This window comes from Deltaproteobacteria bacterium, assembly GCA_016875395.1.
In the GTDB taxonomy this organism is placed as follows: domain Bacteria; phylum Myxococcota_A; class UBA9160; order UBA9160; family UBA6930; genus VGRF01.
Genome location: VGRF01000012.1, coordinates 57,222 through 114,892, shown reverse-complemented (window position 1 = coordinate 114,892; position 57,671 = coordinate 57,222). Strand labels below are relative to the sequence as shown.

Below are 57,671 nucleotides of genomic sequence, written 5' to 3'. Positions count from 1 at the left end.
CGATCTGCGCCGCGGTCTCCTCCGCGCTCGCGCGGTTCTTGTCCGCCACCGCGACGTGTGCGCCTTCACGCCCGAAGAGAAGGCACATCGCGCGCCCGTTGCCGACCGGATCGGTCGCCGCGTCGAATACGCGCTGCCCGCCGCCCACGACGAGGATCTTGCGCCCCGCGAGCCGGCCGCGACCGGGCGCTTCCCCTAATGACTCCGCGCTCGGCGCCCGCACGAATCGCTCGCTCATCGCGCTCCTCCTCAAGCCAAAGGCAAAGGCGCCTGCGGCACGCTCGCCCAGAATGCCGGGTCGTGACCCACCATCACGCGCGCGCCCGCGGCCTCCATCGCCGCGAAACGCTTGAGCGCCGCGAGCGCGGCTTCGCGATCGAACACGACGCCGGGCAGCGCGAGCTTCTCGAGCGACTCGCGCAGGTAACAAGCGTCGCCGCACAGCACGAACTCGCCGCCGCGCTGCGTGCGCACGCGTAGCGACTGGTGGCCCGGCGTGTGGCCGTGCGTGGGGAAGCACACCACCGAGCCGTCCCCGAACACGTCGTGCTCACCGTCGAGCAGCTTCACGCGCTGGCCCGTCTCGAACTCGCTTCGGCGGTACCCGGGATCATCGTCAGGCAGCGCGCGCGCGTGCTCCCACTCGCGGCGCTGGACGAGTACCTGCGCGTGCTCGAGCTGCGCGTTGCCGCCGCAGTGGTCGTAGTGCAGGTGCGAGTTCACGACGTGCGTGATCGCACGCGGCTCACACTCGGCGGCGAGCAAGCGCGCGCTCACCTCCTCGCCCGCGCTGAAGTGAAACGCGGTGCCGCGCATCCCGCGCTCGCCCATGTGCGCCGCGGCATCGGTTTGCAGCGCGAGATGAAGCCCGCTGTCGAACAGCACACGCCCGCGCGGGTGAGTGATCAGGTACGCGGGCACCGGCACGCGCAGCTTGCCCTTCGCGCCTTCGATCAGGAAGCCGTGCGGGATGGTGAGCTGGCCGCAGGTGAAAGCGAAGAGGCGAACGCTCACTCTCGGCTCCTCGTTCAGAAGCAGAGATCCTCGCACGCAACGCCATCGCCATCGCGATCGAGCCGCGTGCGCCCGCACTGCTCGAGATAGAAGCGCGCCTCGGCGCAGCTCGTCATCTCTTTGCAGTAGCGCTTGATTCCGCACGACGGGCCGTCCCCTGGCTTGGAAGGCTCGGCCCCGAGCAAGGCCAGGGCTTCCCGCGAGCTGAGACTGCGGGCTCCGCGGCGCCACTCCCAGGGTGGAACGAAAGTGTGCGCGGGCTGCGCCCACAGCCCGCGCCGCGCCTCACGCGCATCGGCCTCGAGCGCGAGCAGGCGCGGATCGCGTGAGTACTTGCGGTACGCCCAGGCATGGCCGCCCCGCACGAGCTCGCAGGCCACGCAGGCTTCACCCACGAACACCCGCGACACCTCGCGCCCATACCGGTCGAGCTCCACGAACTCGACGCGCAGCCTCTTTCCCTCGACGAGGCCTGCGAGCGCCTGCGTCGCGCGCTTGCCCCACGCTTGGCCCCGTTCGGGCGCATCGATCTCGGCGAGGCGCAGATCGCGCTGGCGCTCGCCGTCGCTCACGATCAGCGAGTCGCCGTCTCGGATGTGCACCGAGTGCGCCTGATAACTCGACGGCTCGCTCGGGCGCTTTGCATCTGCGAGCCCGGCAGCTGCGATCCACGCAACCCCGAGCGCCGCCGCCACCCGAGCCGCGCGCCTACTCCTCGCCACTCGCGCGCTTTCCGCGCGCGCGCGCGCTGCGCGCTGGCGCTCGGCGCTCACCGAGGCGTTGCGTGTGGGCGAGCAGCTCCATCGCCCACTTCGTGCCGACGGCGCCGTCCTCGTGCTTGAAGAACGCGAACGCCTGCACCGGCGCCGCCGCACGCAGCTTCGTCGCCCAGCTCGCGAGCGCGGCGCGGTCGTAGTCGGTACGGCGCAGGCGCAGATAAACCCAAGGCGCGGTGGCGATGACTTCGGTGGCCCCGTCCCCGTCGTCCTCCGTGACGACCCACGCCATGCCGCGCTCGCGCAGGCGCGTGAAGACGGCGTCGTCCTTCCACGAGGCGTGGCGCGCTTCGAGCGCGGCGAGCGTGCCCACCGGCAGCAGATCGAGGAAGCGGTCGAGCCTCTCGAGGTCGAGCTTCAGGTAGGGCGGCAGCTGGAACAGGATCGGGCCGAGCTTCTCGCCGAGCGCGCGCGCGGTCTCGACCAGGTACTTCGTCTCGTCGCCCACGTCTGCGAGCCGCTTCAGGTGGGTGATCTTGCGCGACGCCTTCACCGCGAAGCGGAACGCGTCGGGCACCTGCTTCGCCCAGGCTGCCAGCAGGCTCGCCCGCGGCATGCGGTAGAAGGTCTGGTTGATCTCGACCGCGGGCAGCCGCACGCCGTAATAAGCGAGCCGGTCAGCGGCCGGCATGTCCTCGGGATAGAACGCGCCGTGCCACTCCTGGTAGCTGAAGCCGCTGGTGCCGGCGTAGAGGCGCATTGCAGAGCCCTCGCGAGAGCGGCGCACTCTACACCCGAGTGTGTCGCCCTCGTGTCAGGTTTTTTCGGCAGAGCGCCCGAGGTGTTGAATCAGGCCGGCCAGCAGCGCCTCCGGGTCGATGCCCGCACCGAGCACGCCCGCAAGGGGATCGCCGTGCTTGGCGAGCCGAGGCTCCGCGCTCGCGATGTTCCACCTCGCGGGATCGAGGCGCGCATTCACCGGCGCCCAGCTGAGCGGCATCGAGACGGGCGCCTTCGGGCGCGGGCGCACGGAGAGCGGCGCAGCGATGAGCTTCCCGCGCCCGTTCTGGAGAAAGTCCACGTACACCTTGTCGCCGCGCGCCGCGACCGGGCGCGTGACGGTCGCGATGTCCGGCCGCTCCGCGACGACCACGCGCGCGACCGCCTCCGCCACGTTCTTGGCCTCGTCGTGCGTGAGCCGCTGCGCGAGCGGCAGCAGCACGTGCATGCCCGCTTGTCCCGAGGTCTTCACGAAGTGCGCGACGCCGATCTCACGGAAGAGCGCGTGGAGCAGCCGCGCGATCTCGATCACGTGAGCGAACGGCGCTTCCTTCGGATCGAGGTCGAGGATCAGCCAGTCGGGGCGCTCGATGTTCGTGAGCCGCGCGCTCCACACATGCAGCGGAATGGCGCCGGAGTTGATCACGTAGAGCAGCGTTCTCAGGTCGTTGCAGACGAAGTAGTCCGTGCCGTCGATCGTCTCGCGCCGCGCCCAGTCGGGCGTGAACTCGGGCGCGTTCTTCTGATAGAAGCTCTTGCCCTCGATGCCGTCGGGATAGCGCGTGAGGACCACCGGCCGGTCCCTCAGATAGGGCGCAAGCCAGGGCCAGACGCGCTCGTAGTACGCGAGCAGGTCGCCCTTCGTGTAGCCCTCGACTGGCCAGAACACCTTGTCGAGGCGCGTCGGCTTGAACTCCGCCTCGCGCAGTTGTTGGGGCGCCGCCACGGCTGCGGGCTCGCTCGCCGCGAGCGCGGGAGCGCTGCACGCGGCGGGCGCGATGTCGTCGCGCAGCGCGAGGAACACGGGATGCCGCAGCATGCCCGCGCTCGTGGCTTCGCTGAAGCGAACCTCCGCGACCAGCTCGGGCGCGACGAACCACGTGCCGCGCGGCAGCAGCTCAGGCAAGCCCACGCACGCGGGCTTCGCGCGGCGCCTCTTCTCCAGCTCGGGCAACAACACCTCGAGCTGGCGCGCCGTGAGTCCCGAACCCGCGTTGCCCACGTAGGCGAGCTTTCCATCGCGCCAGCCCGCGAGCATCAGCGAGCCGAGCTGCTTGCGTGAGCCCTGCCCCGGCGAGACGCCCACGACCACGAAGCAGTCCGCGCGCGGCACCTTCAGCTTGATCCAGCGCTTCGAGCGTTCGCCGGCTTCGTACGTGGAGCTCGCCTGCTTCGCGATCACGCCCTCCATCCCGTGCGCGCGCACCGCGTCGAAGAGCGCGACGCCATCGCCCGCAACGTGATCGGCGAGCCGCAGCGGTCCGCGCGGAGGAATCAGCGCGGCGAGAATCTGCTTGCGCTTTTCGAGCGGGAGCTTGCGCAGGTCGAAGCCGTCCGTCGCGAGGCAGTCGAACGCGTAGTACACGACGGGCACTTCGCGCCGTAACAACTCGGCGTCCGCAGCGGTCGCCTGCGTGAAGCGGCGCTGGATTCGCTCGAAGCTCGCGCGGCCGCGCTCGTCGAGGGCGACGATCTCGCCGTCGAGCACCACTTCGCGCACCGGCAGATGCGCCAGCGCCGCCGTGAGCTCGGGGTAGAGGTGCGTGCGCTCGCCGCCGGTGCGCGCGAAGAGTCGCGCGCGAGAGACGCCCGCCTCGGCGATCGCTCGCACGCCGTCGTACTTCAGCTCGAACAGCCAGCCCTCGCGCGAGAACGCACGCTCGCCCGTGCTCGCGAGCATCGGCCGTAGTCTCGCGGCGTCGACGCTCGCGCGCTTCGCACCCGCAGCCTCCGCGAGCGCGCTCACCTCGGCATCGCGCGTGATGCCGGCCGCAAGCTCGCGCACCGCGAGGCCCGAGAACACCGACTCGGGCGCGCGCTCCACGATGTCCGGCGCCTCGAAGCCGCGCTCCTTCGTGAACAACAGCCACTCGCGGCCGGGCTTCGCCTTGCCCCCCGTGCGCACGAGCGCGAAGCGCCCGCGCAGCTTGTGCCCCTCGAGCGCGAGGTCGAGCTTGCCCTTCGCGAGACCATCGGCGGGCGCGACGCCATCGACGCTCCGATACGTGCCGGAGTCCCACACGATCATCGCGCCCGCGCCGTAGTTGCAGGCCGGAATCACGCCCTCGAAGTCGGCGTACTCGAGGGGGTGATCCTCGGTCTGCACCGCGAGGCGCTTTTGCTGCGGATCGAGGCTCGGGCCCCGCGGCACCGCGAAGCTCACGAGCACCCCCTCGATCTCGAGCCGCAGGTCCCAGTGCAGGCTTCTCGCCGCGTGCTGCTGCACCACGAAGCGGCGCGGCGCGCCGGGCGCGAGCGCTCGCGGCGACGCCTCCGCGCCGAACGGCTCGGGCGTGCGACTCGGATCGCGTTTCGCCCTGTAGTGCTTGAGGTCTCTCAGGCTCGCACTCGCGCGGTGTCGAATCTTCGACACCGAAAAGTGTCACGGCATCAAGGAAGTCGTCTCGAACGTCGATTCTTCGCATGGTAGGGTGCGGACCTTCCGCGCCAAACGAATCCTCCCCCGTTTGTCAGGCAGGTCCTCCTCGATGCCCGCTCGCGCGAACTCCTCGGCCACGATCTCGTTCGGCCTCGTCTCGATTCCGGTGAAGGTCTACACCGCGAACCGCAGCAAGAGCGTCTCGTTCAACATGCTGCACGCGAAGGACAAGTCGCGGCTCAAGCAGCAGTACGTGTGCGCGACGTGTGGCGAGCCGGTCGAGAGCGCCGACCGCGTCAAGGGCTACGAGTACGCGAAGGACCAGTACGTCGTGATGAGCGACGAGGAGCTGAAGGCGCTCGAGCGCAAGAGCGACCGCACGATCGAGATCGAAGAGTTCATTCCGATGGAGCGCGTCGACGCGCTCTACTACGAGAAGGCGCAGCTGCTCGGCCCGGACAAGGGCGGCGCCAAGGCCTATCGCCTGCTCAACGAGGCGATGCTCACGATGGGAAAGGTCGCGATCGGCCGACACCACGTGCGCGGCCGCGAGCAGCTCGTGCTCGTCCGGCCGCTCGGCCGCGGGCTCGTGCTGCAGGGCCTCTACTACGCCGACGAAGTCGCGAAATTCGACGAGATCGAGTTCGGCGACGAGGTGGAGCTGAAGAAGGGCGAGCTCGATCTCGCGCAGCAGCTGATCGAACAGCTCGCGAGCGAGCGCTTCCAGCCTGAGAAGTACGAGGACGAGTATCGGCGCGAGTTGCTCTCGGCCATCGACCGGAAGGTCGCGGGCGAAGAGGTCGTGTCCGCTCCGCGCGCCGAGCAGCGCGAGCAGATCATCGACCTCGTCGCGGCGTTGAAGAAGAGCCTCGAAGAGAAGCGCGGCGGTGCGGGGCAAGCGAAGGTGACGCCCGATGCCGCCGCCGAGCGCGTGCGCAAGCCGGCGCGCGCAAAGGGCAAGAGCGCGGACGCGAAGCGCGCGCGGGGCTGAGTGCGCTTGAGCGCGCCTCATCGCGCGCGACACTGCCCGCATGCCTCCCGCGTCGCTCACAACCGCCGAGGTCGCGCGCGTGCTCGGCGTGTCCGAGGCGCGCGTGCGCGCGTTCGTGCGCGCGGGCTGGTGCGCACCCGGGCGCCGCGGGCGCGCGCTCGCGTTCCGCTTCCAGGATCTCGTGGTGCTGCGCGCTGCGAAGAGCCTGCACGACGCGCGGGTTCCCGCCGCGCGCGTGAAGCGTGCGCTCCGCGCGCTCGCCCGCGAGCTCGGCGAGTCGAGCGAGTTATCAGGCCTGCGCATCGCGGCGGATGGGAAGCGCGTCGTCGTGCAGCGCGGCGGGGCGCGCTTCGAGCCCGAGAGCGGGCAGCTGCTGCTCGAGTTCAGCGCGAGCGAGCTCGCGAGCGACGCCGCGCGCGTGATCGGGAGCCGCATCGCGACCGAGCGCGCGGACGCACGCGAACCGCTGCGCGCCGGTCGCGCGCGTGCCGCCGCGCGCGAAGAAGCCGCCCGCGAGCCCGCACCCGACGCGCGATCGCTCGCTCGCATTGCCTTCGACGAGGCGCTCGCGCACGAGGAGTCGTGCGACCCCGCCGCCGCGATTCGCTGCTACCGGCGCGCGCTCGCGCGCGACGCGAGCTTCGCCGATGCCGCGGTCAATCTCGCGCGCCTCCTGCACGAAGCCGGGCGCGCGAAGGAGGCCGCCGCTCTCTACGAGCGCGCGCTCGCGCTCGATCCGCGCGATGCCGAGGTTCACTACAACCTCGCGCTCGCGCTCGAAGACACGCGCGGCGCCGCGGCTGCGATGCACCACTACGAGCACGCCATCGCGCTCGACCCGAGCTTCGCCGACGCGCACTGGAATCTCGCGGGCCTGCTCGAAGCCGCGGGGAAGAAGCAGGAGGCGCTGAGGCACTACCGCGCGTACGAGAAGCTGACGCGCTGAGAGCATCACCCGGGCTGGCTGTCACGCCGCTAGCGACTCCGCGCGCGCGATCCGCTGCACGAGAACACGCCACTCGCGGTCGTCCAAGAACGAGTCGAGCAGCGCCACGACGCCGATGCCGGAGCACGCGTCGACGCACTCGCGTGGCGGGGCACGGAAGAGATCCGGCAGCGCGCTCGCGTTCACCGGCTCGTGCGCGAGATAGAGCCGATAACCGCCGACGTGCAGCCAGCGCGCGAGCAGCGCTTCCGCGGCCGGCTCCGGCGGCACGAGCCACGTGTGCGGCCAGAATTCGACCCACGCGCCGGGCAGCTGCGCCTCGCGCGGATCGTCGAGATCGCCCGCGACGAACGTGGGCCAGCCGAGCGCACGCAGCGCGGTCAGTGCGCGCACCTGTCGCGCCGCGAGAGAGCGGCTGCGGGCGGAGAGGAAGAACCAGCCGGGCCGAATCTCATAGATGTGGACCGCAGCGCCCGGCCGGGCGTCGCTGATCGAGGCGAGCAGCGCGTGGAGTTGCTCGAGGGTCACGCCCCGCATTCTGAGCGCATTCGGTCGCGCCGCTAGCCGCCGGAGGTGCGAGCGTCAGACCCGTCCTGGCAATTGGGGCGGCAGCGGTGCGCGGCTAGTTCGGGCGCCCCTCGCTCTGCATTTCGAGCTTCGCGAGCGCCAGCAGCCACGGGTCCCAGCGGCTCACCGCCGCGTCCATCTCCGCGGGTACAGCGGGCACCGGCTCGGGCTCACGCTCGAGCAGCCGCAGCTTCCTCTCTCGCTCGTCGCTCACGTCCATCACCCCCTCGCCGCGTGGCGATCTCAGCAGGCTCGGCCCGCAGTTCGCGCTGTCAACGCTGCGATGACGATGCACGCGCGGCGTCACGAGCGTGTGTGGCTGGGCACGTTTCGCCCGCCGCCCGCTTCTCGTTCGCGTCCGCTGGCAGCAAGCTCCGCAGCGCTCGCACCTCCGGCGGCAAGCGCGCGCTCCGCCGGTAGAATGCGCGCCCATCGAGGGTCCGATGCTGCAACTCCGCGGGGCGCGCGCGGCGACCGACGCGCGCATCGCATCATTGCTCGAAGTGTTCCGTCAGCGCGGCCTCGCCGTGTCCGCTCTGAGCGCGCGCTTCGTGCACTACGTCGACCTGGATGGAGATCTCGGCGCGGACGAGCGGCGCGTGCTCGACGCGCTGCTCGCGTACGGGCCGCGCGAGGACGCGGCGCCCGACGCCGATGGCGCGACGCTGTTCGTGGTTCCCCGCCTCGGAACGATCTCGCCCTGGTCGTCGAAGGCGACCGACATCGCACACAGCTCGGGCCTCGCGCGTGTGCGCCGCATCGAGCGCGGCATCGCCTGGACGCTCGCGGGGGTGAGCGCGGCAGAGGCATCGCGCTGCGCAGACGCGCTGCACGACCGCATGACCGAGAGCGTGCTCACGCGCGCTGAGGACGCGGCGCAGCTGTTCGTGCGCGCAGAGCCGGCGCCGTTCGCGCGCGTCGACGTGCTCGGCGGCGGACGCGCCGCCCTCGAAGCCGCGGACAAGTCGCTCGGCCTCGCGCTGGCCCCCGACGAGATCGACTACCTGCTCGCCGCTTACCGCGACCTCGCCCGCAATCCGAGCGACATCGAGCTGATGATGTTCGCGCAGGCGAACTCCGAGCACTGCCGGCACAAGATCTTCAACGCCGACTGGTGGCTCGACGGCGAGAAGCAAGAGCGCTCGCTGTTCCAGATGATCCGCAACACGCACGAGAAGTCGCCGGACGGCGTGCTCTCCGCGTATCGCGACAACGCAGCCGTGATCACCGGCAGCGAGGCGACGCGCTTCGTCGTGCACCCCGAGACACGCGCCTGGACTCCGCTCGTCGAGCCCGCGCACATCGCGATCAAGGTGGAGACGCACAACCATCCCACCGCGATCTCGCCCTACCCCGGCGCGGCCACGGGCGCGGGCGGCGAGATTCGCGACGAAGGCGCCACGGGCCGCGGCGCGAAGCCGAAGGCTGGTCTCGCGGGCTTCAGCGTGTCGAACCTGCGCATCCCCGGCGCCGTGCAGCCGTGGGAGAAGGACTTCGGCAAGCCCGCGCGCATCGTGTCCGCGCTCGACATCATGCTCGAGGGCCCGCTCGGCGCCGCAGGATTCGCCAACGAGTTCGGGCGGCCCGCGTTGTTAGGGTATTTCCGCACGTTCGAGGAGCGCGTTCCCGGCGCGAATGGCGACGAGCTGCGCGGCTACCACAAGCCGATCATGATCGCGGGCGGCCTCGGCGCGGTGCGGCCGGGCCACGTCGAGAAGGCAGAGATTCCCGCCGGCGCCAAGCTGGTCGTGCTCGGCGGCCCGGCGCTGCGCATCGGCCTCGGTGGCGGCGCGGCGAGCTCGGTCGCTTCTGGCGCCAGCGACGCGGAGCTCGATTTCGCGTCGGTGCAGCGCGACAACGCGGAGATGGAGCGGCGCTGCCAAGAAGTGATCGACGCCTGCGTCGCGCAGGGCCCTCACAATCCAATTCTGTCGATCCACGACGTCGGCGCCGGCGGCCTCTCGAACGCGCTGCCCGAGCTCGTGCACGGGGCCGGCCTCGGCGCGCGCATCGCGCTGCGCGCGATCCCGAACGACGACCCCGGCATGTCGCCGCTCGAGATCTGGTGCAACGAGGCGCAGGAGCGCTACGTGCTCGCGATCGGAGCGGAGCGCATCGCCGAGTTCGAGGCGCTGTGCGCGCGCGAGCGCTGCCTCTACGCCGTCGTGGGCGAGGCCACTGCGGAGCCGCGCCTCGTCGTGCACGACGCGCACTTCGGGAACGACCCGGTCGACGTGCCGCTCGCGCTGATTCTGGGCAAGCCGCCGCGCATGGTGCGCGACGCGAAGCGCGCCGCCGTGCGGCGCCGCGCGCTCGACCTAACAGGTGTGACGCTCGCCGAGGCGATTCGGCGCGTGCTGCACCTGCCCGCCGTCGCGGACAAGTCGTTCCTCATCACGATCGGCGACCGCACGGTCGGCGGTCTCGTCTCGCGCGATCCGTTCGTCGGCCCGTGGCAGGTGCCCGTGGCCGATGCCGCGGTCACGATCGCCGGCTTCGAGACGAACGCGGGCGAAGCGATGGCGATGGGCGAGCGCACACCGCTCGCGCTGATCGACGCCGCCGCCTCTGCGCGCATGGCCGTCGCCGAGTCGCTCACGAATCTGCTCAGCGCGGACGTGCCGTCGCTCTCGCACGCGAAGCTGTCCGCGAACTGGATGGCGGCCGCGGGGCATCCCGGCGAAGACGCAGCGCTCTTCGACGCGGTGCGCGCGGTCGGGATGGAGCTGTGCCCCACGCTCGGCATTGCGGTGCCCGTGGGCAAGGACTCGCTCTCGATGCGCACGGTGTGGCGCGAGGGCGATGAGCCGCGCGCGGTGACGGCGCCGCTCTCGCTGATCGTCACCGCGTTCGCGCCGGTGCGCGACGTGCGCGCGTGCTGGACGCCGCAGCTGCGCACGGATCGCGGGCCGACGAAGTTGTTACTGGTCGACCTCGCGCGCGCCCGGCTGCGCCTCGGCGGCTCGGCGCTCGCGCAGGTCTACGAGCAGGTGGGCGACACCTGCCCCGACCTCGAGGCGCCCGAGGATCTGCGCGCGTTCGCGGCGGCGCTCGCGGAGCTGCGCGAGGCGCGGCTCGTGCTCGCGTACCACGACCGCAGCGACGGCGGTCTGTTCGCGACGCTCGCGGAAATGGCGTTCGCCGGCGGCACCGGCATCGACGTACGGCTCGAATCGAACGACCTGCTCGCCGCTCTGTTCGCGGAAGAGCTCGGTGCGGTGTTGCAAGTGCGCGACGCGGACGCTCCGCGCGCGCTCGAGATCTTCGCGCGTCACGGGCTCGCGCAGCGCGTGTCCGAGGTGGGCGCGCCCGCAAGCGGCGATCGCGTGCGCGTGTTCGCGAACGGTGAGCTCGCCTACGACGAGTCGCGCTTCACGCTGCGCGCGTGGTGGAGCGCGACGACGCACGCGATGGCTCGCCTGCGCGACGACGCCGCGTGCGCGGGCGAAGAGCACGCCGCGCGCCTCGATGCCGCGAATCCGGGGCTGACTGCGCACGTGCCGTTCTCGTTCGACGCGCCGCGCGTGACGCACGGGGCGCGCCCGCGCGTCGCGATCCTGCGCGAGCAGGGCGTGAACGGCCAGGTCGAGATGGCGGCGGCGTTCTGGCGCGCAGGCTTCGAGCCGATCGACGTGCACATGACCGACATCCTCGACGGCGGCCGCTCGCTCGCCGAGTTCCGCGGCCTCGTCGCCTGCGGTGGCTTCTCCTACGGCGACGTGCTCGGCGGCGGCGGCGGCTGGGCGAAGTCGATCTTGTTCCACACGCGCGCGCGCGACGCCTTCGCGGAGTTCTTCGCGCGCCCGGACACGTTCACGCTCGGCGTTTGCAACGGCTGCCAGATGCTCTCGCAGCTGAAGGAGCTGATCCCCGGCGCCGACGCCTGGCCGCGCTTCGTGCAGAACCGCTCGCAGCGCTTCGAGGCGCGCGTCGCTCTGGTCGAGATCGTCGAGAGCCCATCGCACTTGTTACGGGGAATGGCGGGCGCGCGCCTCCCGATCGCGGTCGCCCACGGCGAGGGCCGCGCGGAGTGCGAGCGCGCGCCGGGCGTCGTGGCGATGCGCTTCGTCGACGGCGCGGGCCGCGTCGCGGAGACGTATCCCGCGAACCCGAACGGCTCGGCGGGCGGGCTCACCGGCCTCACCACGCCCGACGGCCGCGCCACGATCCTGATGCCGCACCCCGAGCGGATCTTCCGCAGCGTGCAGCATTCTTGGCGCCCGGACGGCTGGAACGAGGATGGGCCCTGGATGAGGCTCTTCCTAAATGCGAGGGAGTTCGTCTCGTGAAGGAGCTCGGCCTCAGCGTGCTCACCGCGGTCTCGCCCATCGACGGCCGCTACGCCGCGCGCAGCGCGAAGCTGCGCGGCCTGACGAGCGAGTACGGGTTGATCCGCTACCGCGTCGTCGTGGAGGTGGCGTGGCTGCGCGCGCTCGCGGCGCACGAGGGCATCCCCGAGGTGGCGCGGCTCAGCGCGAGCGCGGAGGAGTTCCTACGCGCGCTGGTCGACGGCTTCGGCGAGGCCGACGCGGCGCGCATCAAGGAGATCGAGCGCACCACGAACCACGACGTGAAGGCGGTCGAGTACTTCCTCAAGGAGCGCTTCGCGGCGCTGCCCGAGCTCGCGGCGCTGTCGGAGTTCGTGCACTTCGCGTGCACGAGCGAGGACATCAACAACCTCGCCTACGCCCTGATGCTGCGCGACGTGCGCAGCGAGGTCTCGCTGCCCGACCTCGACGCGGTGATCGCGACGCTCGCGAGCTACGCCGAGCGCTGGGCCGACCTCGCGATGCTCTCGCGCACGCACGGCCAGCCCGCATCGCCGACGACGCTCGGCAAGGAGATCGCGAACGTCGCGGCGCGCCTCGCGCGCGGGCGCGCGCGGCTCGCGAGCGTGGAGATTCTCGGCAAGATCAACGGCGCGGTCGGCAACTACAACGCGCACGTCGCGGCGTACCCCGACGTCGACTGGGAGGCGTTCGCGCGCGCGTTCGTCGAGAGGCTCGGCCTCGCGTGGAACCGCTTCACCACGCAGATCGAGCCGCACGACTGGACCGCGGAGTACGCCGACGCGAGCGCGCGGCTGAACACCATCGGCATCGACTTCGCGCGCGACGTCTGGGGCTACGTCTCGCTCGGCTACTTCCGGCAGCGCACCGTCGCGGGCGAAGTCGGCTCATCGACCATGCCCCACAAGGTGAATCCGATCGACTTCGAGAACGCCGAGGGAAATTTCGGCGTGGCGAACGCGATCTGGCGCCACCTCTCGGAGAAGCTGCCGATCTCGCGCTGGCAGCGCGATCTCACGGACTCGACCGTGCTGCGCAACGTCGGCAGCGCCGCGGCCTACACCTCGATCGCGTGGCAATCCCTCGCGCGCGGGCTGCCGAAGCTCGAGGCGGACCCCGTCGCGATCGCGGCGGACCTGGATGCATCGACCGAAGTGCTCGCCGAGGCCGTGCAGACCGTGATGCGCCGCTACGGCGTGCCCGAGCCGTACGAGAAGCTGAAGGCCCTGACGCGCGGGCGCACGATCTCGGCGGACGCCCTCGCGCGCTTCGTCGACGCGCTCGAGATTCCCGCGGACGCGAAGGCGCGCCTGCGTGCGCTCACGCCCGCGGGCTACATCGGCCGCGCCGCCGCGCTCGCGCGCAAGCGCCCGGAGTAAGCGTTGCCGGGCGGCGCTTCGCAGATCTCCGCGCGCGAGCAGCGCGTGCAGACGATCTGCCTCGCGGTGCTCGCGACGATCGGCGTCGCGTTCGCGCTCTGGTGGCTGCGGCCCGTGCTGATCCCGTTCGTGATGGCGCTCTTCATCGCGCTCGCGCTCGGCATGGGCGTAGACCTGCTCGCCGACCACACGCGCATCCCGCGCCGCGTCGCGCTGCCGCTGGTGCTGTTGTTAGGCGTGCTCGGGCTCGGCGGCTCGGGCGTGCTCGTAGGCGTCTCGGTGAGCGAGCTCGCCGCGAACAGCGACGCGTACGGCACGAAGATCGCCGCGCTCGTCGACGGGGCCGCCGCGCTCGCGCCCGCGCCGCTTCAGGAGCAGCTCGCGGGCGGGATGTCGAAGCTGCGCGAGATCCCCGTCGCCACGGTGGGCAACCTGCTGCAGACGATCACGAACACCGTGGTGAGCCTGCTCTCGAACTCGATGATCGTGCTCGTGTTCGTGTTCTTTCTGATGCTCGGCGCCGACACCTTCAGCCGCCAGGAGCGCGGCACCTGGGGTGCGATCGTGCGGCGCGTGCAGGCCTATCTCGCGGGCAAGATCGCGCTCTCGGGCATCAGCAGCCTGCTCGTCGGCGCCGTGTTCCTCGTGATGGACGTGCCGCTCGCGATGGTGTGGGCGCTGCTCACGTTCTTGCTCACGTTCGTGCCGACCGTCGGCGTCTTCATCGCGCTCGTGCTGCCGATCCCGGTGCTGTGGCTCGACCCCGAAGTGAGCCGCACGGTGTTCGTGCTCGCGCTCGCGATCCCAGGCGGCATCCACTTCGTCGCGAATCTCTTCGAGCCGAAGATTCTCGGCGACTCGCTTGGGCTACATCCCATCACGATCATGATGGCGCTCGTGTTCTGGACGATGCTTTGGGGGCTCGCGGGCGCGCTGCTCGCGGCGCCGATGACGGCGGTGATCGCGATTCTGCTCGAGCGCTTCCCCGGCAGCCGCCCCATCGCGCAGCTGCTCGCCGGCGACTTCGCCGCAATGCGGAAGTCGCTGTGAGCTTCGAGGTTCGCGAGTCGCGCTGGACTCGCTGGGGGCGCCGCGCGCTCTCGGTGCCCGCGGTCTACCTCGGTCTCGCGATCACCACGCTCGGCCTCCCGCTGTGGCTCGCGCTCGCGGCGATCGCCGATGTCGCGAGCGGCGGCCCGCGCCGACGTTGGCCGCTCGTGCGCAGCGTGGTCTTGCTGTGGGGTTACTTCTTCTGGGTGTGCTTCGGCGTCACGTCGTGGGCGGTCGCGGAGCTGATCTCGTTCGGCACTCCGCGCCCGCGCTATCTGCGCCGCCTCTTCCGCCTCCAGCAGATTTGGGCGCGCGGCCTCTTCAACATGGCGCGCCGCACGCTCTCGCTCCGCGTACACGTCGAAGAAGGTTTCGTGCCCGACGAGCAGCCCATTCTGCTGTTCGTGCGGCACGCGAGCCTCGTCGACGTGTTGCTGCCAGCCGTGTTCGTGTCGGGCCCGCACGACGTACTGCTCCGCTACGTGATGAAGCGCGAGGTGCTGTTCGATCCCGCGATCGACATCGTGGGGCAGCGGCTCGAGAACGCCTTCGTGAGCCGCGGCAAGGGCTCGGCCGAGCGCGAGGAGCAGGCGATCCGCTCGCTCGCGAGTGGACTCGGCGCGCGCGAGGGCGTGATCGTGTTCCCGGAAGGCACGCGCTTCTCCGAGGACAAGCAGCGCGAAGCGATCGGGCGCGTGCGCGCGAGCGGCGACGCCGAGCGACTCGCGCGCGTGGAGGGGCTGCGCCACGTGCTGCCGCCGCGCAGCCGGGGCCCGCTCGCCGTGCTCGACACCGCGCAGCGCGCCGACGTGATCTTCCTCGCGCACCGCGGCTTCGACGGCGCGCACGGTGCGCTCGACTTGTTACGGGGCACGCTGATCGGCCGCGCGATCGAGCTGAAGACGTGGCGCGTGCCGCGCGCCGAGGTTCCCGCGGAGCGCGAGGCGTGCCTCGCGTGGCTCGATCGCGAGTGGGCGCGCGTCGACGCCTGGATCGAGAGCCGGGTCGCCGCGGAGACCGCGTAGCCCACTGCGATAGCCTGCACGCATGCCGTGGGACGCACTCGCAAACTCCGCGCTCGCAATCGCCCTCGCCATGCTCGCGCTCTGGCTGCTGTCGCTCGCCTTGCGCAACGCCAGCATCGTCGACATCTGGTGGGGGCCCGGCATCGCGCTCGGCGGCTGTGTCGCCTGGCTCAGCGCGGGCGCGGCGCACCCGCGCGGCGTGCTGCTCGTCGCGCTGTGCGCGCTCTGGGCGCTGCGCCTCGGCGGCTATCTCGGGTGGCGCAACACGGGCCACGGCGAGGACCCGCGTTATCAGGCGATGCGCCGCTATTGGGGGAAGCGCTTCCCGCTGATCTCCCTCGCGACGGTGTTCACCTTCCAGGGCGTGCTGCAGTGGATCGTGTCGCTACCGGTTCAGGTCGGCGCGGCGGCGCCTGGCGGAGCGGCGCTCGGCGCCCTCGATGCCCTGGGCGCGCTCGTCTTCGCGTTCGGCCTCGCGTTCGAGTCGATCGGCGACGCGCAGCTCGCGAGCTTCAAGGCGGATCCCGCGAATCGCGGGCGCGTGATGGACCGCGGCCTCTGGCGCTACACGCGCCACCCGAACTACTTCGGAGACGCCGTCGCGCACTGGGGGCTTTTCCTCGTCGCGCTCTCGACGCCGCACGGCTGGCTGACCGCGCTTTCGCCTGCGCTGATGACGTTCCTGCTGCTGCGCGTGTCGGGCGTCGCGCTGCTCGAGCGCAGCATCGGGAAACGCCGCCCGGAGTACGCGGAGTATCAGCGCCGCACGAGCGCGTTCTTCCCGCTGCCGCCGAAGCCCTAATCCCGGAGGAGACCCGCGTGATCCTCGACCTGTTCCGCCTCGACGGGAAGACGGCGATCGTGACCGGCGCCGGCAAGGGCATCGGGCGCGCGATCGCCCTCGCGTACGCCGAGGCCGGGGCGAACGTCGTCGCCGCGGCGCGCACGCAGGCCGACATCGACGACACCGCGAACGAGGTGGTGAAGCGCGGGGGCCGCGCGCTCGCGGTCGCGTGCGACGTGATGCAGCGCGAGCAGCTCGAGAACCTCGTCGCGCGCGCGGTCCGTGAGCTCGGTCGCATCGACGTGCTCGTGAACAACGCGGGCGGCTCGCCGCCGAAGGCCGCGCTGCGCACGAGCGAGCGCGAGTTCGAGGCGGCCTTCCGCTTCAACGTCACTACCGCGTTCCTGCTGACGCGCCTCGCGGTCCCGAAGATGGTGGAGACCGCGGGTAGCGGCAGCGTGATCAACATCTCCTCGGTCGCGGGCCGTAACCACGCCGCGGGCTTCGTCGCGTACGGAACCGCGAAGGCGGCGCTCTCGTTCATGACGCAAGAGCTCGCGCAGGACTTCGCGCCGCGCGTGCGCGTGAACGCGATCGCGGTGGGCTCGGTCGAGACCGACGCGCTCGCCACGGTGCTCACGCCCGAGATCAAGGACGCGATGGTGAAGATGACGCCGATGGCGCGACTCGGACGTGCCACCGACATCGCGGCGTGCGCGCTCTACCTCGCGTCGGCGGCGTCGGGGTACGTGACGGGCGAGATCGTTGGCGTGAACGGGGGGCTGGTGGGCTTGAACATGCGGATGCCTCGCGCATTCGAGTGACCGAGGTCCGCGCTTTCTCCACGTTTACTTCGCATCGGGCTCGAAGACTCGCCCGATGCTGCGCGCTTCGCTTGCGGCCTCGGCCGACCTGCTTGGGTGGAGCGTTCGTCAGCGGGGTCGTTCTGGGGTTGTCTCGGCGCGGCAATGCGGGCGGGCGTTTCGGGCGTCGAGGCACTTTGCGGCTGCGAGGGGTTCGCGTTGATTTGCGTGCTCGTTGCGCTTGCTTGGCATGGAGATGCGCGTGGGGTGCGTGAGAAAGTTGTTATGGGCGTCACATGTTGGATCTCGCTCGGGCCGATAAGACGCGCGCGCCTGAGGGAGATCGCATGCGTTGCGTCGGCTTCGTGTCGTTGGTGTTCGTGTTGGTCGCTAGCGCCTCGTTTGGCGAGGAGAAGCGCAGCGACGTCGCGCGCGCGCAGGCGCAGCTGACGCAGGAGCTGAACGCGCAGATTTCGCGCGGCGTGCGCACGCTCGAGCCGGCGCCGCCGGCGAGCATCGAGGACCTCCCCGACGCGCCAGCCCCGCCGGCTGCGCGCGCTTCGAGCTAAGCGCGTTCCGCCGCCTCGCCCTCGGCGAGGCTCACCAGATCGAACGCGGCGAGGATGTCCGGCGGGACGCGGCGCGGGCGGAGCTTCGCGACATCCACGAACGCCCACTCGGTGTTCGCGGCGAAGCACAGCTCGCCGCGTTCGCTCCGCAGGCGCGTGTGGCGCAGGCTGCGCGCGCCGCGCAGCTCGCTGACCCAAGTGGTCTCGCGCAGGCGTTCGCCGAGGAACGCGCTGCGCTCGTAGTGCAGGTCTTGGTGGCGCACGACCCACACGAAGCCGCGCGCGCGCAGCGCCTCGTAGCCGCAGCCGAGCGCGCTGGCGTGCGCATCGGCGAGCTCGAGCGTGAGGCGAATCCACGCGAGGTTGTTCACGTGGCCGAGCTGATCGATGTGCCTGGCTTCGAGCTCGCGCTCGCGGCGAAACATCGGAATTCGCGTCGCGTCCGTCATCGCGATTCGCTGCGTGCTTGCCCGCTCAGCCCTTCGCCAGATCGGCGAGCGTCTCGTCGCCACCCGCGAGCACGAGCGAGTCCGAGGGCTTGAGCAGCGCCGTGGGATCCGGCGGTAGCTTGAACTCGCCGGTGAGCGCGTCGCGCACGGCGATGACCTGCACGCCGAGGCGCGTGCGCGGGTCGATCGCGAGGATCGACTTGCCCACCCAGTCGTTCGGGATCGCCATTTCCTGCACCGAGTAGCCCGGGGCGATCGGCGTGTACTGGAGCACGCTGCTGGTCGCGATGCGGTGCGCGAGGCGGAACGCGGCCTCGCGCTCGGGGAACACGGCCTCGGTGATGTCGAGGCCTTCGAGCGCGCGCGCCTCGTTTTCGCTGCGCACCTTCGCGTAGATCGCCTTCACCCCGAGATCGCGCAGCGCGACCGTGGTGAGGATCGTCGTCGCGAGCGCCTCCGAGGTGCCGATCACCGCGGCGTCGACTTCGCGCGCGCCCGCGCGCGTGAGCACGGCGGGGTCGGTGGCGTCGCCCATGATCGCGCGGTCGGCCCACTCGGCGTAGCGGTCGACCAGCGCGCCGTCGCGCTCGATCGCGACGACTTCGTGCCCGGTCTCGCGCAACGTGCGCGCGAACCAGAGCCCGAACGCCCCGAAACCCACCAGCAAGACTCGCATCGCGTTCTCCTAACGACTATCCGATCAAGATGTCTTCGTGCGCGTAGCGCCACACCGTGCGGTGGGAGCGCAGCGCCATCGCGCCCAGCACGGCGAGCGGGCCGACGCGGCCGAGCAGCATCACCACCACGAGCGTGAGCTTGCTGCCGTCCGCGAGCGCCGGCGTGAGATTCATCGAGAGGCCGACGGTGCTGAGCGCGCTCTGGACCTCGAACGCGAGGCGCACGAGCTGCGTGCGCTCGGCCGCCGGATCCAGCGCCGGCTCGAACGCGACCAGCAGCGTGAGGAACGCCATCAGGATCAGCACCATGCCCACCGCGAGACCGGTCGCGCGGTTCACGGTCTCCGCCGGAATCGTGCGGCCGGCGATCGACACCGTCGCGTCGCCCTTGAGCCGCGCCCACAGCACGAGCGCGAGCAGCGTCGCGGTCGTGACCTTCGCGCCGCCGGCCGTGGACGCGGGCGCGCCGCCGATCCACATCAGCACGAACGTGAGGAACAAGGACGCGTTCGTGATGCCGTCGTAGTCGACGGTGTTGAAGCCGGCGGTGCGCGGCGTGATCGACATGAAGAGCGCGTTCGCCACGCGATCCACGAAGCCCATCGTCGCGAGCTCGCGATTCCACTCGAAGAACAAGAAGAAGCCGGCGCCGCCGAGCACGAGCACGAGGGTCGCGCCCACCGCGAGGCGCGTGTGCGTGGTGAGGCGGCGGCGCTTGTCGCGCGCGCGCATGCGCAAATCCTGAATCACCGGGAAGCCGAGACCGCCCGCGACGATCAAGGCGCCGATCGTGAGCAGCGCGAGCGGCCGGCTCTGCTGGCCCATCAGGTTGTCGGAGAACAGCGAGAAGCCCGCGTTTCCGAACGCCGAGACCGCGTGGAAGACCGAGAGCCACGCGCCGCGCGCGGGGCCGAAGTCGCCGTACCACTGCGCGAACAGCGCGGCGGCGCCGATCGCCTCGACCGTGAGCGTGAAGCCGATGATCGTCCAGAGCATCTGGCGCGCGGAGCCGGTCGGCAGGATCGCGGAGAAGTCGCTGGTGGCCTCCTGCACGTCGAGGCCCGAGCGCCTGCCTACGGCAGCGACGACGAGCGCAGCGAAAGTGAGGATGCCGAGCGCGCCGGCTTGAATCAGCGCGAGCAGCCAGAGCTCGCCCCAGAACGAGAGCACGTTCGGCACGTCGATCGTCGTGAGGCCGGTCACGCACACCGCGCTCGCGGAGATGAAGAGCGCGTCGACCCAGCCCAGCGGCTCGCCCTCGTAAAGGCCGGGCAGGAAGAGAAAGCCGAGCCAGCCCACCGTCACGAGGCCGAGGAACGAGAGCACGAGCAGCTGCGATGCGGAGAGGTCTGCGGGCTCGTCGAGCGAGCGCAGCGGGCGCGAGAACAGCTCGTCGGCTTTCACGGGCGCGCAAGATACCGGCAGCAATCGCGTGCGCTGCGGGCTGGCGAAGGCTCGCAAAACCGCGTTCCGGGTTGACCGATCGGCGCGCGCCGATGACCCTCGTGCCCCTTTGGAGGAACGATCATGCGGAAGTTGGGTTTGGTTCTGGTGCTGCTGTTCGCGGCGACTTCGGCCCTCGCGCAGGCGAGCGGCAATGGCTCGCTCAGCGGGACCGCGCGCATCAAGGTGAAGCCGGAGTGCCGAAAGAATCGCCAGGCAGTGAACGCGGATTGGGTGCTGAGCGGCAACGGCTTCAGCGCGCAGACGCCTGGCAACGGCACGCCCGCCCTCACCGGCAGCGCGACCGCGCAGGGCGCGAGCAGCCGAATCTTCCGCCTCTCGTTCGATGCACCGAGCAAGGCGATCTTCGACGCCGCGCTCGAGTCCTGGGCGACCTTCGTCTGCGGTGGCACGCCGGTGACGCTCACCAGCGTGAGCGTCACGCACTTCGACCTCAAGCTGAACAAGCGCAAGACGCGCGCGAAGGTGAAGCTCTACGCGAGCGGCACGGGCACGTCGCCGCTCGGCCCGGGCACGGGCAGCTAAAAGGCGATCGAACGCGGCAGCTGGACGGACACGACGAACGCGCCGTGAAGCGCAGCGCGCTCGCCCTCGCTCTGCTGTTGTCGCTTCACTGCGGCGGCGAGGAGGAGCGCTCGCCGGTCGCCGAGCCCGCGGCTGCGCCCGCGCAGCCGGAGGTTCCGCCGTCGCAGGTTCCGCCGCAGCGCGTGTGGATTCCGGCTGGGACCTACACGCTGCGTTTCGAAGCGAGTGCGCTCAGCGTCGAAGCGTTCGATGCGCCGCGGCGCCCACTGCTGGAAGAGCTCGCGCAGAAAGCGGGCTTCGTGCTCGAGGCCGCGCCCGGCGATTGGCCCGCGCTCACGCTGCGCCTCGAAGCGCAGCCGCTCGAGCTCGCGCTGCCGCTGCTCGTCGGCGAGTTCGAGTATCGCGCCGAGTGGTCGAACGAGGACGGCGCACACCGGCTCGCGAAGCTCGTCGTGGGAGCACCGCGCACGAGCGCGAACCTTCCCGAAGGCGCGCTGCGCCCGGGCGAAATCGGCGACGCGCTCGAGCGCGCGCTGAAGGAGCACGGCGACGCGAGCGAGTCGCTCAGCGAGGAGGACGCGCTCGCGCAGCTGAAGGACGCCGACCCCGAGCAGCGCGTGCGCGCCGCGCTCGCGCTCGAAGCCGAGGGCGCGGGCCTCACCGCCCTGATGAATGCGCTCGAGCACGACCCCGACCCGCGCGTGCGTGCCGCGACGACCGTGAGCCTCGAGGAGAGCGAGGACTTCGCCGCCGTGCAGGCGCTCGTCAGCGCGCTCGACGACCCCGAGCCCGAGGTCGTGATCGAAGTGCTCGACTCCCTCGAGTTCGCCGGCGACGAGAGCACCGTGATCTACGTTCAGCCCCTGCTCTCCCACCCCGACCCGCGCGTGCGGCAGGCGGCGGGGAATGCGCTGCGGCTGCTGGGAGAGTGAGGGCGGCGTCGAGTCGTCTCCGGATGCCGCGCTGCCGTGCATCCACTGGTTGGGCGGGGCGTGCGTTCAGATCCAAACCTCGCCGCGCGACTCGCTCGTACTCTTGTTGCCTCGCGGGCGCGAGAAAGCGCGCGCGAATGACTCAGGCGGTCGCCTAGGCTCGTTCCTGGTCGTTGGCAGCACGTCCTAGATGAGGGGGACCCACGATGTTAGGTAAGAGCTGGCGAGTCCTCGGTCCGGCCGCGGTGTTGGCAGCCGCATCGTTCTTCGCGTGGCCCCATCTGCCGAAGCGGTACCGCTCGGAGGCGATACTCGCGGTCGCGGATCCACTCCTGTCGGAGGAGGCCCTGTCACCCGTTCGAATCGCGAGCTCGGCGGACGATCTCCTGCAAGGCGCGCCATTTGATTTCACCCGGAGTGAGCTCGCCCTAATCATCGACGAGCTCCAGCTGTATCCCTCGGACGTGCAGCGGATGCCGATGGAGCATGTAGTCGAACGGATGCGGGAAGACGTCGAAGTTCAAGTCGTCGGGGCCACCACAGTCCGCGTCGCCGCCATCTCCACGGATCCGGAAAAGGCGCGGGAGACTGCGAACAGGCTGGCGTCAATCATCATCGCGAGGGTTTCGGCAGATGACGGTTCGCGGCGGATGTACACCAACGATTTTCTCAGAGCTGAGCTGGAGAGCGCCGAACGCGAACTCCTCGTACGCTCCACGGCGCTCGAAAGCGAAACGAGCGAGGCTGGGATAAAACGGGTGTTCGCGTTGCAATTGGAGCAGCTCGAAGAGAGGTATCGCTCGCTCTTGTCCAAGGTCGCGGACTGGGAGCTCGCTGTCGCCGTTGGGAGCCATGGGGGTGGAGGCCTCGAGCCGGTCGATCGGGCGAGCCTGCCAGAAGCTCCGTTGGGGATGTCGCGCGACGCGGCGACGGTCCTTGGCGCGTCGCCGGCCTCGTCCTCGGGTTGGCACTCGCCACGATCAAAGGACAAAGCAACTCCCTGCCGGGAGCGTCGCGCAAAGACGAAGGGCCGTCGGCGTAACTGCCCGACAGCCCTTCGGAATCTTGGAGCGCGAGACCGGATTCGAACCGGCGACGTCCACCTTGGCAAGGTGGTGCTCTACCAACTGAGCTACTCGCGCGAAGACAGGGCACTCTAGGCGACGGCCCCGGAGGCGTCTAGGCGAGTCGGCTCCGGTTCAGAGCTTTCGGACGCGCTCTCGGCCGTCCTTCACGGCCTTCGTCGCGTTGCGCGTGTCGTACACGCGATGCGCGAGGCGCACGACGCGGCCGTAATCGATGCTCGTGTGGTCGGTGAGGATCACGACGAGGTCGGCGCCGGAGATCTGCTCGTCCGTGAGGTCGACGCTATTCAGCGTGTGGCCCTCGATCCTCATCTCGGGCACGTGCGGGTCGTGGTATCGCACGTCGCCGCCGCGCTCGAGCAGCAGCTTCGAGATGTCGAGCACCGGCGACTCGCGCACGTCGGACACGTCCGCCTTGTACGCGACGCCGAGCAGCAGCAGCTTCGCCCCGTTGACCGACTGCCGCTCCTCGTTGAGCAGCGACGTGATCTTCTCGACCACGTACTCGGGCATGTGCCCGTTCACGTCGGTGGCGAGCTCGATGAAGCGCGCGGTGAAGTTCAGCGCCTTCATCTTCCAGCTGAGATAGGTCGGATCGACGGGGATGCAGTGGCCGCCGAGGCCGGGGCCGGGCGTGAACTTCATGAAGCCGTACGGCTTGGTCGCCGCGGCATCGATCACTTCCCACACGTCGAGGCCGAGGCGGTCGCACATCAGCGCGACTTCGTTCGCGAGGCCGATGTTGATCGCGCGGAACGTGTTCTCGAGCAGCTTCACCATCTCGGCGGCCTGCGTCGACGTGACGGGCACGACCTTGTCGAACACCGTCGCGAACACCTGACAGGCGAGCTCACCGGCGAGCGGCGTCTCGCCGCCCACCACCTTCGGCACTTCGCGCACCTTGAACTTCTTGTTCGCAGGATCGATGCGTTCCGGCGCGAACGCGACGCCGAAGTCGACACCGCACTTCAGCCCGGAGCCCTCGAGGTGCGGGACGTAGAGCTCCTTCGTGGTGCCCGGATAGGTCGTGCTGCCGAGGATCACGAGGTGGCCGCTGCGCAGGCGCTTCCCGATCTCCTCGACCGCGCGCAGCATGAACGAGACGTCGGGGTCCTTGGTCTTCGTGAGCGGCGTGGGCACGCACACGTTGATCACGTCCATCTGAGCCAGCGCGGTGAACTGGGTGGTGGCCGCAAAGCGGCCCGCCTTCACCACCTCGGCGAGATCACCCGCGGCGACGTCCTCGATGTACGAGCCGCCGCCGCTGAGCACACGAATCTTCTCGCCGTCCAAGTCGAACCCGGTGACGCGGAAGCCCGCCTTCGCGAACTCGAGCGCGAGCGGCAGGCCCACGTACCCGAGCCCGATCACGCCGATGCGCGCCTCGCGCGCGTCGATCTTCCCCTTCAGCTCCTCTAGCCGCGTCATCACTCCCCCGGGTGGTCGCCGGGCTTCATCGGCAGCCCCCGCGCACGACCAAAGAACGCCGCGAAGTAGCCCCAGCCCGACCAGAGAGTGAGTACCACGGCAAGGCCGAGAAGTGACAGGCCAATTGCGTGATTCGGCAGGTGCAACGTCCCGTTCGGGAACAGCAAAAAGCCCGCCGCGACGTTTTGGAAGACGGTCTTGAGCTTGCCCGGCCACTCCGCCGCCATGACCGCGCCGTACTCCGCCCCGAAGCTGCGAAGGCCCGTCACGGCGATCTCGCGGCCGATGATCACGCTGACCGCCGCCGCTCCCCACGGGCCGGGGATGCGGTCCATCGCCAGCAACGCGATCAGCGCGGTGGCGGTGGTGAGCTTGTCCGCGAGGGGATCGAGGTGCTTCCCGATGCTCGTGATCGAGCCCTGCGAGCGGGCGATGTAACCGTCCACGAGGTCGCCGACCGCCGAGAGGATGAAGAGCCAGCCCACGATCCGCGCTGCGTCGTCGCTTGGAAACCACGGGAACGCGGCGAGCACGGGGAGCACGGCCAGGCGGCCGATCGTGATCGTGTTGGGCAGGTTCCAGAGCTCTTCGCGCTCGTGTGCGTCGGCCAAAGGCGCGGCTCCGGGGGGCGCCGCGCGCAGCATCAGCGAGCGGCGAATTGCGGGTGGTACTGGCGATAGTAAGTCAGAACACGCCGCACGTACTTCTGCGTTTCGCGATACGGCGGAATTCCGCGGTGCTTCGCCACGGCCTCGGGCCCGGCGTTGTAGGCGGCGAGCGCCATCGTCCAGTTGCCGAAGCGCTCGCGCATCTCGCGCAGGTAGCGGGTTCCGCCGTCGACGTTCTGCTCGCTGTTGAACGGCTGGCTCACGCCGAGCGACTTCGCGGTCGCGGGCATCAGCTGCATCAAGCCCATCGCGCCCTTGTGCGACACGGCGCGAGCGTTGAAGGCGCTCTCGGCGTGGATCACGGCCTTCACGAGCGCCGGCGGAACGCCGTGCTCGAGGCCGACGCGCTCGACCATCGGGTCGAAGGCGCGCGCGCGCTCGTGGGGCTTGAACTCGATCGCATCGGGCAGCTGAATCTTCTGCGTCAACTTCACGCGCGAGTAGCGCTGGTCCCACTGCGCGTTCGTGAAGTGCGCGACGCCGCGTTTGTCGACGTACTTGTAGAGCGAGCCGCGCGCGCTCGACGCACTCGGCGCGAGCGACAGCAGGGCGAGCGTCAGAGCGCAGAGCGCGGCGCTGACTCGGCTTCGTCTCGCGGGATATGCTGCGTCCATCTCGTCTGGGCGTATCGGCGCGAGGCCGCGCTCGCCTGAGCGGGGACTCAGCGGGCGGCAACTTGGCGGGCAACGACGAACTGCTCCAAAGCGATTTCCTCGTGCTCGGCAGCGGCATCGCGGGCCTGTTCTATGCGCTGCAGGTGGCCGAGCACGGCCGTGTGGCGATCGTCACGAAAAAGGCCGCCGCGGACTCGGCCACGAACTGGGCCCAGGGCGGCATCGCCGCCGTGGTCGCGCCCGACGACAGCGTCGAGGCGCACGTGCGCGACACGCTGGAGGCCGGGGCCGGGCTCTGCCGTGAGGACGTCGTGCGCTTCGTGGTCGAGCGCGGACAGGCCACGATCGACGCGCTGCTGAAGCTCGGCGTCGAGTTCGACCGCGCGAGCGGCGGCGCCTTCGCGGTGGGGCAAGAGGGCGGCCATACGAAGCGCCGCGTGCTGCACCACCGGGACGCGACCGGCCGCGAGATCGAGCGCGCCCTGCTCGCCCGCGCGCGCGCACACCCGAACATCGCGCTCTACGAGAACCACTGCGCAGTCGACTTGCTCACCACGCAGCGCGCCGGAGTCGCAGGCCCGAATCGCGCGCTCGGCGCTTACGTGCTGGATGCCGAACGCGGCGTCGTGCAGCGCTTCCTCTCGCGCATCACGTTTCTCGCGACGGGCGGCGCCGGCAAGGTCTACCTCTACACGAGCAACCCCGACATCGCGTCGGGCGACGGCATGGCGATGGCGTATCGCGCAGGCGCCACGCTCGCGAACATGGAGTTCTTCCAGTTCCACCCGACGTGCCTGTTCCACCCGCAGGCGAAGTCGTTCCTGATCACGGAAGCCGTGCGCGGCGAAGGCGGCATCCTGCGCACGATGGGCGGCGAGGCGTTCATGCCTCGCTACCACGCGATGAAGGACCTCGCGCCGCGCGACATCGTGGCGCGCGCGATCGACTCCGAGCTGAAGCGCAGCGGCGACGACTACGTGCTGCTCGACGTGACGCACAAGCCGGACGACTTCGTGCGCCAGCGCTTCCCGAACATCTACGAGCGCTGCCTCGCGTTCGGCATCGACATCACGAAGCAGCCGATCCCCGTCGTGCCCGCCGCGCACTACTGCTGCGGCGGCGTCGTCACGAACCTGCACGGCGAGAGCGACATCGAGAATCTGTTCGCTGCGGGCGAGGTCACCTGCACCGGCTTGCATGGCGCGAACCGCCTCGCCTCGAACTCGCTGCTCGAAGGCGTGGTCTTCGCGCAAGCTGCCGCGACCGAAGCGCTGCGCCGCCTGCCCGACCTGCCGACGCGCGCGCCGCACGTCGAGCCGTGGAGCGAGGGCGACGCCACCGAGAGCAGCGAAGCGGTCGTCATCACCCAGAACTGGGACGAGATCCGCCGCTTCATGTGGAACTACGTCGGCATCGTGCGCAGCGACAAGCGCCTCGAGCGCGCTCAGCGCCGCATCGCGCTGCTGCGCGAAGAGATCAACGAGTACTACTGGAACTTCAAGCTCACCCCGCCCCTCGTCGAGCTGCGCAACCTCGCCATCGTCGCCGAGCTCGTGATCGAGTGCGCCGTGCGCCGCAAAGAAAGCCGCGGCCTCAACTTCAACCTCGATCACCCCGCGCGCGCGTCTTCTGCGCGCGACACGCTGATCCGCCGCGCGGAGTAGCGGGCCGTGCGCCGTGCTCGTCAAGGAACCGCGAGGCGAGCGACGACCGAGCCGCATCGGTGCTTCGAGATGCCCGCTTCTTTCCTTGTTTACTTCGCTTTCGGCCCCGGAGACTCCGCCGAAAGCTGCGCGCTTCGCTTGCGGCCTCGGCCGACTCGCTGGGCAGGAGCGTTCGACTTCGAGGTCGCACGCACACTTCCTCAACACGGCAATGCACCGAGGCGGCGACGCGCACTGCAACACCTCGTTGCATTTCCGCGCCGCAGCGAACGCCAGAAGAACCTCGAAGTCGAACGCTACTCCCGAGCGTGTCGGCCGAGGCCGCAAGCGAAGCGCGCAGCAAACCGTGGAGTCTTCGACGCGGTTTGCGAAGTAAACAAGGAGAGTCGCGACGCCCTCGAAGTCGCCTGACCACCCCCAACAACCGCGAACCCCACTGCCCCGCCACACCCAGCCAGAACGTGCGTCGCGAACGGATGCCGACGCGCGCGTGCACGCCTCGCCGCCTCTACTTCGGCACCAACACCCCGCGATCCACGAGCCCCCGAATCGACTCCACCACGCGCGCGTCGGCATCCGGGATGATGTCGATCATGCGCCGCACGGTGAGCGCGGCGCCGGCGAGGTCAACGATCGCTTCTTCGAGCTTCGTGAGGGCGCCCGCGCTCGCGAGCTCGCTCGCGTCGACGCGGTAGCGCGCCTTCATGTCGAGCGGCTTGCTGCGCGCGGCTTCGTCGACCTGGCGCGCGGCCTCGAGCAGCGCGTGCTGCAGCTGAATCGGCGCGGGCTCGTCGCTGATCGCGTCCACGTGCTTGTAGAACGAGAACGTGCCCGTCTCCCACTTCAGCATGCGCGCGAGCGCTTTCGTTCCGCGCAGCCGTCCGAGCAGCGCGTAGCGGATCGCGCCGTTCTCGAACGCCACGGTGGCCTCCTCGGCGCCGTGCGTCGCGGTGAGCGTGCCCTGCGGCGACGACTGCCCGAGCATCTGCAGCAGGCTCGCGGCGCCGAGCTCTTCGATGCGGCCGCTGATGCCCGACTTCGTGCGCTCCGCCTCCGCACGCGTCACGTCGCTCACGACGTCGCGCAGCTCTCCCGCGCGCTCCTCGGGCATCTCGAACTCCACGCCGACCGCGGCGACGGTGCCATCGGTCTCGACGTGGCGCGACACGCGGCCACGAACCGCGATGCGCTCGCCGCTCTTCGGATGCTGCAGCTCGATGTCGACGCTCTCGCCGAGCGGGAGATCGCTGGCGTCGCCCGAGATGAGCACGCCCGTCTCGGAGAGATCGCGCGTGCGCCCGTCGAGGCTGACGCCACCGGTCTGCATGCGCGCGGGAACGCGCGCGACCGCGCGGCCCGAGCGGCGGCGATCGGCGACGCTCGCGAGCGGATCGCGATGCAGCGCTTGCGACCCCGCCTGCTCCGTGCTCTGAACGCGCAGCACCGTCTTCGCCCGCGGATCCGGCGATGGCGGAAGCGCCGCGTCGTCGGGCTCGCGCGACCCGGAATCGAGCTTGTTAGGCGAAGCTCGCTCGCCCAGGAACGGCGCGAACTCCGTGCGCAAGTCCGGGGCGGACTTCTGGAATTGCACGGCCACCTGCCCGCCGCCCGAGAAGATCACTTCCGCGGCGAGCACGAGCGTGTCGGGGCGCCACTTGAAGGCGAACTCGACGTCGACGAACGAGCGCGGCTCGAGGTCCTCGCTCGCCACGAGCTGGGCACCGCCCTTCGAGATGTTGCGCTCGAACTCCGCAGCGAGCGCTGCGGGCGTGTCGAACGCATGTCTCAGCCGCTGCATCTCGCCCCCAGGACGTGCCCCGCCCAGGGGCACCATCCGCAGATCACATCGGCCTGACTGCGGTCGGCCTGTATCGGGCTACGCAGCCCGAAGTGCATCCTGCGCGCAGGGTCAGCGGCGAACGAGCTGCTCGAAGAGCCTGCGGCCCGCGGCGCCCGGCGCCATGTCGAGCTCCGGGTGCCACTGAACCGCGGTCAGCCGGCGCGCTCCCACGAGCTCGACCGCCTCGATCACGCCGTCCGCCGCCCAGGCGATCGGCGTGAGCCCATCCCCGAGCTGCGCGATGGCTTGGTGGTGCCAGGACGGCACGCTCGCGAGCGCCTCGCCTCCGAGGGCGTCGGCGAGGTCAGAGCAGGCCTCGATGCTCACCGGGTGCGAGGTCGCCTCGACCTGGCTCGAGCGATGCGCAACTTCGTCGCCCACCACGTCCGGGAGATGTGCGTGGAGCGTCCCGCCGCGCGCCACGTTCAGCACTTGCAGGCCGCGGCAGATCGCGAGCGTCGGGAGGTCGCGCGCCACCGCGGCGCGAGCGAGGGCGATCTCGAAGGCGTCGCGCTCGGGGCAGGTGCCGTACACGCTGGCGTGCTCCTCGGCGCGCGAAAACTGCGGGTCGAGGTCGCCGCCACCCGAGAGCACGAGGCCGTCGAGGCGCGCGAGCAGCTCCTCGGGCGTGGCCTCGCCGGGCGCGAGCAGCACCGCGACGCCGCCGACTTCGCGCACGGCATTCACGTACGCCGCCGGCAGCGTGAAGCGCTCGCGCCCCTCGCTCTCGCGGCGGTAGGTCGTCACGCCGATCCAGCGCCTGCCGGGTTGACTTCGCTCGGCTTCGCCTCGCTGCGCGCTTTGCTTGCGCATTGGACTCCGCTCGGCTCCGCCTCGCTGCGCGCTGCGCTTGCGCTCCATCCGCGCCTACTCGACCTCGGGGTCTGCGGGCTCTTCCTCCACCGAGCGGAAGAGCGAGAGCTGCGGCACGTCCTCGGCGCCCGCGATCGGGACCGGGTACTCGTCGGAAAAACAGGCGTCGCAGTGGCCCTGCTCGAGCTTCTTGCCGAGGCCGCGCAGGCCGTCGAGCGAGAGGTAGCCGAGCGAGTCGGCGCTGATCGCCGCGCGGATCTCGTCCACGGATTTGTTACTGGCGATCAGCTCCGCGCGCGTCGGCATGTCGATGCCGTAGTGGCACGGGCGGATCGTGGGCGGCGCCGCGATGCGCACGTGCACCTTCGCCGCGCCCGCCGCGCGCATCATGTTCGAGATCTTGAGCATGCTCGTGCCGCGCACGATCGAGTCGTCCACGAGCACGACGCTCTTGCCGTCGAGCACGCCGCGGATCGCGTTGTGCTTCACCTTCACGCCGAAGTTGCGGATCGACTGCGCCGGCTCGATGAACGTGCGGCCCACGAAGTGGTTGCGAATGATCGCCGTCTCGTAGGGAATGCCCGATTCCTCGGAGAAGCCGAGCGCGGCTGCACTGCCGGAATCGAGCAGCGGCACCACGAGATCCGCTTCAGCCGGGTGCTCGCGAGCGAGCAGCTTCCCGAGCGACTTGCGGAACAAGTAGACGTTGCTGCCCGGGAAGTTCGAATCGGGCCGCGCGAAGTACATGTATTCGAAGATGCAGAACGACTCGCGCGTCGGGCGCTGGAACGGGCGCAGCGAGCGCACGCGGCCGCGGCGCACGACGATCATCTCGCCGGCGTCGAGGTGCCTGACGACCGTGGCGCCGATCAAGTCGAGCGCGCAGGTCTCGCTCGCGACGACCCAGGCGCCGTCGAGCTGCCCGAGCACGAGCGGACGGAAGCCGTTCGCGTCGCGCACCGCGATGAGCGCGTCGTGCGTGAGCATCACCAGCGAGAACGCGCCCTTCACGCGCGTGAGCGCGTCGATCAGGCGATCCTCGAGCGAAGTCTCGCGCGAGCGCGCGAGCAGGTGGACGATCACCTCGCTGTCGGACGTGGTGCTGAAGATCGCGCCGCGGCCCTCGAGCTCGCGGCGCACGGCGGTGGCGTTCACGAGGTTGCCGTTGTGCGCGATCGCGACCGGTCCGCCGTCGGTGTTCGCGCAGAACGGCTGCGCGTTGCGCAGCGTGCTCGCACCCGTGGTCGAGTAGCGCACGTGCCCGATCGCGTGACGGCCGGGCAGCCGCGCGAGCACCTTCTCCGTGAACACGTCCGCGACGTAGCCCATGCCGCGGTGCACGAACTGCTCGCCCCCCTGCGTCGAGACGATGCCGCCGCTCTCCTGCCCGCGATGCTGCAGCGCGTAGAGCGCGAGGTAGGCGATGTTCGACGCCTCGGCGTGGCCGTGGATGCCGACGATTCCGCACTCGTCCTTGAAGCGCTCCGCTTCTTTCAGCGCGGCGACTTCGGAGATGTCCTTCGGCGCGAACATGCGATCTCCAGCGGCGAGAGTTCGAGGTTCAGCTAAGGCGCGATGCGGGGCGAGACACTGTTGAAGTACGTGTACGCGAGCAGGAAGTAATACATGACGGGAATGCCGAGCAGGTTCGAGTCGATGCGATCGAGCACCCCGCCCGTTCCCGGCAGCAGCGTGCCCGTGTCCTTCACTTGCGCATCGCGCTTGAGCAGCGACTCGACCAAATCTCCGACGATACCCACCACCGCCAGCACGGGCGCGATGAGCAGCACCGCGAGCCAGCTGAGCTCCTCCGAGAGCTCGGGCGCGACCCAATCGAAGCCCGCCTTCAGCAGCGCTGCCATCGCGATGCCGGCGGCGATCGCGCCGTAAGCGCCCTCGATCGTCTTGTTCGGCGATACCTCGGGCGCGAGCTTGCGCTGCCCGTACTTGCGGCCGGTGAAGTACGCGCCGATGTCGCCGAAGATGACCACCGCGATCACGAAGAACAGGTAGAAGCCGCCGACGTCGTCGTGCATCTCGCGCGCGACGGCGCCGCCCCAGCGCCCGGCGACCGACATCTTGAACTCGCGCAGCACGATCGCGTGCGAGAGCAGCCAGCCCACGTAGAACACGCCGAAGAACGTCTCGCTGATGCTCGCGAGCGACTCCGAGATCTGCTTCTTGCGCAGCTGCGCGATCATCAGCCCCAACAACACCGCGCTGAGCAGCACAGTCGCGAGGTACTCGCTGCCGATGTACGCGACGAGCGGCAGCGCGAGCGCCGCCGCGGTGCCGACGCCGCGCACGGGCACCGCGCCCTTCGCCTCGATCAGGTGATAGAACTCGTTGATCGCGATCGCCGTGATCACGAGGATCATCAGCAAGAGCCACCAGCCGCCGAGCGCGACCACACCGCACACGAGCGGGACCAGGATGCCCGCGGTGATCAGGCGCTCCTGCAGATTCGTGCGCTGACGCGGCGCAGCGCCCGCCACGGGCTGCGGATCCTGCGCGGCGCTCTCGCTCATCGCGCGCCCGTCGAGCCGAAGCCGCCGGCGCCGCGCTCGCTCCCGTCGACCGCGGCGCGCTCGTCCCACGCGACGCGCGCCACGCGAGCCACGACCAGCTGCGCGATGCGATCGCCGCGCTCGATGCGAAACACCTCGCGGCCCGTGTTCCAGAGAATCACCGAGAGCTCCCCGCGGTAGTCCGCGTCAATCGTACCGGGAGCATTCGGAAGCACGATGCCGTGCTTGAGCGCGAGCCCGCTGCGCGCGCGCAGCTGACCCTCGAAGCCGGCGGGAATCGCGAGGCGCAGGCCGGTCGGCACGAGCGCGCGCTCGCCGGGCGCGAGCACCAGGGCTTCGCGCACGGCAGCGCGCAGATCGAGGCCCGCGGCGCCCTCGCTCGCGTACGACGGCAGCGGCAGGTCGTCGTTGCCCGCGACTCGCGTCACCGGCACGACGACGTCGCCGCCGCCCGCCACTTGTTACTGAGGCTGTGCGGCGAGCGCCTCGGCCAGCGCCTCGCGGCGCGAGAGCCGGATGCGCCCGGTCGGGTCGATGTCGATGCACTTCACCAGGATCTCGTCGCCCTCGGCCACCACGTCCTCGACGCGATTCACGCGCGCCTCGGCGAGATGGCTGATGTGCACGAGCCCGTCGGTGCCGGGGAAGATCTCGACGAACGCGCCGAAGTCGGTAATGCGCTTGACCTTGCCGGTGTAGAGCTTGCCGAGCTCCGCCTCCTGGGTGAGCTCCTGCACCATCTGCTGCGCGCGCTGCAGCGAGATGCCGTTCGGCGCGAAGATGGTGACGCGGCCCGAGTCCTCGATCTCGATCTTCGCGCCGCTCATCTCCTGGATGCCGCGGATCACGCGGCCACCGGGCCCGATCACGTCGCGGATGCGGTCGGTCTTGATCTTGATCACTTCCATGCGCGGCGCCCACTCGGACGGCGTGGTGCGCGCGGTGAAGCCGGGCAGCACGTCCTTCGAGTCGCGCTCCATCGCGTCGAGGATGTGGAGTCGAGCGTCGTAGGCTTGCTCGAGCGCGCGCTCCATCACGGCCCAGTCGACCGCCTCGATCTTGATGTCCATCTGCAGCGCGGTGATGCCCTCGCGCGTGCCGGCGACCTTGAAGTCCATGTCGCCGAGGTGGTCCTCGTCGCCGAGGATGTCGCTGAGGATCGCGCGGCGCGTGCCCGACTCGATCAGGCCCATCGCGATGCCCGCGACCGGCGCGCGCATCGGGACGCCGGCGTCCATCAGCGCGAGCGTGCCGCCGCAGATCGTCGCCATCGACGACGAGCCGTTCGACTCGAGGATCTCCGAGACGACGCGCACCGTGTACGGGAACTCGTCGATGCTCGGCATCACCGACGCGAGCGCGCGCTCGGCGAGGTGACCGTGGCCGGTGTCGCGGCGCGAGGGGCCGCGCAGCGGGCGCACTTCACCGACCGAGAACGGCGGGAAGTTGTAGTGCAGCAGGAAGTGCTTCGAGCTGCGCTCGTGCAGCGCGTCGATGGTCTGCGCGTCGTCGCCGCTGCCGAGCGTCGCGTACACCAGCGCCTGCGTCTCGCCGCGCGTGAAGAGCGCGACGCCGTGGGCGCGCGGAAGCGCGCGCACCTGGCACGCGATCGGGCGGATGTCCGTCGTCTTGCGCCCGTCGATGCGCTCGCCCTGATCGAGGATGCGGTCGCGCATCAGGGTCGAGCGCAGATCGTGCAGCGCGTCCTTGGTCAGGGTCGTCAGTCGCTTGAGGCCCGACTGGCGCGCCTCCACCTGATCGAGGGAGGCGAGCTCGACGCGCTCTTGGCGATACGGCGTCGTGAGCTTCGCGAGCACGTCCTTCTCGACCGCGGCGATCGCGTCGTAGCGCGCCTGCTTCTCCTTGATCGCGACGGCAACCCGCAGCCGCTCCTCCGCGAGCGCCTTCACCTGCGCCTCGACCTGCACCTTCTCCGCGGGCGGGCCCGCGACCGCGGTCTTCGCCTTGCCCACGCGCTTCGCGAGCTCTTCCTGCGCGCCGATCAGCGCCTGGATCTCGCCGTGGATGTGCTGCAGCGCCTCGAGCACCTCGCGCTCCGAGACCTGCTTCGCGCCGCCCTCGACCATCACCAGCGCCTTGCGTGAGCCGGCGGCGACGAGATCGAGCGTGCTCGCCTTCTGCTCCTCGAAAGTCGGGTAGAGCACGAGCTTGCCGTCGACCTTCGCGAGCCGCGCGGCGCCGATCGGGCCGAGGAACGGAATCTGCGAGATCGCCAGCGCGGCGGAGGCGCCGATGAAGCCGCACATGTCGGGCGGATTCACGCCGTCGGCCGCGAGCACCGTCGCGGTGACCTGCACCTCGTCGCGATAACCGTCCGGGAAGAGCGGGCGGCAGGAGCGATCGATGAAGCGCGAGACCAGGATCTCGCGATCCGAGAGGCGCGCCTCCCGCTTGAAGAAGCCGCCCGGGATTTTGCCTGCGGCCGACGTCTTCTCGACGAAGTCGACCGAGAGCGGGAAGAAGTCGATGCCCTCGCGCGGCTTCGCGGTGTTCACCGTGGTGAGCACCACCGAGCCGCCGATCGTCACGACCGCGGCGCCCGCGGATTGCTTCGCGAGCCGGCCCGTCTCGATCGTGATCTCTTTTCCGCCAACCGTGACGGAAACCGTTTCAGCCTTGAACCATTCAGATGCCATTGAAATACACGTCTCCACCGAGTCACCGCGCGTTTCGCGGTCGTCGGCGCCTAGTGAGGCGACGGGGACGGGATCCAGGGGCACGGGATGCGGGATCAGGGATCGGCGAAGTCTCGCTTCGCGGATCTATGACTCCCACATCTCGCGTTCCGCGGCCGGGCCGCCTCGTTGTTGTTGGTGCTGCTCGACCCTCGCGAGCAGCGTGCCGCCCTTTCTTCTCTAGCGGCGGGAACCTTCGATGCGACGCTTCCTGCTGTCTCGAGCTTCGGAGTCCACTGTCGACCCTTCGCTCGCCTCCGGCTCGCTGCCGGCGGCGCAGAGCGCCGCTTGCCTAGCGGCGCAGGCCGAGCTTCGAAACCAGGGCCTGGTAGCGATTGGCGTCATTGCGCTCGAGGTAGTCGAGAAGGCGGCGGCGCTGGCTCACGAGCTTCAGCAGGCCACGGCGCGAGTGGTGATCCTTCACGTGCGTTTCGAAGTGCTTCGTCAGCTCGTCGATGCGCTTGGAAAGGAGCGCCACCTGAACTTCGGGCGAGCCAGTGTCCGATTCATGAGTCCGGAACTGCTCGATCACGGTTGCAGACGCCAAAACGATCTCCTCGAGGCTCGGAGGCCGGACCTCCGAAGCGGCGGTTTCTAACAGAGGGGGGGTGGCCGGGCAATCGGAATCTGGGCGCTCGCCGGCTCAGGCACCCGGCGGGAACACCCGCAGCGGCCAGAACTTGCGATCCGGACGCAGCTCCATCACCGCGAGCAGATCGCCGCTGGGTGCGAGGGCCGCGAACTTCGCGCCGAGCGCTGGCTGCGGGCCGCGCTCGTAGGGCCCGCGCGCCTCGGCGGCCGCGATCGCGCCGCCGTTCAGCACGCGTCGTGCCTGGATGCCGCTGAGCGAGATCTGCGGCAGCGGCAGCACCTTCGCTGGGGTGAGGATGCGCGCCTCGAGCTCGCCGTTCGCGGCGAGCGCGTCGCACTGCTCGGGCGTGAGGCAGTCCGCGATCGCGAAAGGCCCGTTCTGGGTGCGCCGCAGGCCGGCGAGGTACGCGCCGCAGCCGAGCTTCTCGCCGAGGTCGCCCGCGAGCACGCGCACGTACGTGCCCGGCGAGCACGCCACCTCGATGCCGACGTCGGGCAGCGTGAACGAGGTCAGCGCGATTCGGTGAATGCGCACGGTTCGCGGCTCGCGCTCCACCTCCTCGCCCTTGCGCGCGAGGCGATAGAGCGGGACGCCATCCTTCTTGACCGAGCTGTACATGGGCGGGATCTGCTCGATCTCGCCCTCGAAGCTCGCAAGCGCGGCGCGCACGGCGGCTTCGCCCGGCAGCGCGCCTTCGTGCGTACGCGTGACCTTGCCCTCGCCGTCGAGCGTCTCGGTCGTGACACCGAGGCGAATCGTCCCCGCGTAGACCTTCTGCTCCTGGTCCACGAACGGAATCAACTTCGTGGCCTCGCGGATCGCGAGGGGCAGGACGCCCGTTGCGAGCGGGTCGAGCGTGCCGAGGTGCCCGACGCGGCGCGTGCCGAGCCAGCGCCGCGCGGCGTCGACGACGTCGTGCGAGGACCAGCCCACGGGCTTGTCGATCGCGAGGAAGCCGATGGGACCGGGGCGCTCCTTCTCGTCACGCTTTGCCACGGCGAATCTCCTCGAGCAGCCGCAGCGTCTCGGCGCCGGCGTCGACCGAATCGTCGTGCACGAAGCGCAGCTCGGGCACGCGCCTCGTCGCGAGAGCGCGGGCGAGCTGCGAGCGCAGGAAGCCCGCGGCGCTCGCGAGGCCCTTCGCGGTCTCGGCGTCGGAGTGCTTCTCGCCGCGCGAGCCGTGCGGCACCGCGTCGAGTGCGCTCCAGAAGACCTTCGCGTGCGAGAGATCCGGCGCGACGTCGATGCGCGTGATCGTGACGAGCCCGACGCGCGGGTCCGTCACCTCCTCGTGCAAGAGGCGCGCGAGCTCGCCGCGAATCTGCTCGCCGATCCTCTCCGTCCGCCGCGTCACAGAATCTCCACTTCCTGATCGATCACTTCCGCGAGATGCAGCCCGGCGATGAAGTCGATCGCCTTCTCCAGCCGCACGCGCGCGTCCTGCGCCTCTTCCGAAACCGCCGCCATCCCGAGCACGGCGATCTGCCACGTGTCCTGCCCGCCCACCTCGGCGATCGAGACGTTGAACTCGTTCCGAACCCGCTGCTTGATCGAATTGATCACGCCCCGCTTTTGCTTCAGCGACTGCGAGCCGTGCACGTGAACTTCAACCCTCGCGGCGGCAACAAACATCGATCGCCCTCGATGCCTTGACGTGTTCGCTCACGCGCCAGAACGACCTCGCTGACGAACGCTCCTCCGAGCAGGTCGGCCGAGGCCACAAGCGAAGCGGGCAGCAAAGCGCGGAGTCTTCGGAGCGCTTTGCGAAGTCAACAAGGAAAAGAGTGAACCTCGCCGCCCCCTACAACTCCGCCGGCCGGGATTCAATCTCGAACGCCTCGACGACGTCACCGACCTTGAGGTCGTTGAATCCGTCCAGGCCGATGCCGCACTCGAAACCAGTCTGAACTTCGCGCGCATCGTCTTTGAAGCGCTTGAGCGACGAGAACTTGCCCTGCCACACCTGCACGCCATCGCGCACGAGGCGGCCCGTCGCGCCGCGGCGGATGAGGCCGTCCGTGACGTAGGAGCCCGCGATCGTGCCCACCTTCGCAATGCTGAACAGCTGGCGCACCTCGGCCTGGCCGAGCACGACCTCCTTCGTCGTGGGCGGCAGCAGGCCCGCCATCGCCGCCTTCACCTCGTCGAGCAGCTCGTAGATGATCTGGTACGTGCGGATCTCGACGCCGCTGCCTTCGGCGGCCTTGCGCGCCTTCGCGTCGGGGCGCACGTGGAAGCCGACCACGATCGCGCGGCTGGCCTGCGCGAGCTGAACGTCGCTCTCGGTCACGCCGCCGACGGCGACGTGAATCACGTTCACCTTCACCTTCTCGGTCGAGAGCTTGCCGAGCGCGGCGCTGATGGCCTCGGCGGAGCCCTGCACGTCCGCCTTCACGATCAGCGCGAGCTCCTTCGGGCCGTCGCCCGCGCCCGCGAACAGATCCTCGAGCGAGATCTTCGGCTTCGCGGCCGGCGCCTTCTCCTTGCGCTCCTCGTCGAGGCGGTGATCGACGATTTCCTTCGCCACGCGCTCGGACTCGACTACGTGCATCACGTCGCCGGCGCCGGGCACTCCCGAGAGGCCGATCACCTGCACGGGCTTCGACGGCCCGGCCTCCTTGATCTGCTCGCCCTTGTCGTCGTTCATGATGCGCACGCGGCCGTAGTGCGTGCCCACGACCATGATGTCGCCGCGGCGCAGCGTGCCTTCCTGCAGGAGCACCGTCGCGACGGGCCCGAGGCCCTTGTCGAGCTGCGCCTCGAGCACGACGCCCTTCGCGCGAATCGAAGCATCCGCGCGCGGCTCGAGCAGCTCGGCCTGCAGCACGATCGCTTCGAGCAGCTTGTCGAGCCCGGTGCGCTTCGTGGCCGAGATGTTCACCGCGAGCGTCTCACCGCCGAAGTCCTCGACGACGATGCCGTGCTCCATCAGGCGCTGGCGCGTGAGCGCCGGGTTCGCATCGGGCAGGTCGCACTTGTTGACCGCGACGATGATCGGGACGTCCGCCGCCTTCGCGTGCGAGATCGCCTCGATCGTCTGCGGCATGATGCCTTCGCTCGCGGCGACGACGAGGATCACGATGTCCGTCACTTGCGCGCCGCGCGCGCGCATCGACGTGAACGCCGCGTGGCCGGGCGTGTCGATGAACGTGAGCGTGTGGCCGCCGGTCTCGACCTGATACGCACCGATGTGCTGCGTGATGCCGCCCGCTTCGCCCGCCACGACGTTCGCCTTGCGCAGGGCGTCGAGGAGCGAGGTCTTGCCGTGGTCGACGTGGCCCATCACGGTGACGACCGGCGGCCGCGGCGTGCCCGCCTTCTCCTCGCCGCCAGCCTCTGCGGGCGCGTCGAGGTACTCCGACTCCGAGAAGCCCGTGTCCTGCACCTCGCCGCCGAACTCGGACGCGACGAGCGCGGCGGTCTCCGCGTTGATGGTCTGCTGGATGCTGACCATCATGCCGAGGCCCATCAGCTTGCCCTGGATCTGCGGCGCCTTGACGCCGAGCTGATGCGCGAGATCGGCGACCGAGATCTCGCCCTCGACGCGCACGACGCGCTTGCCGGGCTTCGCTGCCGCCGCGGCGATGGCCGACTTCTTCACTGGTGCGTCCCGCCTCTTCTTGCGTGGCGATGCGAGCGTGCGCGGATCGACGACCGGCGTGCGCGGCGCGGCCGCACGGCCAACCACTTGCTTCGCGAGCATCTCCTGCTCGCGCAGGTTCACGACCTCGCGGAACTGCTTGCGGGTCTGCACCTCCGCCGCAGGCGCCGCCTCGTCGCGAGCGCCCGTGCGCGCGCGGCCAGCGGCCGCCTTCTGGCGCGCTTCCTCTTCGTCTTCTTCTCCCGCCGGGGCGGGCGCCGCCGCGATCGGCTCGGCCTCCGCGTCCTTCGCCGGCTCCGCGGACGGCTCTGCGGCATCGGGCTGCACCTCGGGCGTCAGCTCGACGGCGACCGGCTCGGCCACGGCGGGCACTGCTACCGGCTCGGGCGCAGGCGGCGGCGGCTCGGGCTCCGTGCGCTTGCGGCGGCGGATCACCGCCGCGCCGCTCACTTCGACGCGCGCCTCGGTGACGCGATCAACCTTCTTCGCGGAGAGCTTCTCGCGCAGTAGCGCGACCTGCGCGTCGTCGAGCATCGCCATCGCATTGCGCAGCTCGACGCCGGCTTCCTTCGCCTTGGCGACGAAGTCGTTGCGATCGATCCCGAGCTCTTCGGCGAGCTTGTATGCGCGTACCGTGGCTGCCATTCCGCTCCGCTCTGTGACGCTCGCCGCGCCTTCGGATTGCTACTCGCGCGGCACGCCGCCGCTTTGCGCCGCCTCGGCTTCCGCCGCGAGGCGCGCGTCCTCGGCGGCCTTCTCCTGCGCGAGCTGCGCCGCGTGCGCCTTGATCGCCTTCACGCCCGCGCCGTCGACGCCGCGGAAGCCCGCGAGCAGCGAGTCCTGGCAGCGCGCGAGGTCCTCGAGGCTCGTGATGCCGCTCTGCAGCAGCACGTCGGCCTCGCCGGCGCCGAGGCCCGGCACCACGCTCACCGCGCGCGTGAACCAATCCGCGAGCTCGCGGATCTTCGACTCGCTCTTGATGTCGATCTTCCAGCCCGTGAGCTGCACGGCGAGCCGCACGTTCTGTCCCTTGCGGCCGATCGCGAGCGAGAGCTGGTCGTCGGGCACGATCACGTCCATCGACTTCGTGTTCTCGTCGATGATCACCTTGGAGACCTGCGCCGGCGAAAGCGCGCTGCACACGTAGCGAGCGGGGTCGCCCGAGTACGGCACGATGTCGATGCGCTCGCCGCGCAGCTCCTGCACCACCGCCTGCACGCGGCTGCCCTTCATGCCCACGCACGCGCCGACCGGATCGACGTCCTTGTCGCGCGAGGAGACGGCGATCTTCGAGCGTCCGCCGGGCTCGCGCGCCGCGGACTCGATCTTCACGATGCCCTCGTAGATCTCCGGCACTTCCTGCGCGAACAGCTTGCTGAGGAAGTGGATCGAGGCGCGCGAGAGGATCACCTGCGCGCCCTTGCCCATCGTCGTCACGTCGATCACGTAGGCGCGGATGCGGTCGCCGGGGCGGTACGTCTCGCGCGGCACCTGCTCCTTCGCGGGCAGCACGGCCTCCGTGCGGCCGAGGTCGACGAGCAGCGCGCCCTTCTCGAAGCGGCGCACCGTGCCGTTGACGACTTCGCCCTTCCGGTCCTTGTACTCTTCATACACGATGTCGCGCTCGGCATCGCGAACGCGCTGGATGATCACCTGCTTCGCGGTCTGCGCGAGGATGCGGCCGAAGTCCGCGGTATCGAGCTTCACGCCGATCTCGTCGCCGACCTCGGCCTCGGGATCGAGGCGATGCGCGTCCTCGACCGTGATGTGCGCCTCGCGATCGGTGACGGTCTCCACCACCTCGCGGAACTCGAACAGCTCGATCTCGCTGGTCTCGGGGTTGAAGCGGGCCTCGATCTCCTTCTCGAGACCGAATTTGCGGCGCGCGGCCTGCTTCATCGCCTCTTCGAGGGCTCCGATGATCGTCTTCTTGTCGATGCCCTTGTCTTTGGCGATCTGGTCGATCTCGCGCTTCAGCGGTGCGATGTTCATGGCTTCACCTGTTCCGACTGAGCAATTAGGCCGCGCCTGAGAAGTCGGCGGGCGTGAAGTGGTGGACTTTGTTGGCGCGCGCGACATCGGCGAACGGCACGCGATACGGGCGGCCGTCGACCACGACGTTGGCGGCGCCCTCCGCGAAGGAAGTCAGCGTGCCCTTGAAGCGGCGGCGGCCGTCGATCGGGGCGCGCGTCTCGATCTTCACCTCGCTGCCCTGCGCGCGTTCGAAGTCCTTCTCGCGCGCGAGCACGCGGTCGAACCCGGGCGACGTGACTTCGAGGTGGTATGCGACCGGGATCAGGTCCGCGACGTCGAGGTTCACGGCGACCTCGCGCGACAGCTCGGCGCAGCGTTCGATCGCGACGCGACCGTCGCCTTCGGGCGTATCCACGATCACGCGCACACGCCAAGGCGCACGGCCCTGGTGGCGTTCGATGTCCACCAGCTCGAGGCCGTGGGCGGTCACGATGGGTTCGATCAGGTCGCGCATCGCCGGCGGGATGTCCCCATACATGTTGCGTTCACCTTGCCCGGGGCCCGCCGTCCGCCCCGGGGGCCGCGAAAAAGCGGACCCCAGAAACGAAAAAAGTGGGTGTACGCCCACTTCTTCAGCGCGCTCAAAGCGGGCGTAACCTATCCAGATTGCTCAGTTTCCACAAGGAAAAAGCCCGACGGAGCGGGCCTCTACCCGCGGGGCGCGAGGCTTCGAGTCATTAGGACTGCCGCCTCTCCGCTCGCGTAGTGACGCGGGCGGCGACCCGCGACGCCGAAGCCCAGCGCGCGATAGAACGCTTGGGCTCCCGCGTTGGCCTCGCGCACCTCGAGGTACGCCTCGGCGAGCCCGTGCTCGCCCGCGATCAGCGCCGTGAGCAGCCGCCCCGCGATGCCGCTGCGGCGCCGCTCGGGCGCGACGCCGATCAGCAGCACGTGGAGCGCATCGAGCTCCCGCCGCGCCACGAGACAGCCCACTAGCGCGCCGCCTTCGCTCGCGGCCCACACGCGGCCCTCGGGCAGCGCGATCTCGCTGCTCAGCTGCGGCGCGCTCCAAGCGTCGGCCGGCAGCACGCGCGCGATCAGCGCCGCGATCGCCGCGCACTCGGTCAGCCGCGCGGGGCGGACCTCGAACGCGCGCGATGCTTCGCCGTCCTCAGCCCCCACGCGGCGCCTGGATCTTCAGCGCACGCAGCTTCCGCGAGAGGCTCTCGCGCGCCATCCCGATCGCCTCGGCCGTGCGCGTGATCGAGCCGCCGTGCTCTTGCAGGCGCGCCGTCAGGAAGCGGCGCTCGAACTCGCGGCGAGCATCCTCGAGCGAAGCGCCGGTGATGTCGCTCGTGCGCACGCCGCCGCGCACCTCGTCGGGCAGATCCTCGGGGCGGATGCGCGCGCCGGGCGTCATCAGCACGAGGCGCTCGATCACGTTGCGCAGCTCGCGCACGTTGCCGGGCCACGCGTGCGCGGCGAGCAGCGCGAGCGCTCGCGGCGCGAACACCTTCTCCGGCACGCCCGATTCCGCGCAGAACTCGGTGGCGAACGCCCGCGCGAGGAGCGCGATGTCCTCGCGCCGCTCGCGCAGTGGCGGCACCTGGAATGGGATCACGTTGAGGCGGTAGTAGAGGTCCTCGCGAAACTTTCCGTCCTGGATCTCGCGCTCGAGGCTCTTGTTGGTCGCCGCGATCACGCGCACGTCGACTTCGATCGTGTCGCTGCCGCCGACGCGCTCGAACTTGTGCTCCTGCAGGATGCGCAGAATCTTCGCCTGCGTGCGCAGCGACATGTCGCCGATCTCGTCGAGGAAGATCGTGCCGCCGTGCGCGAGCTCGAACTTGCCGCGCTTCTGCGCGATCGCGCCGGTGAACGCTCCCTTCTCGTGACCGAACAGCTCGCTCTCGATCAGCTCCTCGGGAATCGCCGCGCAGTTCACTTCGACGAACGGACCGGCTGCGCGCTTGCTCTGCAGGTGCAGCTGCTTCGCGACCATCTCTTTGCCCGTGCCGTTCTCGCCGCTGATCAGCACCCAGCCGTTCGTCGGTGCGGCGAGCGCGATCTGCTCCTTCAGTTTCACGATCGGCGCCGACGTCCCGAGGATCTCGTTGGCGCGCAGGCTCTTCGCGCGCAGCTCGCGGTTCTCGCGCTCGAGCCGGCTCTTGTCGAGCGCGTGGCGCAGCGTCAGCAACAACTTGTCGAGCGAGAGCGGCTTCTCGATGAAGTCGAACGCGCCGAGCTGCGTGGCGCGCACCGCGGTCTCGATCGTGCCGTGACCGCTCATCATCACGACCGCGAGCGCGGGGTGCGTGCGGCGCAGCTCCTCGAGCACGGCGATGCCGTCGCGCCCCGGCATCGCGATGTCGAGCAGCACCGCGTCGGGCGCGCGCTCGCGCACCGCGGCGAGCGCCTTGTCGCCGTCTTCGGCTAGCGCCACCTCGTAGCCGTCGTCGAGCAGCACGCCCGAGAGCGAGCGGCGGATTCCCGCTTCGTCGTCGACGACGAGGATGCGTGCCGGATTGTTAGGCATAACGCACCGGAAGCTCGACCACGAAGCGCGAGCCGCGCGGCGAGTTGCGCTGCGCGCGCACGTAGCCGTGATGATCGGCGACGATGCGCGCCACGATCGCGAGCCCGAGGCCGGTGCCGTCGGGCTTGGTCGAGTAGTAAGGCTCGAAGATGCGCGCGCGGTCGGCGTCCGCGATGCCGACGCCGTCGTCGGCCACCTCGATGCGCACCGTCTCGCGCGCGTGGTCGAGGCGCGTCGAGACCGCGACCTCGCCGCCGCCGGGCTGCACCTGCACCGCGGCGCAGGCGTTGTCGACGAGATTCGTGAGCACGCGGCGCAGCTGCTCGCGATCGAAGTCGACCTTGGGCAAATCGCCCGCGCATTCGACGCGGAAGCGCACGCCGCTCGCGCCCGCGTAGCTCGCCACGGCCTCCTGCACGAGCGAGTCGAGGTCGCCCGGCTGCGGGTTCGCCGACGGCAGCCGCGCAAACTGCGAGAACTCGTTCACCAGCACCTTCATGCCCTCGACGTGGCTGGTGATCGTATCCACGCACTCGTCGAACACGCGCGCGTCTTCGTCGCTCACGGCGAGCTTGTCGCGGAAGCGGCGGCGGATGCGCTCCGCCGACAGCTGAATCGGCGTGAGCGGGTTCTTGATCTCGTGCGCGATGCGCCGCGCCACTTCGCGCCAAGCCGCCATGCGCTGCGCGCGAACTTCCTGGGTGTAGTCGTCGGCGACGACCACGCTGCCGAGCGCGCGGCCCTCGTCGTCCTGCATCAGCGAGAGCGTCACGAGCAGCGTGTGCGCGCCCTCGCCGCCCGCGATCAAGGTCTGCCGCCGCACGCTCTCGCGCACGCCGGGCCGCGCCTGCGCCGCGAGATCCCGGAGCACCTCGAGCAGCTCCGCGCGCGTGATCACCTCGTCGAGCTTGCGCCCGATCGGGCTCGGCGAATCCGCCACGCCGAACAGCCGCAGCGCCGCGCGGTTGATCGTGCCGATGCGGCCGTCGGCGTCGAGTGACACCACGGCGGCGTCGACGTTGCGCAGCACGATCTCCATGTAGCGGCGGCGCTGGTCGAGCTCGGCGCGGCCGCGTTCGAGCTTGGCGCCCGCTTCGCGGAGATCGCTCGTCATGCGATTGAACGAGCGCACGAGAAATCCGATCTCGTCGTCGGTCGTGGGCGTGACGACGACGTCGAGATCGCCATTCGCCACCTTCGCGGTGCCTTCCGCGAGCTCGCGAATTTGACCAGTCACGCCCTTCGCCATGCGCAGGCCCCACCACAGCGCGAACAGCACCGCGGCGAGCGAGATCAGCACGAGCACGAGCGTGAACACGCGGCCGATCCGCTCCGCGAACGGCTTCACGTTGCGGTACTCGGCGACCGCGGCGCGGATCGCATCGACCTTGTAGGCGAGCGCTTTCGGCACGACGTGGTTGACGACCACGACGCCGACGACTTCCTGCGCGCGGGACGGATCCGACGAGCGGATCGGCGCCGCGGCGCGAATCACGTCGCCAGCGTCGGTCCCCGTTTCGTCGACGAGCGCGCCTTCCTCGCCCGTGAACGCCGCGGTGACGAGGGCGCTGTCGCGCGCCGCGAGCGCGGCGTCCGGCTGCGACGGGTTCACCAGCGTCGCGATCGGCTCGCTCTCGCCGTACGGGAACACCTGCACCACGCCGAGGCCGTACTCGCGCTGCTTGGCGCGCACGAACGACTCGAGCTGCCCGCGCTCGCCTTCCCGCAACAAGCGCCGCTCGGTGATCTCGCTCGCGAGCTGCCTCCCGTAGTGCTGCGAGATGTCCTGCCATGCGTCGTAATAAGCCGTCGCCACCTCGCCGCTGTCGTCGATGGCGCGATCCATCTGCAGGCCGAACCACGCGTTGATCGAGGCCGTGATCAGCGACGACGAAACCGCGAGCTGAATCCCCATCGGAACCGTCGCGACGAGGAACAGCGCGAGCACGAACCTCGCGTTGAGGTGAGCGCCGAAGATCCCGGCGCGCCGCTCGAACCAGAGCCGCACCAGTTGGCGGCCCGAGAGGTAGACGAGCACGACGATCAGCACGGCCGAGATCGCGTTCAGCAGCAGGAACGGCACGGAGTCCGCGAAGGGCACCGAGTCCGGCAGCGACGCGATGCGCTGCTCCACCCCGATCACCGCGCCCAGCGCGACGAGGGCTCCGAGCACGAGCACGAGGTCCCGCCGCGTGCGCTTGCGCTCTGCCTCGCCGAACGGGCGACGCTCGAAAGGCGGCTGGCTGTCCCCGGTCTGCATCGTCCTCGCCTAACCCCGCGTCACGCCAATTCAAACCGAGCCGCCACGCGAAAGCAAAGGCGATCAAGACGGGGCACGGGAACGCCGAAACGCAGACGACCGGCAGAAGCCCGGGAAACCGCCTGCGAGGACTCCTGTGCCCGTAAACCAAGCGCTGCGCGCTCGCTTCGAAGCCAAGCCCGAAGACGGCGTCGCCTTCGCCGCGCTGGAGGAGGCGTACTTCGTCGCGGGCGAGTGGAGTGAGCTCGCGGCGCTGTACGAGCGCAGGCTCGGCGCAACGGACCTCACGGCGGAGAAGCAGCCGAAACAGCGTGCGCGCGTGCTGCAGCGCCTCGCACAAGCGCGCGAGGAGCGGCTCGGCGACGGCGACGGAGCGATCGCGGCGTACCGCGAGGCCACCGCGCTCGATCCCACGCTGCGCGCCGCGATCACGCAGCTGCGCCGCTTGCTCACGAAGCGAGACGAATGGGACACCGTGCTCGCGCTCGCCGACGCCGAGGCGAAGCTGCCGATGCGCCCGTCGGAGCGCGCCCAGCTCGCGAGCGAGATCGGCGCGCTCTGGCTCGAGAAGCGTGGCGACGCCGCGAATGCGCGCAGTTGTTACGAGCAGGCGCTCGCGGCCGAAGCCACCTACGCGCCGGCGCTGCTCGGCCTCGCGAACGCCGCGGAGCAAGCGGGCGACCTCTCGACCGCGGCAGCCTCGCTCGAGAAGGCCTCGCACGGTCTGCAGGGCGCCGAGCGCGGCGCAGCGCTCGCGCGGCTCGCGAATCTGCAGCAGCGGCTCGGCGACGCGTCTCGCGCATCCGAGAACTTCCGCAAGGCGCTCTCCGACGACCCGAGTCAGGCGTCCGCTCTCGCAGCGCTGGCTGCCCGCGCCGAGGCAGGACAGAAGTGGAGCGCCTTCGACGACCTGCAGGACCGCCGCTTCGCGCTGTCGAAGGACCGCCTCGAGAAGCTCGCCATCGCTCACGACGCGGGCCGCGTTCAACTCGAACGCGCGAACGACCCGCAAAACGCGCGCAAGTGGTTCCGGCGCGCGCTCGACCTCTTCCCCAACGACCCGGTCGTGCACTTGTATCTGTCGGACGTGGAGCGCGCGCTCGGCAACACCGAGGCGCTCGCAAAGCACCTGAAGCGCGCGACCGAGCTCGCAGGCGACGCGGCGCCGATCGACGCGCTGAGCGAGAGCGCGCAGCTCGAAAGCGCGCGCGGCGCGGGCGATGTGGCGATCGACCAGCTGCGCAAGGCGCTCGCCCGCGAGCCGGGGCGCAACGACGTGGCGACACAACTCGCCGACGCGCTCGCCGCGGCTGGGCGCGAGGAAGAGTTCGTCGAGCTCGTGGAATCGCAGCTCTCCGAGCGCCCGGGCGGCGAACGCGAGGTCGCGCTCTGGGTGCGCCTCGGCAGCTTCCACGAGGAGGAGCGCGGCGACTTCGCGACGGCGCTCGACGCCTACGCGCAGGCCCTCGATCTCGCGCGTGCGAACGGCGCCGCGATCGCCGGCTACGAGCGCGTCGCACGCAAGCTCGAGCACTGGGACGCGCTCGCGGAGCGGCTCCGCAGCGCGGCGCAGGCGGCGACCGGTGCAGACGCCGCGCAGCTGTGGGTGCGCGTCGGCGACCTCCGCCTCGAACGCGAAGACCTCGACGGCGCGAAGGACGGATATCAGGCCGCGCTCGCCGCGAACCCCGACGATCGGCGCGCGCGCCAAGGCGTCGAGCGCATCTCGCTCGCGACCGCTGACGACGAGGCGATCCTCGTCGCGTTCGAGCGCGAAGCGGAGGAGACCAGCGACCGCGAGCGGCTCGCATTCTTGGTGTGCGAGCTCACGCGCATTCACGAAGAGCGCGGCAACGCAGCCCGCGCGCTGCACTGGCTGCGGCGCCTCGCGACGGTGCGCCCCGAAGACGCCGCGGTGCTCGCGCACGCCGCGCGCCTGCAAGCGGCCGTCGGCGACCGCGTGGGCGAGCTCGCGACGCTCCAGAAGCTCGACCCGCGCATCTCCGGCGAGCCGCAGCTGGTGAACCGCCGCCGCATCGCTGCCTTGTCGCACGAGCTGGGCGAGCCCGCGGCCGCGCTCGCCGCGCATCGCGCCGTGCTCGCGCTGCGGCCGGAAGAGATCTCGAGCGCGCGCGCCGTCGTCGAGCTCCTCGCGAGCAGCGACGATCTCGATGCCCAGGTCGCTGCGCTGCGGCATCTCGCGAGCGTCGCGAGCGGCGACGAGCGCACCGCACGCGGGTACGAGCTGGCGTGCTTGCTGATGGATCGCGTGGGAGACCTGCGCGCGGCGGGCGCCGTGCTCGAGAATGTCGTCGACGCGCAGGCTGCACCGCACGACGCCGAGGCGCGCTTCGCTGAGGTGTTGGGGCAGATCGGGCGCTGGGACGTGCTGTGCGCGCGCCTCGACTTGCGCCGGCGCCTGCTCGACCCGCTCGACCCGCGCTCGCTCGAGCTCGATCTGCAGCGCGCGGAGCTGCTCGTCGATCGGCTCGATCGCGCCGCCGACGCCGCCGCGATCTGCGAGGCGGTGCGCGAAGCCAGCCCGCGCCACGAGCGCGCGCGACGTGCTGGAGCGGGCGCTGCGCAAGCTCGGCGACGACACGCGCCTGGTGAAGCTGCTCTCCGAGCGCTCGGCGCTGGCCGAAGACGGCGAGCAGCGCGCATTGCTCGGAATGGAGCGCGCGCTGCTGCTCGAGGAGCGCCTGCGCGCGCTGCCGGAAGCGCGCGTGGTGCTCGCCGAGATCGCGAGCAGCGGCAGCGCGCTCGCCGGCGAAGCGGAGCGGCGACTGCGCCTGATGCTCGAGAACTCGCAGGATTGGGCGGGGCTCGCGAAGCGCTTCGAGATCTCTCTCGGCTCCGGCGATGCGCAAGCGGACGCCGCCGCGCACAAGCAGCTCGCTCTGATCGCGCGCGATCGCATGCACGACACGCCCCGCGCGATCGCCCACCTCGAGAGCGCACTCGCGCTCACGCCGAGCGACCTCGCGCTGCATCGCCTGCTGCAGAGCGCACTCGAGCGCGCGGACGGCGCAGAGCTGTGCGCCGCGTACGAGCGCGAGCTCGCGCTCGGCGGCATCGACGACGCGCGCCGGCGCCTTCTGCACGGCCGCTGCGCGGAGCTGCACGAGCGGGCGAACGATCTGGCGCGCGCCGAAACGCATCACGAGGCGCTCGTTGCAGACGGCGTCGCCACCGGCCGCTCGATGCAGTTCCTCGCCGAGCGCTACGAGCAGAGCGGGCGCCTCCCGCAGCTCGCGGCGCTGCTGCGCCGGCGCATCGACCAGCTCGCGAGCGACCCGGCGAGCGCCGCCACCGTGCGGCTCCAGCTCGCGCAGCTCGAAGCGGGCCCGCTCTGCGAGCTCGATGCCGCGCTCGAAACGCTCGCTCCCGCTGCCGCGAGCGACGCCACGCTCGCGATCGTGAGTGAGCCCTACGCGCGCCTGCTCGAGCGCGCGGGCCGCGGCGAGGCGCTGGTCGCGCTCGCACGCCGCGCCGCGGGCGCCGCCCAGTCGGCGAGCGAGCGCAGCGCGTGGAACACGCGCCTCGGCGACGCGCTGCGCGAGGGCGGCGATCTCGAAGCCGCCGCCGACGCCTTCCGGCGCGCGCTCACCGATCGCCCTTCCGACGCCGACCTGCAGAGCGCGCTGCGCGATCTCTATCGCCGCCAGGGCCGCAGCGAGCCGCTCGCGCGCTTGCTCGAAGCCGAGCTCGCGCGCACGACCGGTCCGCTCGAGATTCCGCTGCGGCTCGAGCTCGGCGAGCTTCTGGCCGGCGCGCTGAACGATCCCGCCGGCGCGCTGATCCACTATCGGCGTGCGCTCGAGCTCGAGCCGAAGAACGCGGACACGCTCGCGCGCGCGATCGCCGTCGCCGAGCGCGCGAACGCACACGACGTATGTGCGGAGCTGTTGGGGCGCGCCGCCGGCATCGCCGGCGATCCGCAGCGCCGCGCACGCCTGCTGACGCGCCGCGCAGCGCTGCTCGCCGGTCCGCTCGCGCGCGTCGACGATGCGATCGCGTCTTACGAGGCTGCGCTCGCGCTCGCTCCGGACGCGCCCGACACGGTTGCCGCACTGCGCGGGATCTTCGAGGACCGCTCCGAGTGGCCGCGCGCGCTCGCGTGTTTCGAGCGCGAGCTGGCCGCGACGCCCACGGACGCCGCCGCCGCGCGCATCTCGATCATCGAGGAGGCGGTGCGCTTCGCGAGCGAGATGCTCGGCGGCGAGGCCTCGCTGCCGTGGCTCGAGCGGCTGCGAGCCGCGAAGCCCGGCGACGTAGGCCCGATTGCGCGCATCGCGCAGGCCCACCGCAACGCGGGGCGCGCGGAATCGCTGCTGCGAGCGCTCGAAGCGGAGCTCGAGCTCGCGCCCGAGCCGCGCCGCCGTGCAGAGCTCTCGCTCGAAGCGGCGCAGCTGCTGTGCGAGCGCATGCATGCGCCTGCGCGCGCCGCCGCGCTGCTCGAAGCCGCTCGCTCGGCGGCGCCCGCCGACGGCGCCGTACTCGCGATGCTCGACGCGCTCTACGTCGTGCTCGATCGCCCGCGCGATCGCCTCGGCGTCCTGAAGGCGCGCATCGGCCTCGCTTCGCACGACGTCCGACTCGGGCTGCGCACCGCCGCCTCCGCCGTCGCCCGCACGCTGGGCGAGCGCAGTGAGAGCGATGCGCAGCTGTGGGCCGCGCTCGCGGAGTGCGGGCCCGCATCGCGCGAGCGCTCCGACTTGTTACGGGCGCTGTCCGAAGATCTGGCCGAGCGGCCCGACCTCGCGGCGCGCGCGAGCGAAGCGGAGCTCGCGTCGCTCGACCGCAGCAATCTCGTGTTCGCGGAGCGCCGCCGTGCGGTGCGCCAAGCCCTCGCAGAACGCTATGCGGCGAGTCTCGCGGCAGACGACGCCGCGATCGCGCATCTGTGCGCGCTGCTCGACGACGAGCTGCCCGCGTCCGACGCGAGTCTCGCCGGCCCGCGCGAGCGCGCGAGCACGCTGCTCCTGGATCTGTACCGCCGCGGCGGAGAGCCCGTGCAGCTCGCGCGCCGGCTCGGCGAGCACCTGAAGGCATTCCCGGCACGGCGCCCGGAACCGTGGCTCGAGCTCGCACGCCTGCGCCTCGAAGTGCTCCACCAGCCGGGCCTCGCCGCGGAGGCCTTCGAAGCCGCTCTCGCGCGCGACGACCACTCACTCCCGGCGCTGCGCGGTCTGCGCGGTGCGTGCGAGCTGCTCGGCCGCTGGGCCGACGTGGCGAGCACGCTCGAGCGCGAGCTCGCGATGCGCGCGGATGCGACGCCCGGCGAACGCGCCGCGCTGCTGCGCCGCATTGGCGAGATTCGCTGGAAGCGGCTCGACGAGACGACCAAGGCGAGCCGCGCCTACGCGAGTGCGCTCGAAGCGGATCCTGCCGATCTCTCGGCGCTCCGCGCGCTTCAGCAGCTGTTCGAGGCGATGGAAGACTGGCGCGGGGCGCTCGATCTCTACGAGAGCGAGATCTCCGTGCTCGCGAGCGCGGAGCCCGAGCGCCGGCGGGCGTGCTGGCTGCGCGCGGCGGAGATCGCACATCGCAGCACGCGCGAGCTTCCGCGCGCGCTGCGCTGCTACGACGCCGCCGCAGAGCTCGCGCCGCTCGAGACGCCGCGGCTCGCAGGGCTCGCGGACGTGCTCGACCGCCTCGGCGAGCGCGAGCGCTTCGTCGCCACGTTCGCGGCGTGGATCGACGCGCCGGACTCGCACGCGCTCGCGGACGACGAGCTGCGACTCGCGACGGCGTACGAGGAGCTGCAGCGCTACGACGGCGCGCTCGCGCGCGCCGAGCGCGCCGCCAAGAGAGCGCCGTCGCTCACCGCGGCTTGGGACCGCATCGCCGCGCTGCGCGAGCGGCTCGGCATGGGCGACGAGGCGGCCGACGCGCTCGCGCGCGCTGCCGCGCTCGTCGGTGGAGGCGAAGCCGCGCAGCGCCGCGTGCGCGCCGCGGACTTGCTCGCGCAGAGCGCGGCGCCGGAGCAGCGCATGGCGCTGCTCGAGGACGCGACGCGCGACGACCCGGTGTCCGCGGAAGCATTCGCGCGCCTCGCGCTCGCGGCAGGCGCTTCGGGCGATCTCGCCCGCGCGGAGTCGGCCGCAGAGCGCGCCTCGGCGCTGCACGCCCAAGGAGCGGCGCTCGAAGGCGCGCTGCGCCGCGACGCAGCGCTCGCGGGCGCGCGCGCTGCGCTCGCGCTCGACCGCCTCACACCCGCTGCGCGCCTGCTCAGCGAAGTGCTCGCGATCGAGCCGAATCACGCTGAGGCGCTCGCGCAGCACGGCCGCACGCTGCTGCGGATCGGGGACGTCGAAGGCGCGCGCCGCTCGCTCACCCGCGCGCTCGAGCACAGCCAGGCTGCCGGCGATCGCGCGCCGCTGCTCGCGCTGCTCGGCAACGCCGAAGCGGCCGCGCGCGCGAGCGACGCCGCGCTCGCGCACTACCGCGAAGCCCTGAGCCTCGATCCCGCGCAGGCCGATGCGCACGCCGGCCTCGTGCAGGTACTGCTGCGCGAGCAGCGCGATGCCGAAGCGATCGCGGCCCTGCTCGCCTGGGCGCACTGTGCCGGCGCTCCGCGCGACCGCGCGAGGCGCCTGCTCCAGGCCGCCGAGCTCGAGCTGAACCGCCCGCAGCGCGAAGGAGCTGCGGAGCTGTTGTTACGGGAGGCGACCCGCGCGGACGCAGCGCTCGCCGAAGCGTGGGCGCTGCTCGCCGAGTTGCTCGCGAAGGGGGCGCGCTGGAGCGAGGTCCTCGACGCGGCGAGCGCCGGCGCGCTCGAAACGAACGAGCCGCTGCTGCGCAGCCGGCTCGCGGCGCTGCGCGGGCGCGCGCTCGAGCAGCGCGGCGACGTGCGCGCCGCTGCGGATGCGTTCGCCGAAGCGGCGCGGACCAGCCCGCGCGCGAGCGAGGCCGCGCTCTCGTCTGCGCGGCTCTATCGCGGCCTCGGCGATTGGGCCGCGGCAGCCGACGTGCTGCGCAAGTTCGCAGCAGGCGCGCCGGAGGATGCGCGCGGACCGCGCGCGACGGCGCTGCACCAGCTCGGCCGGCTGCTCGCGGGACCGCTCGAAGACGTCGATGGCGCGATCGCGGCCTATCGCGACGCGACCTCGCTCGGCGGCGACAATCGCGAAGCGCGTGAGGCGCTCGCGGACTTGCTCCTGCACCGCCAGGCGCACTGGGACGAGGCGATCGCGCATCACCGCGAGCTGCTCGCGCAGGATCCCGCGCGGCTCGCCTCGCTGCGCGGCCTGCTCCGCATCGCGCGTGGCCGCGGCAACGCGAGCGCATCGGCGCACGGACTCAGCCTGCTCCGCGCGCTCGGCGTTGCGACTGCCGAGGAGTCGCGCGAGGCGCCGACGCGTGGACCGCTCGCGCTCGCCGCGAAGCCAGCGCTCGCGGACGCGCGCTTCGAGCTCGCGCGCAGGCTCGCGCTCGAAGCCAAAGACGATCTCGCGGAGGCGCTCGGCGGCGCGCACTCCGCAGCCTCACCTCACGCTGGCGACGCGAGAGCGCGCTTCCGCGGCGCGCTGACTGCGGTCGAAGGCGAGCTCTCGGCACCCGCGTTGGTGCCGCTCACGACGGCGGAGCTCGCCAGCACGCTGCAGCTGGTCGCCGACCTCGGCAGCGAAGTCGAAACGGTCTCGGCGCAGTCGAGTCTCGTCAACACGCTCTCGACGGCGCTCGGCTGGCGCGCGAAGAAGCGCATCCGCCGCGTGCTCGAGGCGCGCTCGGGCGACGAGCTCGCCGCGATCGACTTCGCGGCATGGCGCAGCGCGCTGCGCGGTCTCGCGGGCGCGGTGCTCGTGGACCGCGGCGAGGTGAGCCTGCGCGATGCGTTCGTGGCGTGGATCCAGTCCGACGACCCCGATGCCTCGCGCACGCTCCCGCCCGAGGTCGATCTACGCGCGCGCGTGGCAGCCCATGCCGAGGCGCGCGAGTTGTTACGGCTCGCCGTGAACGCCTGGCTCGCGGGGCTGTGAGGCGGCCATGAGCGCAGCCGCGCCGCCGCGAAGGCGCTTTCGGCGCCGCACGGTGCGCGTGCGCGTGGACTACGCGATCGACAGCGAGCAGCGCTCGGAGTGGGCAACCACGCTCGGCGCCGGCGGCATGTTCATCGAGACCGAGGAGCCGACGCGCGCAGGCGCTCGTTTCAAGGCGTGCTTCGCGCTGCCCGGCAGCGAGCCTCACGAGATCGAGGCGCGCGTCGTGTGGGTGATGGCGGCGGGCCCGCCGGGCATCGGCCCTGCGCGCGCGCCGGGCATCGGCGTCGAGTTCACCGATCCGGTCGCGGCGTCGCGGCTCGCGCACGAGCTCGAGGACTGGGAGCCCACCGGCGTCTAGCCGCGTTCTGACGGGGCGACGACTCTCGCCCGCCGCGCGCCTCGCTCGCTACGCCGTCGCTGCGAGGGAAAGGTCTTCGTCGCTCTGCGGAAGTGCGGGCGTGTAGGACGTCTCGATCGCCCACACCTCGGGCGTCGCGAGGATGCGCTCGACGAGCTGTTGGTGGAGCGCGTGCCCGCCGCGCTCGACTTCAACGTGGCCGAGTAGCGGCATCCCGAGCAACGCGAGGTCGCCGATCAGGTCGAGCGCCTTGTGGCGAACGAACTCGTCGGCGAAGCGCAGGCCGCCTGGGTTCAGGACGCGCTGCTCGTCGAGCACGACGGTGTTGTCGAGGCTGCCCCCGCGCGCGAGACCGCCGCGGCGCAGCGCCTCGACTTCCTGGAGGAACCCGAACGTGCGGGCGCTCGCGAGCTCCCGCTCGAAGCTTGCGGCGTCGATCGCGAGCGCGTCGAGACGCTGCTTCCCGATCGCCGCGTGCGGGTACTCGACGAAGTACGTGAGCGTGAGGCGCGGCGCGGGCGTCACCCGAATCGCGCGGTCGCCGTCGCGAAGCGCGATCGGCTTGCGAATGCGGATCACGCGGCGAGCGACGCGTTGGTCGAACGTGCCCGCCGCCGCCAGCAGAGCCAGGAACGGTGCGGCGCTGCCATCCATCACCGGAATCTCGGGGCCATCGACCTCGACGCGCAGATTGTCGATGCCAGACGCGGAGACTGCGGCGAGCAGGTGCTCGACGGTGCCGATCGTCGCCTCGCCGCGGCCGAGCGTGGTCGCGAGCCGAGTAGATGCCAGTGCCGTGCGACGAGCAGGAATCTCGGCGGGGGTCTCGAGGTCGCTGCGAACGAACACGACGCCAGTGCCAGGACGCGCCGGGAAGAGCGACACGGTGGCCGCCCCCCCCGAGTGCAGTCCGACGCCCGTGCAGGTCGCCTTCTCGGCAATCGTTCGTTGCGTCATTCACCCCTCCGCCGGCGCCGGGCGGCTTTCCCCCGGGCGACTTCGGAGCGCACAGCAATCGCCGTGCCGGCCGATGCGGCTTCGCTCGCTGCGTCGTGATCCGGCGGCATTGCGAGCAGATAGCGTGATTCTCGTCACTGAAACACCCCCGGCCCGTCACCCATTTTGGTGATGACTCGGTCACGACCGTAACGAGATCGTCACGATCTCAGGGGCGATCCGGTCAGCTTGCGACGACTGCGCGCAGCCGGTTGAGCACGTCTTGTGCAGCCTGAGGGCGATCTGCCGGGCTCTTCGCCATGCATGCGAGGATCAGCTCCGCCAGCGCGGCGGGGATCTCGGCGCGCAGAGAGCGAGGGTCCGGCGGCGGCGTGTGCACGTGGTGGTAGGCCACGTTGCCTTCTTTGAACGGCACCTGTCCCGTCGCCAGCTCGAACGCCGTGACGCCGAGGCTGTAGAGGTCGCTGCGATGGTCGACCGCCCCGCCCTCGGTCTGCTCCGGGCTCATGTAGTAGGGCGTGCCCGACACGAGCGTGGAGTGGTTGAGCACCCCTTCGACGACCCTCGCGAGCCCGAAGTCCATGATCTTGGCCTTCTTCTCGCGGGTCCACATCAGGTTCGCGGTCTTGATGTCGCGATGGATCACCTTCTGCGAGTGCGCGTAGTGGAGGCCCTCGCACACCTGCGCGAGCACGTGCACGATCGCGCGCGGAGCGAGCGGCCCGCGCTGCTTCACGACCGCCTTCAGCGTCGTACCGTCGACGTACTCCATCGCGATGTAGGTGCGGCCGCTCTGCTCGCCAGCGTCGTACACCGTCACGATGTTCGGGTGATTCAGCTTCGCAGCGGCCTTCGCCTCGCGGATGAAGTTGCGAAGCGCCTGCGGGTTGTCGCGCAGGCCGTCGGGCAGAACCTTGAGCGCGACAGGGCGGTCGAGCACGAGGTCCGTCGCTTGGTACACGATGCCCATGCCGCCGCGGCCGAGCTCGCGGTCGATGCGGTAGCGGGCCGGGCGCGGCTCGCCTGATTTCGAGTCGCTGAGCCCGGGCACGCCCGAGGGCGAGTCTTGCGTCTCGACCTGTACGCGCAGCGCTTCGAGCCGCGCATCGACGTCGCGGAAGTGGAAGTCGATCGCCAGGATCTTCTCGTACAGCTCGATCGCGGCGCGCGGCTGGTTCGCCGCTTCGTGCACCGACGCCAGCTGGTAGTAGAGCTCGGCGTTGGCGGCGCTGAGCGGCTCGCCCGCGATCGCCTGCTCGAGCTTCTTCTGCGCGAGGCTGTGTTTGCCCTTCTTGCGGAAGATCTCGCCGAGCAACGCCGCCGCCTCGCGAAAATCTCCGCTGCGCTCGGGCACCTGCTGGAGCAGCTTGATCGCGTCTTCCTCGAGGCCCTCGCGCGCGAACACCTGCGCTGCCGCGAAGTGCGCGCCGCCTTGCGCCAGCAGCTTCGCCTCGCGCCGGCCGTCGCCGAGCTGCGAAACGCACTCGGCTGCCTCGCGGAACTGGCGCGCCTTCTCGTACGCGCTCGCGGCGGCTTCCCACTCGGTCGCGAGGCGATACATCTCGCCCGCGCGCACGTTGTCGCCGCCGCGCTCGTAACAATCGCCGGCGAGCTTCCAGTCCTCGAGCTTGCGGTAGAGGTCCGCGGCGGAGCCAAAGTCGCCCGCCTCGACCAGCAGCTGCGCAGCCTGCGCGTCCTCGCCCTTGTCGCGCAGGTGCTCGCCGAGCATCTGCGCGGCCGCGCCATTCTCTCCGATCCGGCGTAACGCCTCGGCCGCCTTCGGCACGTTGTTCGCGCGCTGATAGAAGTCGGCCGCGCGCTCGAACGGGCCCTTGCTCTCCGCCAGCTCCGCAGCGGCGCCCCAGAGCTGCCCCCCGACGAGCGCCTTCAGCGCCGCCTCGATGTCGCCGCCCTCCTCGTGCAGCTTCGCTGCCTGCAGGACGAGCTTCTTCAGCTCGCGCGCGCGCTCCTTGTTGTCGCCGATCGTCGGCGAAGCGAGCTCTTCCTCGAGCGCCTTCTCGACAGCCTTGGCTGCCCGCGACCAGTCGTGCTGCTTGAGGAACGCCTGCGCCGCATGCCGATAGAACTCGCAGCGCATGTAACACTCGCCGGCCGCGATGAGCTTGCCCGCCTTCTCGTACATCTCGGCGGCGACGCTCATCTTGCCGGCCTTGCGGTAGCAGTCCGCCGCCTTCTCCCACTGCTGGCGCGTCGCGTACAAGGCCGCCGCGTTCTCGAAGCGCCCGGCGCTGAGGTAGAGGTCTGCGGCCTCGTCGTGCTTGTTCTGGCCCTGGCGCACGTCGGCGGCCTTCGCGAACTCGCGCGCTTCGACGAAGTACTTCACCGCGAGATCGGGCAGGCCCGCATCGACACACAGCTCCCCAGCGCCGGTGGGGTCGCCGTCTTTGGCGAGCGCGGCTGCGGACTTCTCGGCCTTCTTGAGTCCGCGCGCGCTCGGCTTCGCAGCCTCGCCGCTCGGAGCGCGCTCCTGCCGCGCGCTCGGGCCGCCG

45 protein-coding genes and 1 tRNA gene (2 of these 46 cut by a window edge) are annotated in these 57,671 nt (G+C 70.7%); 14 read left to right on the top strand and 32 right to left on the bottom strand.

From position 1 onward, the window contains the following. The 5 genes from FJ091_11515 to ligD form a co-directional block, all read right to left on the bottom strand. Nucleotides 1-238 carry the start of an SDR family oxidoreductase gene (locus FJ091_11515; GenBank protein MBM4383985.1) on the bottom strand. 593 nt of this gene lie to the left of the window's left edge, so only the first 238 of its 831 coding nucleotides appear in the window; its start codon is at nucleotides 236-238; its stop codon lies beyond the left edge, outside the window. Nucleotides 239-249: 11 nt separating this feature from the next. Beyond that, nucleotides 250-1,014, bottom strand: coding sequence for an N-acyl homoserine lactonase family protein (locus FJ091_11510; protein MBM4383984.1), 765 nt, complete (start codon nucleotides 1,012-1,014; stop codon nucleotides 250-252). Between the two features lie 14 nt (nucleotides 1,015-1,028). Further along, on the bottom strand, nucleotides 1,029-1,616 hold the full coding sequence (locus FJ091_11505) for a thermonuclease family protein (protein MBM4383983.1): 588 nt from the start codon (nucleotides 1,614-1,616) through the stop codon (nucleotides 1,029-1,031). 106 nt (nucleotides 1,617-1,722) lie between these two features. Beyond that, nucleotides 1,723-2,490, bottom strand: a complete 768-nt coding sequence (locus FJ091_11500) for a DUF72 domain-containing protein (protein ID MBM4383982.1) — start codon at nucleotides 2,488-2,490, stop codon at nucleotides 1,723-1,725. A 54-nt stretch (nucleotides 2,491-2,544) separates the two neighbouring features. Beyond that, entirely contained in the window at nucleotides 2,545-5,103 is a 2,559-nt protein-coding gene (ligD, locus tag FJ091_11495; protein ID MBM4383981.1) for a DNA ligase D, read from the bottom strand. 115 nt (nucleotides 5,104-5,218) lie between these two features. Between ligD and FJ091_11490 the strand changes: the two genes are divergently transcribed. Next, a complete protein-coding gene (locus tag FJ091_11490) occupies nucleotides 5,219-6,100 on the top strand; it encodes a Ku protein (GenBank protein ID MBM4383980.1) in 882 nt (293 codons plus the stop codon). Nucleotides 6,101-6,140: 40 nt separating this feature from the next. Next, the gene (locus tag FJ091_11485) at nucleotides 6,141-7,046 is read left to right on the top strand and encodes a tetratricopeptide repeat protein (protein MBM4383979.1); all 906 of its coding nucleotides are present in this window, start codon (nucleotides 6,141-6,143) and stop codon (nucleotides 7,044-7,046) included. Between the two features lie 21 nt (nucleotides 7,047-7,067). Here FJ091_11485 and FJ091_11480 read toward each other — a convergent pair whose 3' ends face one another. Together FJ091_11480 and FJ091_11475 are read right to left on the bottom strand one after the other, a co-directional pair. Then, the gene (locus FJ091_11480; GenBank protein MBM4383978.1) at nucleotides 7,068-7,574 is read right to left on the bottom strand and encodes a hypothetical protein; all 507 of its coding nucleotides are present in this window, start codon (nucleotides 7,572-7,574) and stop codon (nucleotides 7,068-7,070) included. A gap of 94 nt (nucleotides 7,575-7,668) precedes the next feature. Continuing rightward, nucleotides 7,669-7,827 carry a hypothetical protein gene (locus FJ091_11475; GenBank protein MBM4383977.1) on the bottom strand — a complete coding sequence of 53 codons (159 nt, stop codon included), beginning with the start codon at nucleotides 7,825-7,827 and terminating at the stop codon, nucleotides 7,669-7,671. A 229-nt stretch (nucleotides 7,828-8,056) separates the two neighbouring features. Between FJ091_11475 and purL the strand changes: the two genes are divergently transcribed. The 7 genes from purL (at nucleotide 8,057) to FJ091_11440 (ending at nucleotide 17,512) form a co-directional block, all read left to right on the top strand. Beyond that, nucleotides 8,057-11,902: a phosphoribosylformylglycinamidine synthase gene (gene purL / locus FJ091_11470; GenBank protein ID MBM4383976.1), complete on the top strand. Its 3,846-nt coding sequence runs from the start codon at nucleotides 8,057-8,059 to the stop codon at nucleotides 11,900-11,902. Further along, nucleotides 11,899-13,281 carry an adenylosuccinate lyase gene (purB, locus tag FJ091_11465; GenBank protein MBM4383975.1) on the top strand — a complete coding sequence of 461 codons (1,383 nt, stop codon included), beginning with the start codon at nucleotides 11,899-11,901 and terminating at the stop codon, nucleotides 13,279-13,281. The genes purL and purB overlap by 4 nt, the downstream gene beginning before the upstream one ends. A 3-nt stretch (nucleotides 13,282-13,284) precedes the next feature. Further along, complete coding sequence (locus tag FJ091_11460) at nucleotides 13,285-14,331, top strand: AI-2E family transporter (protein ID MBM4383974.1); 1,047 nt, start codon at nucleotides 13,285-13,287, stop codon at nucleotides 14,329-14,331. After that, nucleotides 14,328-15,356, top strand: coding sequence for a 1-acyl-sn-glycerol-3-phosphate acyltransferase (locus FJ091_11455; GenBank protein MBM4383973.1), 1,029 nt, complete (start codon nucleotides 14,328-14,330; stop codon nucleotides 15,354-15,356). Before FJ091_11460 ends, FJ091_11455 begins: the two co-directional genes overlap by 4 nt. A 22-nt stretch (nucleotides 15,357-15,378) precedes the next feature. Then, the gene (locus FJ091_11450) at nucleotides 15,379-16,158 is read left to right on the top strand and encodes a DUF1295 domain-containing protein (protein ID MBM4383972.1); all 780 of its coding nucleotides are present in this window, start codon (nucleotides 15,379-15,381) and stop codon (nucleotides 16,156-16,158) included. 17 nt (nucleotides 16,159-16,175) lie between these two features. Then, a complete protein-coding gene (locus tag FJ091_11445) occupies nucleotides 16,176-16,964 on the top strand; it encodes a glucose 1-dehydrogenase (protein ID MBM4383971.1) in 789 nt (262 codons plus the stop codon). Between the two features lie 326 nt (nucleotides 16,965-17,290). After that, nucleotides 17,291-17,512 carry a hypothetical protein gene (locus FJ091_11440; GenBank protein ID MBM4383970.1) on the top strand — a complete coding sequence of 74 codons (222 nt, stop codon included), beginning with the start codon at nucleotides 17,291-17,293 and terminating at the stop codon, nucleotides 17,510-17,512. On the opposite strand, the gene FJ091_11435 is transcribed toward FJ091_11440, so the two are convergent. The 3 genes from FJ091_11435 to FJ091_11425 are packed head-to-tail and all read right to left on the bottom strand — an operon-like array spanning nucleotide 17,509 to nucleotide 20,042. Continuing rightward, entirely contained in the window at nucleotides 17,509-17,961 is a 453-nt protein-coding gene (locus FJ091_11435; protein ID MBM4383969.1) for an acyl-CoA thioesterase, read from the bottom strand. The two genes, FJ091_11440 and FJ091_11435, sit on opposite strands and share 4 nt — an antisense overlap. A gap of 25 nt (nucleotides 17,962-17,986) precedes the next feature. After that, complete coding sequence (locus FJ091_11430; protein ID MBM4383968.1) at nucleotides 17,987-18,637, bottom strand: TrkA family potassium uptake protein; 651 nt, start codon at nucleotides 18,635-18,637, stop codon at nucleotides 17,987-17,989. A gap of 16 nt (nucleotides 18,638-18,653) precedes the next feature. Beyond that, a complete protein-coding gene (locus FJ091_11425) occupies nucleotides 18,654-20,042 on the bottom strand; it encodes a potassium transporter TrkH (GenBank protein MBM4383967.1) in 1,389 nt (462 codons plus the stop codon). 123 nt (nucleotides 20,043-20,165) lie between these two features. Here FJ091_11425 and FJ091_11420 point away from each other — a divergent pair, with 123 nt between their 5' ends. Both FJ091_11420 and FJ091_11415 read left to right on the top strand, forming a co-directional pair. Then, entirely contained in the window at nucleotides 20,166-20,627 is a 462-nt protein-coding gene (locus FJ091_11420) for a hypothetical protein (GenBank protein MBM4383966.1), read from the top strand. A 44-nt stretch (nucleotides 20,628-20,671) separates the two neighbouring features. Further along, on the top strand, nucleotides 20,672-21,559 hold the full coding sequence (locus FJ091_11415) for a HEAT repeat domain-containing protein (GenBank protein ID MBM4383965.1): 888 nt from the start codon (nucleotides 20,672-20,674) through the stop codon (nucleotides 21,557-21,559). 1,066 nt (nucleotides 21,560-22,625) lie between these two features. Here FJ091_11415 and FJ091_11410 read toward each other — a convergent pair. The 4 genes from FJ091_11410 to FJ091_11395 form a co-directional block, all read right to left on the bottom strand. Continuing rightward, a tRNA-Gly gene (locus FJ091_11410) sits at nucleotides 22,626-22,701 on the bottom strand. 57 nt (nucleotides 22,702-22,758) lie between these two features. Beyond that, a complete protein-coding gene (locus tag FJ091_11405) occupies nucleotides 22,759-24,072 on the bottom strand; it encodes a nucleotide sugar dehydrogenase (GenBank protein ID MBM4383964.1) in 1,314 nt (437 codons plus the stop codon). Next, nucleotides 24,072-24,683 carry a CDP-diacylglycerol--glycerol-3-phosphate 3-phosphatidyltransferase gene (pgsA, locus tag FJ091_11400; GenBank protein ID MBM4383963.1) on the bottom strand — a complete coding sequence of 204 codons (612 nt, stop codon included), beginning with the start codon at nucleotides 24,681-24,683 and terminating at the stop codon, nucleotides 24,072-24,074. Before pgsA ends, FJ091_11405 begins: the two co-directional genes overlap by 1 nt. Nucleotides 24,684-24,715: 32 nt before the next feature. Continuing rightward, nucleotides 24,716-25,354, bottom strand: a complete 639-nt coding sequence (locus FJ091_11395) for a lytic transglycosylase domain-containing protein (protein MBM4383962.1) — start codon at nucleotides 25,352-25,354, stop codon at nucleotides 24,716-24,718. Between FJ091_11395 and nadB the strand changes: the two genes are divergently transcribed. Then, nucleotides 25,342-27,018 (top strand): L-aspartate oxidase, encoded by a 1,677-nt coding sequence (gene nadB / locus FJ091_11390; protein ID MBM4383961.1) that lies wholly within the window; start codon nucleotides 25,342-25,344, stop codon nucleotides 27,016-27,018. The two genes, FJ091_11395 and nadB, sit on opposite strands and share 13 nt — an antisense overlap. A gap of 508 nt (nucleotides 27,019-27,526) precedes the next feature. Here the strand turns inward: nadB and FJ091_11385 are convergent. From FJ091_11385 to FJ091_11310, 16 genes are all read right to left on the bottom strand, one after another. Beyond that, nucleotides 27,527-28,816 (bottom strand): DUF4388 domain-containing protein, encoded by a 1,290-nt coding sequence (locus FJ091_11385; GenBank protein ID MBM4383960.1) that lies wholly within the window; start codon nucleotides 28,814-28,816, stop codon nucleotides 27,527-27,529. A gap of 111 nt (nucleotides 28,817-28,927) precedes the next feature. Beyond that, nucleotides 28,928-29,671, bottom strand: coding sequence for a gamma-glutamyl-gamma-aminobutyrate hydrolase family protein (locus tag FJ091_11380; GenBank protein ID MBM4383959.1), 744 nt, complete (start codon nucleotides 29,669-29,671; stop codon nucleotides 28,928-28,930). A 54-nt stretch (nucleotides 29,672-29,725) separates the two neighbouring features. Then, nucleotides 29,726-31,204 (bottom strand): amidophosphoribosyltransferase, encoded by a 1,479-nt coding sequence (locus FJ091_11375; GenBank protein MBM4383958.1) that lies wholly within the window; start codon nucleotides 31,202-31,204, stop codon nucleotides 29,726-29,728. 32 nt (nucleotides 31,205-31,236) lie between these two features. Next, nucleotides 31,237-32,199: a phosphatidate cytidylyltransferase gene (locus tag FJ091_11370; GenBank protein ID MBM4383957.1), complete on the bottom strand. Its 963-nt coding sequence runs from the start codon at nucleotides 32,197-32,199 to the stop codon at nucleotides 31,237-31,239. Next, nucleotides 32,196-32,657, bottom strand: a complete 462-nt coding sequence (gene dut / locus FJ091_11365; GenBank protein ID MBM4383956.1) for a dUTP diphosphatase — start codon at nucleotides 32,655-32,657, stop codon at nucleotides 32,196-32,198. Before dut ends, FJ091_11370 begins: the two co-directional genes overlap by 4 nt. A gap of 3 nt (nucleotides 32,658-32,660) precedes the next feature. Next, nucleotides 32,661-34,856, bottom strand: a complete 2,196-nt coding sequence (gene pnp / locus FJ091_11360; protein MBM4383955.1) for a polyribonucleotide nucleotidyltransferase — start codon at nucleotides 34,854-34,856, stop codon at nucleotides 32,661-32,663. A 331-nt stretch (nucleotides 34,857-35,187) separates the two neighbouring features. Next, complete coding sequence (gene rpsO, locus FJ091_11355; protein MBM4383954.1) at nucleotides 35,188-35,448, bottom strand: 30S ribosomal protein S15; 261 nt, start codon at nucleotides 35,446-35,448, stop codon at nucleotides 35,188-35,190. A 90-nt stretch (nucleotides 35,449-35,538) separates the two neighbouring features. Next, complete coding sequence (gene truB, locus FJ091_11350) at nucleotides 35,539-36,483, bottom strand: tRNA pseudouridine(55) synthase TruB (protein MBM4383953.1); 945 nt, start codon at nucleotides 36,481-36,483, stop codon at nucleotides 35,539-35,541. Further along, nucleotides 36,470-36,841, bottom strand: coding sequence for a 30S ribosome-binding factor RbfA (gene rbfA / locus FJ091_11345; GenBank protein MBM4383952.1), 372 nt, complete (start codon nucleotides 36,839-36,841; stop codon nucleotides 36,470-36,472). The genes truB and rbfA overlap by 14 nt, the downstream gene beginning before the upstream one ends. Further along, on the bottom strand, nucleotides 36,838-37,119 hold the full coding sequence (locus tag FJ091_11340; protein MBM4383951.1) for a DUF503 domain-containing protein: 282 nt from the start codon (nucleotides 37,117-37,119) through the stop codon (nucleotides 36,838-36,840). The genes rbfA and FJ091_11340 overlap by 4 nt, the downstream gene beginning before the upstream one ends. A 169-nt stretch (nucleotides 37,120-37,288) precedes the next feature. Further along, entirely contained in the window at nucleotides 37,289-39,733 is a 2,445-nt protein-coding gene (gene infB, locus FJ091_11335) for a translation initiation factor IF-2 (GenBank protein MBM4383950.1), read from the bottom strand. Between the two features lie 39 nt (nucleotides 39,734-39,772). Continuing rightward, the gene (nusA, locus tag FJ091_11330) at nucleotides 39,773-41,080 is read right to left on the bottom strand and encodes a transcription termination/antitermination protein NusA (protein ID MBM4383949.1); all 1,308 of its coding nucleotides are present in this window, start codon (nucleotides 41,078-41,080) and stop codon (nucleotides 39,773-39,775) included. 25 nt (nucleotides 41,081-41,105) lie between these two features. After that, nucleotides 41,106-41,600, bottom strand: coding sequence for a ribosome maturation factor RimP (locus FJ091_11325; protein ID MBM4383948.1), 495 nt, complete (start codon nucleotides 41,598-41,600; stop codon nucleotides 41,106-41,108). A gap of 170 nt (nucleotides 41,601-41,770) precedes the next feature. Further along, nucleotides 41,771-42,244 (bottom strand): GNAT family N-acetyltransferase, encoded by a 474-nt coding sequence (locus FJ091_11320; protein ID MBM4383947.1) that lies wholly within the window; start codon nucleotides 42,242-42,244, stop codon nucleotides 41,771-41,773. Beyond that, the gene (locus FJ091_11315) at nucleotides 42,234-43,598 is read right to left on the bottom strand and encodes a sigma-54-dependent Fis family transcriptional regulator (GenBank protein ID MBM4383946.1); all 1,365 of its coding nucleotides are present in this window, start codon (nucleotides 43,596-43,598) and stop codon (nucleotides 42,234-42,236) included. Before FJ091_11315 ends, FJ091_11320 begins: the two co-directional genes overlap by 11 nt. Then, a complete protein-coding gene (locus FJ091_11310; protein ID MBM4383945.1) occupies nucleotides 43,591-45,858 on the bottom strand; it encodes a HAMP domain-containing protein in 2,268 nt (755 codons plus the stop codon). The genes FJ091_11315 and FJ091_11310 overlap by 8 nt, the downstream gene beginning before the upstream one ends. 2,672 nt (nucleotides 45,859-48,530) lie before the next feature. On the opposite strand from FJ091_11310, the gene FJ091_11305 reads away from it, so the two are divergent. Both FJ091_11305 and FJ091_11300 read left to right on the top strand, forming a co-directional pair. Continuing rightward, nucleotides 48,531-53,843, top strand: coding sequence for a hypothetical protein (locus tag FJ091_11305; GenBank protein MBM4383944.1), 5,313 nt, complete (start codon nucleotides 48,531-48,533; stop codon nucleotides 53,841-53,843). 7 nt (nucleotides 53,844-53,850) lie between these two features. Then, nucleotides 53,851-54,204 carry a PilZ domain-containing protein gene (locus FJ091_11300; protein ID MBM4383943.1) on the top strand — a complete coding sequence of 118 codons (354 nt, stop codon included), beginning with the start codon at nucleotides 53,851-53,853 and terminating at the stop codon, nucleotides 54,202-54,204. A gap of 48 nt (nucleotides 54,205-54,252) precedes the next feature. Here FJ091_11300 and FJ091_11295 read toward each other — a convergent pair whose 3' ends face one another. Continuing rightward, nucleotides 54,253-55,161: a UDP-3-O-acyl-N-acetylglucosamine deacetylase gene (locus tag FJ091_11295; protein MBM4383942.1), complete on the bottom strand. Its 909-nt coding sequence runs from the start codon at nucleotides 55,159-55,161 to the stop codon at nucleotides 54,253-54,255. 223 nt (nucleotides 55,162-55,384) lie between these two features. After that, nucleotides 55,385-57,671 carry the 3' portion of a protein kinase gene (locus FJ091_11290; protein ID MBM4383941.1) on the bottom strand. The gene runs 230 nt beyond the window's last position, so 2,287 of the gene's 2,517 nt are visible here — the last part of the coding sequence; the start codon falls outside the window, past its right edge; its stop codon occupies nucleotides 55,385-55,387.

Coding starts and splice junctions, on each gene's coding strand:
- FJ091_11500 (MBM4383982.1), bottom strand. CDS start 2,490: ATGCGCCTCTACGCCGGCACCAGCGGCTTCAGCTACCAGGAGTGGCAC.
- FJ091_11490 (MBM4383980.1), top strand. CDS start 5,219: ATGCCCGCTCGCGCGAACTCCTCGGCCACGATCTCGTTCGGCCTCGTC.
- FJ091_11485 (MBM4383979.1), top strand. CDS start 6,141: ATGCCTCCCGCGTCGCTCACAACCGCCGAGGTCGCGCGCGTGCTCGGC.
- purL (MBM4383976.1), top strand. CDS start 8,057: ATGCTGCAACTCCGCGGGGCGCGCGCGGCGACCGACGCGCGCATCGCA.
- FJ091_11450 (MBM4383972.1), top strand. CDS start 15,379: ATGCCGTGGGACGCACTCGCAAACTCCGCGCTCGCAATCGCCCTCGCC.
- FJ091_11440 (MBM4383970.1), top strand. CDS start 17,291: ATGCGTTGCGTCGGCTTCGTGTCGTTGGTGTTCGTGTTGGTCGCTAGC.
- FJ091_11435 (MBM4383969.1), bottom strand. CDS start 17,961: ATGACGGACGCGACGCGAATTCCGATGTTTCGCCGCGAGCGCGAGCTC.
- FJ091_11430 (MBM4383968.1), bottom strand. CDS start 18,637: ATGCGAGTCTTGCTGGTGGGTTTCGGGGCGTTCGGGCTCTGGTTCGCG.
- FJ091_11420 (MBM4383966.1), top strand. CDS start 20,166: ATGCGGAAGTTGGGTTTGGTTCTGGTGCTGCTGTTCGCGGCGACTTCG.
- FJ091_11405 (MBM4383964.1), bottom strand. CDS start 24,072: ATGACGCGGCTAGAGGAGCTGAAGGGGAAGATCGACGCGCGCGAGGCG.
- nadB (MBM4383961.1), top strand. CDS start 25,342: ATGCTGCGTCCATCTCGTCTGGGCGTATCGGCGCGAGGCCGCGCTCGC.
- FJ091_11395 (MBM4383962.1), bottom strand. CDS start 25,354: ATGGACGCAGCATATCCCGCGAGACGAAGCCGAGTCAGCGCCGCGCTC.
- FJ091_11385 (MBM4383960.1), bottom strand. CDS start 28,816: ATGCAGCGGCTGAGACATGCGTTCGACACGCCCGCAGCGCTCGCTGCG.
- FJ091_11380 (MBM4383959.1), bottom strand. CDS start 29,671: ATGCGCAAGCAAAGCGCGCAGCGAGGCGAAGCCGAGCGAAGTCAACCC.
- FJ091_11375 (MBM4383958.1), bottom strand. CDS start 31,204: ATGTTCGCGCCGAAGGACATCTCCGAAGTCGCCGCGCTGAAAGAAGCG.
- FJ091_11370 (MBM4383957.1), bottom strand. CDS start 32,199: ATGAGCGAGAGCGCCGCGCAGGATCCGCAGCCCGTGGCGGGCGCTGCG.
- pnp (MBM4383955.1), bottom strand. CDS start 34,856: ATGGCATCTGAATGGTTCAAGGCTGAAACGGTTTCCGTCACGGTTGGC.
- FJ091_11340 (MBM4383951.1), bottom strand. CDS start 37,119: ATGTTTGTTGCCGCCGCGAGGGTTGAAGTTCACGTGCACGGCTCGCAG.
- infB (MBM4383950.1), bottom strand. CDS start 39,733: ATGGCAGCCACGGTACGCGCATACAAGCTCGCCGAAGAGCTCGGGATC.
- nusA (MBM4383949.1), bottom strand. CDS start 41,080: ATGAACATCGCACCGCTGAAGCGCGAGATCGACCAGATCGCCAAAGAC.
- FJ091_11325 (MBM4383948.1), bottom strand. CDS start 41,600: ATGTATGGGGACATCCCGCCGGCGATGCGCGACCTGATCGAACCCATC.
- FJ091_11315 (MBM4383946.1), bottom strand. CDS start 43,598: ATGCCTAACAATCCGGCACGCATCCTCGTCGTCGACGACGAAGCGGGA.
- FJ091_11310 (MBM4383945.1), bottom strand. CDS start 45,858: ATGCAGACCGGGGACAGCCAGCCGCCTTTCGAGCGTCGCCCGTTCGGC.
- FJ091_11305 (MBM4383944.1), top strand. CDS start 48,531: ATGGAGCGCGCGCTGCTGCTCGAGGAGCGCCTGCGCGCGCTGCCGGAA.
- FJ091_11300 (MBM4383943.1), top strand. CDS start 53,851: ATGAGCGCAGCCGCGCCGCCGCGAAGGCGCTTTCGGCGCCGCACGGTG.
- FJ091_11295 (MBM4383942.1), bottom strand. CDS start 55,161: ATGACGCAACGAACGATTGCCGAGAAGGCGACCTGCACGGGCGTCGGA.